The following is a 42238-nucleotide window of genomic DNA, read 5'->3' as shown; positions in this document are numbered from 1 at the left end:
AAGTACCAGAAAATTATGAGGAAGTAGGAGGAAATCCAACGGATTACACCTTCCCAGAAAATGGTACTGATGAAAGTAATGTAGTAACAATTCATTTGAAACATAAACATGAAACAGTTACTAGAGACAACGTGGTAACAAGAACAATAGAGTATCGAGACGAAAAAGGTAATCTACTAGATACTAAGAGTCAAAGTCTAACGTTCACTCAACCAGGCAACAAAGATCTAGTAACAGGCCAAGTAACTTGGAGCACAGATGTTCCAAGTCAGAGCTTCGACGAAGTGAAGACACCAGAAAAGGCAGGCTACACTCCAGATAAAGCTGTTGTTCCAAGTGAAACAGTAACATTTGATACTAAAGATTACACAGAAACTGTAGTATATAAAGCAAATGAACAAACCGGTCGAGTAGTATATGTGGATGATGACAACGGTGGACAAGAAGTCAAGCAAGGTAGTATATCTGGCAAGACAGGAGAAACCGTAAAGGTTACCCCAGAAGTACCAGAAAATTATGAGGAAGTAGCAGGAAATCCAACGGATTACACTTTCCCAGATGATGGTACAGACGAAAGTAACGTAGTAACAATACATTTGAAGCATAAACATGAAGCAGTTACTAGAGACAACGTGGTAACTAGAACAATAGAGTACCGAGATGAAAAAGGTAATTTACTAGGTACCAAGAGTCAAAGTTTAACGTTCACTCAACCAGGCGATAAAGATCTAGTAACAGACCAAGTAATTTGGAACACAGACGTTCCAAGTCAAAGCTTCGACGAAGTGAAGACACCAGAAAAGGCTGGCTACACTCCAGATAAGACAAGCGTACCAGCTAAAGAAGTAACAATTAATGATAGCAATACGACAGAAGTTGTAATATATAAAGCTAATGTCGTAAATGTGGTAATTAATTATGAAGACAACATGGGAAATAAGCTTGCCGATACTGGAACTGTATCTGGTAAAGAAGGAAATGAGTTTACTACTCAAGCCTTAGAAATTGCTGGTTACCACTTAATTTCTGAGAGCAAATTGGTTCATGGTATTTTTGGTAAGACTTTAGAAATCACCTTTGTATATGAGAAAAATAGTACAGATTCTACAAAGAATACAAACCAAGTTGATAAGAACGATAACAATGGTAAAGAAAGTAAAGTAGAAACTGAAACTAAGAAGTCTAATGATTTCAAAAATACTATTAACTCTAAAGATAAGGTAAGCACTGAAGTATCAAGCCAAAAACTACCACAAACTGGTGATCAAAAAGATAATACTGCTAGTTTAGTAGGATTAATCTTAATGAGTTTAGCAGGTTTATTCGGATTTAAACGCAAGAATAAGCGTGATAACTAAATAATTATAAAAGACTAATTTATTGGAAAAATCACAAAGTTAATAAAATTATGTGATGATTAACAATAGGTTAGTCTTTTTTAATTTGATTAAATAGGCATGTTAAGCTTGTAATCATTTTTGTGATAACGATAACAAATATAGATCTTCATAAATTTTTTTGAACTTAATTTAAAGTTATAAATATTGATAAGTCGGCATTATATGCCATAAAATCTATTGTGCAAAAAAAAACAAAATTAACATTTTAAAAAAATAAGGTATAATAACATTGTAAGCGTTATATAAAATAAAAACGAGTTCGGAAAATATCGCTAATTATTAAGGAGGTTTTCAAGATGGCTGGTATTGATTTTGATAAATTAAAAAACATCGTTGATGACAAGTTTGAAACAGTGCGTGTTCTCGATAATGATGGAAATGTTGTTAACAAGGATCTATTTCCTGATTTAAGTGATGAACAAATTGTTGAATTATTTAAGAAAATGGTTTGGTCTCGTGTCCTAAACGAACGTTCAACTAAATTGAATCGTCAAGGACGTCTAGGTTTCTTTGCTCCTACTGCAGGTGAAGAAGCTTCTCAAATTGGATCAGAATTTGCAATGGAAAAAGAAGACTATATCCTTCCAGCATACCGTGATGTTCCACAATTGGTATTACATGGATTGCCTTTATACAAAGCATTCTTATGGTCACGTGGTCATGTTGATGGAAATAAATATCCTGAAAACTTCAATGCATTACCACCACAAATTATTATCGGTGCTCAATATGTTCAAGCTGCAGGAATTGCTTTAGGATTGAAGAAAAAGGGTTCTAAGAATGTAGCTTATACATACACAGGTGATGGTGGTACTTCCCAAGGTGATTTCTACGAAGGTATCAACTTCGCAGGTGCATTTAAAGCTCCAGCAATTTTTGTAGTACAAAATAATGGATACGCTATCTCAGTTCCTCGTGCAAAACAAACAGCTGCTAAAACATTAGCTCAAAAAGGTGTGGCAGCTGGAATTCCATTTGTTCAAGTAGATGGAATGGATGCACTAGCAATGTATTCAGTAATGAAGGCTGCACGTGAATATGCAGCAGCTGGTAACGGTCCAGTATTAATTGAAACATTAACATATCGTTTCGGACCACATACTTTATCTGGTGATGATCCTAAGCGTTATCGTACAGCTGAAGAAGAACAAGAATGGAAAGAAAAAGATCCATTAATTCGTATGCGTACTTACTTAGATAAGAAGGGTCTATGGTCTGAAGAAAAAGAAAAGGCATGGACAGAAGAAGTAAACAAAGAAATCGATGAAGCAATGGTTCTAACAGAAAAAGCACCTAAGCAAAAAGTTAGCGAATATCTAAAGAATGTCTTTGTTGATACACCTGCAACTATTCAAGAACAAATTGATAAATACACAAAGAAGGAGGCTGAATAACCATGGCTAAAACAACAATGATTAAAGCTATTACAGCGGCAATGGATGAAGAATTAAAGCGTGATGACAAGGTCTTAGTATTTGGGGAAGACGTTGGTAAAAACGGTGGTGTTTTCCGTGCAACTGATGGACTTCAAGAAATTTACGGAGAAGATAGAGTGTTTGATACACCACTTGCTGAATCTGGTATTGGTGGTTTAGCAGCAGGTTTAGCCTTCACTGGTTTTCGTCCAGTTCCTGAAATTCAATTCTTTGGTTTTGTTTTTGAAGTAATGGATTCAATTGCAGGACAAATCTCCCGTGAACGTTATCGTATGGGAGCAACTCGTAAGATGCCTGTTACATTTAGAGCTCCATTTGGTGGTGGGGTTCATACACCTGAACTTCACTCTGATAGTTTAGAAGGTTTGATGGCTCAAACACCAGGTTTACGTGTAGTTATTCCATCTGGTCCATATGATGCTAAGGGATTATTAATTTCAGCTATTCGTTCTGATGATCCAGTTGTATTCCTAGAACATATGAAATTATATCGTTCAGTTAAAGAAGAAGTTCCAGATGAAGCATACATCGTACCATTGGACAAAGCAGCAGTTAAGCGTGAAGGTAGCGATGTAAGCATCATAACATATGGTTACATGGTTCAAGAAAGTTTGAAAGCAGCTGAAGATTTAGCTAAAGAAGGAATTAACGCTGAAGTTGTTGATTTACGTACAGTATCTCCACTTGATGAAGAAACAATTTTAGCTTCTGTTAAGAAGACAGGCCGTGTTGTACTTGTCCAAGAAGCACAAGCACAAGCAGGAATTTCTCCAGCGGTAGCTTCATTAATTGCAGAAAAAGGTATTCTTTCATTAGAAGCACCAATTGGTCGTGTGAGTGCTCCTGACACACCATATCCATTTAGTGAAGCTGAAAGTACATGGTTACCAAACAAGAAAGATATCGTAGAGAAAGTTAAAGAAGTTGTGAACTTCTAATTTGGAGGGTGAAATAATGAGTAAATATCAATTTAAATTGCCAGATATCGGTGAAGGTATTGCAGAAGGTACAATTGGCGAATGGCATGTAAAACCTGGTGACAAGGTGGAAGTCGATGGAGATTTAGTTCAAATTGAAAATGATAAATCAGTTGAAGAAATTCCTTCTCCAGTTTCAGGTACAGTAACAAAAATATTAGTTGAAGAAGGCGAAACTGCTGAAGTTGGTCAACCATTGATCGAATTAGAAGTTGCAGAAGGAGAAGGTAATGTAGCTGACGATGCTCCTGCTGCAGAAACTGAAAAAGAAGAAAAAGTGGAAGCCGCACCAGCACCAAATACACAACCAACTCCACAAGTTGCAGATCATAGCTTACCAGTTCTTGCAATGCCAGCAGTTCGTCGTTATGCACGTGAACAAGGAATTGACTTAAAGTTAGTACCAGGTTCTGGTCGTCATGGTCAAGTATTGAGAAGTGACATTGATGCCTTTAAAGCTAATGGTGGTGCAGTTGCTGCTGCTCCTGAAGCAACACCAGCTGTGGAAGAAGCAGCACCACAACCAGCTCCTAAGTTACCTGCTGGAGATGCTCAATGGCCTGAAACACGTGAAAAGATGTCAGGCATTCGCAAAGCAACAGCAAATGCAATGGTACGTTCAGTATCTCAAATTCCACATGTGCATGTATTTGATGAAGTAATTGTTGATAAATTATGGGCACATCGCAAGAAGTACAAGGAACTTGCTGCAGAACGCGATGTCCGTCTAACATTCATGGCATATATGGTAAAAGCATTAGCCGTAGTTATGAAGGAATTCCCAATCTTCAACTCATCTGTAGATATGGATAAGCATGAAATTGTTTATAAAGATTACATCAATGTAGGAATTGCTACAGATACAGATAGAGGATTATTTGTTCCAAATGTAAAACATGCTGATAGCACAAGCCTATTTGGTATTGCTAAACAAATTACTGAAAACACAGCTAAAGCTAAAGATGGTAAATTAACAGCCGGTGATATGAGTCACACAGGTATGTCAATTACAAATATCGGTTCAGTAGGTGGCGGTCACTTTACACCAGTAATTAACTGGCCAGAAGTTGCTATCTTAGGTATGGGTCGTATTACTGATGAACCAGTTGTTGTTGAAGGTGAAGTAAAGATTGCTAAAGTCTTGAAGTTATCTTTGGCATTTGATCATCGCGTAATTGATGGTGCAACAGCTCAACGTGCAATGAATCGCTTGAAAGAATTATTAAGTGACCCAGAATTGTTATTAATGGAAGGATGATAGGCTAATGGTAGTTGGAGATTTTGCAATAGATTTAGATACAGTTGTTGTAGGTGCTGGACCTGGTGGATATGTAGCTGCAATTCATGCTGCAGAACTAGGTCAAAAAGTTACTGTAATTGAACGTGAATATATTGGTGGTGTATGTTTGAATGTTGGATGTATTCCTTCTAAAGCTTTGATTGAAGCTGCACATCATTACCAACATGCAATGGATTCTCAAGAAATGGGACTTCAAGTTACAGCTGCTAAGCTAGACTTCGATAAAACAATTGAATGGAAGAATAACGTTGTAGCTCGTCTAACAGGTGGGGTTGCTTCCTTATTCAAGAAACATAAGATTGATGTTATCTGGGGAAATGCATATTTGAAAGATAGTCATAGTTTACGAGTAATTTCTGATGATGATAAGGCTCAAACATATACATTCAATAATTTGATTATTGCAACAGGTAGTCATCCAATCGAAATTCCTAACTTCAAATTTGAAGGACGTGTACTTGATTCTACAGGTGCTTTGAACTTAACAGAAGTTCCTAAAGAATTAGTTGTTGTAGGTGGTGGCTACATTGGTTCTGAATTAGCATCTGCTTACGCTAACTTAGGCTCTCATGTAACCATCCTTGAAGGTGGAGATATGATTTTAGCTAACTATGAAAAAGATTTAGTTAAAGTTGTAGAACATCACTTCAGTGAACAGGGTGTAGATATTTATACTAATGCTATAGCTAAGAATGCAGAACAAACAGATAAAGATGTAACTGTTACTTTCGAAGTAGATGGCGAAGAAAAGAAAATTACAGCTGATTATGTCATTGTTTCTGTCGGTCGTCGTCCAAACACTTCAAATATGGGCTTAGAACAAGCTGGTGTAAGTGTTGATGAACGTGGTTTAATTCCTGTTGATGCACAAAGTCGTTCAAATATTCCTAACATTTACGCTATTGGTGACGTAACAAAGGGATACGCATTAGCTCATAAAGCTTCTTACGAAGGAAAGGTTGCAGCAGAAGCTATTTCTGGCAAACCAACAGTTATTGATTACCATGCAATGCCAGCTGTATGTTATACAGATACATCCATTGCAACAACAGGTTTGACATTAGCTGAAGCAAAGGAAAAAGGCTTTGACGCTAAGAAAGCACAATTCCCATTTGCAGCTAATGGTCGTGCAATTTCAATGGGTGAAACAGATGGATTTATCCGTTTAGTATTTGAAAAAGAAACAGGTGTCTTATTAGGTGCTCAAATGGTTGGTAGCAACGCTAGTGATTTAATTAGTGAATTAACTTTGGCTATTGAATGTGGTTCAACAGTTGAAGATGTTGCATTAACAATTCATCCACATCCTTCCTTAAGTGAAGCTGTTATGGATACTGCTGATGTTGCCATTGGATTCCCAACAAATATTTAATAATTAAAGTAAAGGACCGGTATTAGTGGATATCGGTTCTTTGTATAAAAGTAATTAGTAGAGGAAGATGAAAGTTATGGAAAAAATGCAATACGTTGTAATGAAAACAGATGATATTAGAACAAACTTGGCCACAGAACAATATTTAATGAATAGCGATAAGATAAAACCTCCGTTCATGTTATTCTACATTGAAAAGCCATGTATTATTGTTGGTCGTAACCAAAATACAATGGAAGAAATCAACCAAAAATATTGTGAAGAACATGGAATTACTATTACACGCCGTCTATCAGGTGGTGGAGCTATGTACCAAGATTTAGGTAACCTTTGCTTTAGTTTCGTAGTACCAGCAGAAAATCAAAAATTTGGTGACTTTAAATCTTTAGTACAACCTGTTGTAGATGCTTTGCATAAGATGGGTGTAACAGGTGCAGAAACAACCGGACGTAATGATATTGTGGTTGATGGTAAGAAATTCTCTGGTAATGCAATGTATACGCGTGGTGGCAAAACTTTCTCTCACGGTACACTAATGTTTGATGTTGATACTGATGCAGTTGCTGATGCTTTACGTGTTCCTAAGGATAAGATTGAATCTAAAGGAATTAAATCAGTACGTTCTCGTGTTACAAATCTAAAACCATATGTTAGTGAAGAATATAAAGACTTTGATACATTCCAATTTAGAGATGAATTAATCAAACTAATTTGGGGTGTTGACTCTTTAGAAGAAGCACAACAATATGAATACCAATTAGATGACGAAGATAAAAAAGGTATTGAAGCAATCGAACAAAAGCTTTATAAGAACTGGGACTGGGTATATGGCAAGTCTCCAGAATTCACAGTTAAGCGTCGCAAACACTTTACTAGCGGTACAATTGATGCACGTTTCTTAGTTGAAGATGGTAAGATCAAAGATATTAAGATTTACGGTGACTTCTTTGGTTCAGGCGATGTAAAAGATGTCGAAGATGCTTTACGTGGGTTGAAGTATGATGTGTCAACTATAAAAGAAGCATTAGGTAAACTTGACTTGAATAAATATTTTGTTGGAATTGATGCTGAAGATATTAAAGAATTAATCTCAACACAACAATAGTAATTAAAGTAAAACTCGTCGATTTGGCGAGTTTTATTTATACTAGGCTGATATGTTACAATAACTATGTAAGTATATTAATTATTGTATATGGGAAGGAAGTGTGGGACTAATGGCAACAAGAGCAGAACTAAAAAATGAAGTAAAAGATGCTTTTCGTGGAAATTGGAAAAAAGCGATAGGATTATCAATAATACCAATTGTATTCACAGTAATAACAGTTTTTACAGTTTCTATATTTTTACAAGTATTATTGTTAGTGATACGAAACAATCCAGCAACATTTAGTGATGTTCCCAATGATGTAGCTGCTAATTCAACTGGAAATGGTGGAACTTATAGTACCAATATTGTTTCAAGTATTATTGGAATTATGATTTATCTAGGGATTCAATATACCTTTTTAGATTGGCTTCGTGGCAAAAGCGTGGAAAGTATCAACAATTTTAGAAGTATGTTCCAAGTGTTTTCTAAAAGATATTTTATTCCAGTATTAGTGATGTATATTATCCAATGGGTATTACAATTCCTATGGTCATTACTTTTCATTATTCCTGGGATTATTAAGGGATATTCATACTCACAAACTTACTTTATCTACAAAGATATTGAAGCTAGTGGTGCAAAAGCCAATTACAAATATCCTGATTATGTAACTTTAAGTAGAGAATTGATGAATGGACATAAGTGGGAACTATTCCTATTAGATTTAAGCTTTATTGGCTGGCATATTGTATCAATTCTTACATTTGGATTAGGTTATATTTGGTTGATTCCATATATGAGCGCAACAAAGGCTGCATTTTATCGAAATTTAGCTGGAGATAAATTTTTGAAACAAGATAGAGTTTATGATGCTGAATTTAAGGAAATGTAAAAAAGAATAAGATACTGGCACCAATAAGATCAAAGCTTATTGGTGCTTTTTTGAAGGTAGGTGAAAGAAATGGTTGCTTGGCAAGCTGCTTGGTATTATGAGAATATTGATTTTTCGGCGATGCCATTTAAGATGAGAGAATTATCGCAATTAATAAAAATTACGTCTTTTTTATCAGGTAAAGAATTACGACTAAAATTAACTAATTACTATGGCAAAGAAGAACTCATTTTTGATGAAATTTATGTAGCTCTAACAGCTGATATGAAAGAAAAGCAAAGAGTAACAGCTTTGTATCAAGATACGATTGTAATTCCACAAGGAGAGGCAATTTGGACAGATTCAATAGACTTAGATATTAAAGTTGGACAAACAATCTATGTCTATATGAAGTCTTCACAGGAACAAGAATACTGTGACTTTAAGTGTACTTATGAAACATCATTAACCAATGCTTCTTTTGCCCGTAGTGCTAATTTCTTACCTAAATTAAGTGATACTTGGCAAAGTAGGAAAGGTTGGTTTTGTTTAGAAGAAGTAGACGTATGGACGAAAGCAAATCCTAAATACTTAGAAATTACAGGTGATTCTCTAATGGAAATGGGGATGATAACAGCTCCTCTAATGCAATATTTGATGACCGTACATCCTGACGAAGTAACAGTGTTAAATACCGCTATTTCTGGAAGTCGCTTAATTCATGATGCCCCTCATGATCAACCCATTTATGAAACTTTTGGAGAGAGTTTATTAAGTAGAATGGTTAGAAATAGGAGTGGCTTTAAACCTGAATTGACGATTGTTTCAATTGGGGCAAATGATTTGATGCTACCATTGATCAGTGAAGTAGCTGCAAGACAAAAAATAACTAAGGATAATTTTTTTAATGCTGTCCAGAGGCTAAATGAAATTTTAGAAAAGCGCAATAGTGAATTAATTTTGCTAGATATACCACCATTTACGCTTAGTCACACTGGTCGGCCAGATGATAAAGAGCTACAAGCACAAAAATTTAGAAAAGAATTAAATAGCAAACTTGCTACAATTCCTGAAACAGTGCCCACATCACTTCTTTTAGAAATGTTGCCATGTGGCGTACAAAGTGCATATGATTTTGGTGACCATATGCATATCAATCAGGCTGGTGGTAGGGTTGTAGCAACTAAATTAATTCCTAAAATAGAACAAGAACTATTTCATTAAAAAAATGGCAGCAAAGCCTAGTTTTAAAGACTTTGCTGCCGTTTTTGTTAATTAATCTGAGCCAATAAGTTTTTCTACTTGTTTAGATAGATTTTCCCAAGTTAGAGGAGAAGCTTCCTTAAAGTCATCAGAGAATGTAGAATGATTTTCTCTAGGAATGATATAGCCAACAATTTCGCTTGTGGCTCCACGTACGGCTAATTTTTTATTAGTATCATCCCAAATAACAGTCCAGTAAGGTCCTTCTAATGCATCGTCAAACATGTATTGAACACCATCAAGAATAGTTTTCTCGATAACTTCTTGTTCAGTTGCATCAGGATATCCATTAGCTTTAAGCCAAAATAATTTTTGTTGAACTTCGCCCATATCATCAGGAATGAAATTAAGCATGTTATACATTATTATCGTCCTTTCAAAATAGAAATGTTAAGTATATTTTATCAAAAATAAAAAGTAGCACCAACTAATAAAGTTGACAAAAAAGCAGATTTATAAGTTATAATAAGATTAATTAAATTAAGGATGGTGTTTTAAATGCGAGCAATCTTAACTACTATTGGAGCAGATAAGGCAGGTATAATTGCCGGCGTAAGTACATATTTAGCTAAAAACCAAATCAATATTCTTGATGTATCTCAAACTATTATGAATGGATACTTTACAATGATGATGATGGTAGAGATTCCAGATGATAAAGTAGATTTCGAAAAAATCACAACAGAACTCAATGAATTGGGTGAAAAGTTGGGTGTAGAAATTAAAATTAGAAACGAAAAGTTATATCAAGCGATGCATCAACTATAAGATGAGGTGATAGAGCATGGATACAGCGCAAATCCTTGAAACAATCAAGATGATTTCAGAAGAAAATTTGGATATTAGAACAATTACAATGGGAATTTCTTTGCTTGATTGTATTGATAGTGACAGTGATAAAGCATGTCAAAAAATTTATGACAAGATAACAACTAAAGCTAAAGATTTAGTGAAGGTTGGAAATCAAATTGCAACAGAATATGGAATTCCAGTTATTAATAAACGAGTTTCAGTGACACCAATTAGTTTGATTGCTGCAGCTTCTAAAGATAAAGATTATGTTAAATATGCTAAAGCTTTAGATAGAGCAGCGCAAACTTTAGGTATTGATTTTATTGGTGGTTACTCGGCTTTGGTGCAAAAAGGTTATCAAAATGGGGATCGTACTTTAATCAAATCATTACCTCAGGCTTTAGCTGAAACAAATCTAGTATGTGCTTCTGTAAATGTTGGTTCAACAAGAAGTGGAATCAATATGGATGCAGTTAAAGAAATGGGGCAAGTTGTTAAAGCAGCTTCAGAACTAGATTTTATGACAAATGCTAAGATGGTTATTTTCTGCAATGCAGTTGAAGATAATCCGTTTATGGCAGGGGGATTCCATGGAGTTGGTGAACCAGATGCTGTTATTAATGTGGGTGTTTCTGGACCTGGTGTTGTTAAATCAGCTCTAGAAAAAGTTAAGGGCGCTTCTATGGATGTGGTAGCAGAAACTATCAAGCAAACAGCGTTTAAAGTTACAAGAATGGGCCAATTAGTAGGTAGCATTGCCGCAGAAAAATTAAACGTACCATTTGGAATCGTTGACCTATCTTTAGCACCAACACCTGCCGTAGGTGATTCTGTTGCCCAAATTTTGGAAGAAATTGGCTTAGAACAAGTTGGAACACATGGAACAACTGCAGCTTTAGCGATGTTAAATGATGCAGTTAAAAAGGGTGGCATCATGGCATGTAGTCATGTAGGTGGTTTATCAGGTGCATTTATTCCAGTTTCTGAAGACGCTGGCATGATAGATGCAGTTAATGCTGGATCACTTAATATTGAAAAACTAGAAGCAATGACAGCTGTTTGTTCAGTAGGGTTAGACATGATTGCAATTCCAGGAAATACACCCGCTGAAACAATTAGTGCGATGATTGCAGATGAAGCTGCAATTGGTATGATTAATAATAAGACAACTGCCGTTAGAGTTGTTCCAGTTCCTGGAAAAGATGTTGGCGAAACAGTTGAATTTGGTGGCTTATTAGGACATGCTCCAATTATGGCAGTTAATAAGGTATCTTCAGCAGATATGATTAATCGTGGTGGACTTATTCCAGCACCTGTTCATAGTTTTAAAAACTAGAAATTGCATGATAATGGCTGATACTCTTTAGGATAATCAGGAAAATAATTTAAGAATACTATCGATTGAAATAAATATTTAAGATAAATTAAGAATAAAGCAGATAGATAAAATCTGTTTTATTCTTTTTTATTAAGTTTATTTGACTGTTTGTGATCGATAATGGTAAATTATTGAGTGTAAAGATAATATTTTGACGGTATATTACTATTATTTTAACTTTAATAATATAATTTTGACAAAGAAGTAAGTTCTTTATTTCTTTTATTAACAATAATGTAAACGGAAACATAAGTATAAAGAAGTATTTTGGTAAATTCTATAAATTTTATGAAAGAAAATGACTTTTTTTGACTATTTATGATTGAATTTAATCAAGAATAGTGGTACTATACTAGAGGAGGTTGTGAAAGTGCTTGCAGAAGAAAGACATAGAATAATTTTAGAACTGTTAAAAGAGCATAACGTGGTTAAGTTACAGGATATCTGTGAAAGAACACAGTGTTCAGAATCATCAGGAAGAAGAGACTTGCAGTTATTGGAAGAACGTGGATTGTTAGTTCGTGTCCATGGCGGTGCTAAGATGAAGCAACCTTTGCAACGAGAACTTGATGTAATGGGAAAATCTACTCAAAATACTCAAGAAAAAGAGAGTTTAGGAGCAAAGGCAGCAAGTTATATTCAAGATGATGACGTTATTTATTTAGATGCTGGAACTTCGACTATAGCAATCATTCCTTATTTATCTGAAGATCAGCATTTAACTGTTGTTACAAATGGAGTTGAGCATGCTTCATTATTAGCTGATAAGAATATTAGAACTTTCTTGTTAGGTGGTAGATTAAAAAATACTACTAAAGCAATTATTGGTGTTGAAGCAGCAAATGATTTGAAAAGATTTAGATTTAATAAAGCATTTTTAGGAATCAATGGTGTCCATGAAAAGTATGGATTGACAACTCCAGATCCTGATGAAGCTGAGATTAAAAGAACCGCACTTGAAAGAAGTGAAAAAGGCTATGTAATCGCTGATAAGTCTAAATTTGGTTATGTGTCTTTTGTGAAAGTTGCAGATGTTACAGATGCAACAATTATCACAAGTACTTTACCTGCTAGTGTAGCTAAGCAGTATAGTTCACAGGCAACAATACAGGAGGTTATATTATGATTTATACGGTAACAATCAATCCATCTATTGATTATATCGTGCAACTAGACAAGCTCACCTTGGGAGAAGTTAATCGTATGGACTACGATAACAAGCTTCCAGGTGGGAAAGGTATTAACGTTTCTCGTATCTTAAAGGAATTAGGTCATGACAATATTGCATGGGGCTTTCTTGGAGGATTTACCGGGAATTTTGTAAAAGAAGAACTTGAAAAAGTAGGTTTGAAGACAGATTTCACTCCAATTGCAGCTGATACTCGTATCAATGTTAAAATCAAAGCTCAAAATGAAACAGAAATCAATGGTCAAGGACCTAAGTTAACTGAAAAAGAAATCAGTGCTTTTACAGAAAAATTTGACCATTTAACATCAGATGACGTTGTTATTTTTGCTGGAAGTTTAGTACCTAGTTTGAATGATGATTTCTACTTTGATTTGATTAAGATCATTCGTTCAAAGGGAGCTCAATTTGTAATTGATACAACTGGTGAAAGTTTACGTAAGACCTTAGCTGAAAAGCCATTAGTTGTTAAACCAAATAATCATGAATTAGCTGATTTATTTGGTGTCGAATTTAACGGAATAGATGATATTGTTAAATATGGTCGTAAGTTGCTAGACATGGGTGCTCAAAATGTTTTAGTTTCCATGGCAGGCGATGGTGGCTTGATGATTACCAATGAAGGTGTATGGAGATCATTAGCTCCTAAGGGAACTGTTATTAACTCTGTTGGCGCAGGTGATTCTATGCTAGCAGGATTTGTTGGTACTTATGCAAGCACTAAAGATCCAATTGAAGCTTTCCATTATGGCTTAGCTTCTGGATCTGCAACAGCATTTTCTGAAGATTTAGCAACTCGTGAAAAGATCGATGAAATTTATGCTCAAATTACTATTGATGAATATAAATAGAATTGCTTAGGAAAGGAACGGTTTAATATGGATATTCGTAGTTTGTTAATGAAAGATATCATGATTATGGATCTTAAGGCTACTACTAAGTCTGAAGTAATTGATGAAATGGTACATAACTATTATGAACATGGAATCATTGATGATGAAGATCTTTATAAGAAAGATATCATTAAACGTGAAGAAGAAGGTTCAACTGGTATGGGCGATGGAATTGCTATCCCACACGCACATGACGCTGCAGTTAAGAAACCAGCTGTACAATTTGCTAGAAGTGTTGCAGGTGTTGACTATGACTCAATGGACGGCCAACCAGCTCACTTATTCTTCATGATTGCAGCTCCAGAAGGTGGAGATAATACTCACTTGCAAGCCTTAGCTGCTTTATCACAAGTATTGATGAACCCAGATGTTGTAACAGCATTGAAAGCTGCAGATACACCTGACAAAGTTCAAGATATTTTTGCAGAAGCTGTAGCTAAGAAGGAAGCTGAAAATAAAGCTGAAGAAGAAGCTGAAAAAGCAGCTGCAAATAGTAATAGTGATCGTCCATATATTGTTGCTGTTACTGCTTGTCCAAATGGTATTGCACATACTTACATGGCTGAAGAAAACTTAAAGAAGAAAGCTAAAGAATTAGGTGTTGATATCAAAGTTGAAACAAATGGTTCTGAAGGTATCAAACATCGTTTAACAGCAGATGAAATTTCAAGAGCTGTCGGTGTTGTTATCGCTGCTGATAAAAAAGTTGAAATGAACCGTTTCGATGGCAAGCCACTTGTAAATAAGCCTGTTAAATCTGGTATCCAAGAACCAGAAAAATTAATTCAACAAGTTTTAGATGGAAAAGCAGCTATTTATCACGCAACAGGTGATGATAGTAGTTCTTCTACTGAATCTGATGGAACTGTTTGGGGCAACATCTACAAGCAATTAATGAATGGTATTTCACACATGCTACCATTTGTTATTGGTGGTGGTATCTTAATGGCGATCTCATTTATTGTTGAACAATATATGGGTGGTGCCAAAGCTCCAGCATTTATTTTCTTAAATAGTGCAGGTAATTTAGCATTTGCATTTATGGTACCTGTATTGGCAGCTTACATTGCTGAATCAATCGGTGATACTCCTGCTTTAATGCCTGGTTTCGTTGGTGGATTCATGGCTTCTATCGCTAATGCTTCCTTAGGTGGATCATATCATGTTAACTTCCAAGCTAACTCAACTTCACCTGCTGGATTCTTAGGTGGTATTGCAGCTGGTTTTATTGCTGGATACTTGATTTTAGGTATGAAGAAGATGTTTGCAGGATTACCACGTTCAGTTGAAGGTATGAAACCAATGCTTCTTTATCCAGTATTTGGATTGCTATTCATTGCTTTGATTATGTACTTCATTGTTAACCCAATCTTCAGTACAATCAACCTATGGATTACTCACTTCTTGAATGGTATGGGTACTGGAAACTTAGTTCTATTAACATTGGTATTAGCTGGTATGATGTCTATTGATATGGGTGGTCCTTTCAACAAAGCCGCTTATGTATTTGCTTCAGGTGCTTTCGCTAATGATCCTAAGTCTACAACTGCTGCTATTTTAATGGCTGCCGTAATGGTTGGTGGTATGGTTCCTCCATTTGCAACAGCTATCGGTACTGCATTCTTCAAGAACAAGTATACTGAAGATGAACGTCGTGCAGGTGTTACAAACTGGATCTTAGGATTCTCATTCATTACAGAAGGTGCTATTCCATTTGCAACAGCTGATCCAGGTCGTGTAATTCCATCATGTATTATTGGTTCTGCTGTTTCTGGAGCAATCGTTGGTGCTATGAGAATTGGTATTCCTGCTCCTCACGGTGGTTTCTGGGTATCACCTCTAGCAACAAACATTTGGGGTTACTTCTTAGCTGTAATCGTTGGTTCTATCGTAGCAGCTTTGATTATGAGTTTCTGGAAAAAACCAGTTAATGAAAAATAATTATTAAGAAAAGTGGATGTAAAAGTCCACTTTTTTTAATTGTAAAAGATATTTAATTTGTCAGAGTTAATGATTTAGCATATCATTATATTTGTTAAATAATATTGAAGGAGCAATATTTTTATGCCGATAGATAATAAATTAATTGATGATGCCGGGAAAAAGTACCGTCAGTTAACAGAATGGTTTTATCTATGTTGTCTGGCAATATTTTTTATAACTATTTATATTAATGGCACAACAATGGTGGATCAAATTACATATTTTAATAAGTTGATTTTCCTTCGAATTGAGCAGGCAGTAACGTTTTTAGTGATGGGAAAGATAGTATTATTAGATAAATATCCACGAAAGCTAACAATAAAATTATTGTTAATTTTTATGCTGATAACCTATATTTGTTATCGAGCTCGTGCTTATGAGCCATTATTCTATACCGTATTTTTAATAGGTGCCAAAGATGTTGACTTCAGGAAAATTCTTAAATTGTACTTAACCTTTGGAATTCCAATTTTTATAGTAAGTGCCTGGTTAGCTCTGAATGATTATATACTGAATTTAACTCTTCAAAGACCAGGAGATAATACGGTTAGAATAGCTTTGGGAAACTATTCTCCATCAGATGCTGCAGCGCACGTCTTTTATTTTATGTTAGCATATGCTTTACTTAAACGATTTAAATGGAATATACCGGAGATCGTCTCAGGGATAGCCTTGTTGATATGTGTCTATACATTAACTGCAACTAAACTAGATGAAATTTTGATTATTTTGATACTACTCCTATGTGCAGGAGGATATAAGTATGCGGTAAAATTTATCCAAAGATTCAGTTTAAAACAAGTTAGATGGGGATTGTGGATATACGCAGTTATCAATGTTATGTTGCCTTTGATGTTTAATCCAAATAGCAGAATCTGGAGTATTATAAATACCTTGAGTTCTGCGCGTTTATTCTTCGGGCAAGTTGCATATCATGATTATGCAATTCCTTTGTTTGGTCAATTTGTTTATCAAAATGGGAATGGTAGCATTAAGCCAGGGGAAGCATACTTTTTCATTGATTCATCGTTTGTAAGGGCGTTATTAATGTATGGCTTAGTATTCTTTGTTGTTGCGATGTTCTACATAATTAGTAGTATCGAAAGTAACATTAAACAAAGAAATTATAATTTAGTTATAGCTTTGATCCTAGTTTTATTAAGTTCTGCAATTGATAATCATTTATGGGACATGGCATTTAACATTGTATTTTTAGGAATGTTTGCAGATGTACAGTCAGATAATGAGATAGTAGGGATAGAGAATGAAAGTAACACAAAATAGAAATTTAGAAACGACTTCAATGGGATTGTTATTAGGGTATTTTATCCTGTCAATATTTTTGAATAGTTTAGGCAATGCTTTGACGGTATCTTTGAATTTAGGAAGTGCATTGTGGACTGCAGCAGCAGTTAATATAGCTAAAATAACACCAATTTCTTTGAGTGCGATGCTATTTATTTCTGGTTTTATTGTAATAATTGTCAATCTAGTGATTTTGAAAAAGGTTAATGTAAAAAGAATATTGGGTAATCTAATTTTTATGACTCCTTTTTCAATTTTAGTAGGAATTTTTGCAACGGAATTAGTTAAATTAGGAATTCATAGTTTAAATTTACCTGTGCGTATCTTTTTGGATTGTTTAGGAGTAGTCCTAATTGCCATTGCTATATCACTTTATCAAAGAATAAATTGGATGTTGCATCCGGTTGATGATTTGATGCAAATTATTCGTTTTAAATACTTCAAGGGTAGTTCTACAATTGCCCAATTGGTAACTTTTACTCCACCAATTGTAGCGATTATTATTTCGGTAATTGTATCACATCATATATATGCAATAAATGTTGGAACGATATTTGCCTTATTATGTCAGGGACCAATCGTAGGGATAGCTGACAAGATAGTTTTTCCAAGTCTAAAGCATCGCAATTTAGACTAGAAAAAGTAAAGACATAGTTTTGTTTACAAAGCAAAGCTATGTCTTTTTCTATATATTAAAATGCCCTGTAACTAGGTCACTTACCTAATTACAGGACATTTATTTATTTTAATATTTTATTTTTTTGCAGCTCTCTTTAATTCTAGTTTGCGTAACCATGGTAATAAGAAACCAAGTACAACTAAGAATCCAACAGTTACAAAGTTCATAAATAATTGGTGATCAAATGCTTTAGTTCCAGGAGCAGCATCTTGAGGGATGAATCCCATTGTTGCGCAGACAAAGGTGAAGATGAAGCACCAGAAACCAACAATTAAAGCACCAGTTCTATTCTTAATATAAACGTAATCGGACTTAAATTGTTCTTCTTGCCAACGAATAGCTAGGAATGCAACGAATACTAAAGCTGTCTTATATGGTGAAACAATACCATTTAAGTTCAACAACCAGTTATAGATGGAGTTGATATTTGGTAAAGTACCACTTAAAAGAAGAAGTAACAAACTGATTCCAGCAGTTAAAGTATAACTGTGTACTGGACGTCCAGCTTTATTCTTCTTGATAAGCCAACTAGGCATGTATTTAGCAGCAGTATCACTAGCGAATACACGACTAGCAGCATCAATTAAAATAGCTAATTGAGCTAACATAAACATCAATTGAACTACAGCAAAGACATACATCAAGCTCTTACCCATACCAACTTGTTCACCTAAAAGTTTGAATGCATAGTATGGACCATTCATCTTAAAGTCATTAGGAATGTGGTTAGCGTTAAAGAAGACAGCCAATGATAAAGTACCAAAGATGGTTAAGAAAGCAGTCATTAAAGCTAACATCCACATAGCTTTAGGAAAATCTCGCTTAGGATTACGCATCTTGTTAATGTATGGAGCAGCTAATTCAGCACCAGACATAGCAAAGATCAATAAACCAGTTGTAGAGAAGTAGTGTAAACTAAAGTTTGGCTTAAATGCATGAAGATTAAATGGTTGTGTAGCAATATGTGCACCGTGTGTTAATGCCCATACAGTCATGAAAACAAAAAGCATTGAAATCAAGAACATCGCACCACCACCAATGATGGAAAGTACTTCTAAGGAATCACGGAAAACATTTTCGAAGATAATGAATAATAAAATAATAACAAAAGTTAACATTCCGAAAGTGAAGGTAGACATGTGATGTCCTAAAGTATTATTACCTAAAACAATCCAACTTATAGAAACAATAACAGAGTTTGAAACGTCCACTAAGTATGGAATTGTTTGTGTCCAATACATCCAGGAAGTAATGTATCCGAATAAATCACTATGAGTACCACGACGAATCCAAGAGGCAAGACCACCATCTTGATTATCAAAAGTTAAACCTAATTGTGTAGCAATTAATGCATAAGGAATAACATAAGTAAAAAGTAAGAAAATCCATGAAATAACAACAGACAATCCTTGATTTTGAAAAGGATAGAATATATTTTCAAAACTAATAATTGTAACAAAGTCGAGCAAAGCAATAACTGGCCAGCTCATATAATGTTTCTTTTGATCTAACATTTAAAATCTCCTCGTTAATAATGATTGTTGATATATGCATATTATTAATCATTTAAACAAGGTGGCTTATTTTTACGCCTGAGAAAGTTAGCAGGCAAAATTACCACAGCCTTCCTTAATATTTTCTTTAACTTTTAGTATTGTAGCGTAATTTTCAGAAAAATAATAGAATAAAAAATTGATTTTTCAAAATTTATGCAAATAAAAAATCAATAGACGCTATTATACGCCTATTGATTGAATATATATTAACTATTGTTCGTGAGAATAACGTGCCTTCAAAGCCCATAAAATTGAAACAGTATCAACAACTTCTTGGAACATCGCACCGATGAAAGCAGGGATGATACCAGTACTTGCGATTAACATTAATGCAGTACAAATTGCAATCCCTAATAAAACTGATTGACGAGCAACTTTAATGGTGTCACGTGAAATAGTAACAGCTTTAGAAACACGAGATAGATCATCCTTTAAAATAACAACATCAGCTGATTCACTAGCAGCAGTAGAACCATGTGCACCCATAGCAATACCAACATCAACAGTTGCAAGTGAAGGAGCATCATTTACACCGTCACCAACCATAAAAGTAGGGTGGCCAGATTTAGGGATATTTTGTAAAGCGGTGATCTTATCTTGAGGTAGTAAGTCAGCTTTTACTTCATCAATTCCTACTTCTTTAGCTACTCGTTGAGCAATCTTTTCTTGATCCCCAGTTAGCATCATTAATTTTTTGACTCCTAAAGCTTTCAAAGTATTCATAGTTTCTTTTGCTTCAGGACGAACATGATCGGTAAAAGTAACATAACCACAAAGTTCATCATCAACACTAACATAAATAGTAGTAGTTGCTAAAGGTTTCATTTCTGAGTTTGGAGCAACAAATTTAAGTTTACCTACTTTAACATTTTTATGATTAATAGTAGCTTCAATTCCCTTACCTGTTTTTTCCTCTAAAGAACTAACAGGTGCTAAATCGATATTTTGATTGTCAGTATATGCAACAAGTGAACGAGCTAAAATATGTGATGATTCTTGTTCAGCACTAGCAGCTAGTTGTAATAATTCTTCTACTTTCATAGAAGAGGTTGTAACAACATCTTGTACAGTTAATTGCCCACTAGTGATTGTACCGGTTTTATCAAAAGCACCAGTTTTAGCAGTGGCAAGTTTTTCTAAAACATCACCAGTTTTTACCACAATACCGTTGCGTGAGGCACGGCTCATACCTGAAACCATAGCAACAGGTGCTGCAAGGATTAAAGGACAAGGTGAGGCTACAACTAATACTTCAGCAAGGCGATGAGGGTCGCCTGAGAAGAACCAAGCTGCAAGTGAAATTAAAATGGCTGCCAAAGTAAATGGAACAGCGTATCTATCTGCCATTCTAACAAAATGAGCAGGAGTACTTTCAGCTTCCTTAACTAGCTTAACTAACTGTTGATATTGACTATCTTTAGCAAGTTTACTTACTTGTAAAGTAACGGAATTGTCCCCATTCAAAGAACCAGACATTACGTTGTCACGGAGATTTTTTTCAACAGGTTTTGATTCACCAGTTAAAGAAGATTCATCAAATAAGCCGCTACCTTTAATGATAAAACTGTCTACAGGAACGATTTCCCCAGGTTTAACTACAATTTTATCTCCAACTTTAACGTCATTGACACTAACATCATCTATGTCACCATCATCCATAATTTTATGTGCAATTTGAGGTGAATTATCTAGTAATGCTTTTAATTCTGTATTTGCTTTATGAGAGGCATAATCTTCTAATGTATCACCACCAGTGAGCATGATAAGAATAACCATACTTGCCCAATATTCACCTACGGATAAAGTGGCGACAACAGCTAAGATGGCTAATAGGTCGACGCCATATTTTCCAGAACGGAGTGTGTGAACCATTTCCTTAAACATAGATAAAGCAATGATAGCTCCGACTAAAGTAACGAGAATTTGTGCATATAATTTTAAATGTAATAAGTACTGTAAAACAACTGCGACTGCAGCGATACCAACAATAATATATAATTTTTGTTTATGACTTAGACGAGACATAATAAATCCCCCCATATCTAAAAAGAAATAAGTTTTATTTATAAACATATTATAACTGATAATTTTTAAAAAGTAAATTAGAAAAATTATAAATAAAAACAAAAAAGCAAGTCAAAACTTGCTTTTTGTCTCAATGTGTAGGTTTTTCGTTAAGTGTAATAACTCCAACAGCGTTTAAACCAGTGTGAGTCATAATAATAGGACTAGTTAAACGAGCAATATAGGGGATTTCTTGGATAGAGTTATTTTCCAATAAAGTATCCTTGATTTTTTGAAGTAGACTGTCATCTGTACCAACATTTGATAAGGATAGTGCTTGAATAGGGTTATGATTTTGTAGATATTCTTCAGCTAAAGTCTTGCAATGCTTGATAAAAGTCTTTTTGCTACGACCCTTGACAATAACATCCAAACTTTCCTCATTCAAGCGAATAATAAGCTTAAGGTTGATAAGTTTAGTTAAAGCACCAGCTAAACGACTTACACGACCACCGGCAACTAAACAGTCAAGGTTATCAATCAAAACATCAATAGTTGTACGATGATAGATGTCTTTAAGATGATCTTTAATCTCATCAATACTCTTACCGGTTTCTAAATCTTTAGCAGCAGCAAGAACTTGGAAGGCCAATCCTCTGTCAGTTGATTTACTGTTAATAACAGTTACTTTAGTATCTACCATATCAGCAGCGCTACTTGCAGTTTCGTAAGTTCCAGAAAGAACATCTGAAAGTACAATAGCTAATACTTCGCTGCCATCTTTACCTAGTTCATTATAAGCATCTATAAATCTGCCGATAGGTGGTTGACTTGTTTTAGGAATATTGCCATCTTTTAAAGCTTGGACTAATTCTTCACGAGAAATATCTTCACCATCAACATAATTTTTACCATCCACTTCAACAGAAAGGGGTACAATTGTAATATTATATTTTTCAATTTCTTCTGGTGTAAGTTGAACAGAAGAGTCTGTTAAAATTTTAATGTTTGCCATAGTTGAAACTCCTCTCGGCAAATTATTCATACTTTTATTATATCAGTAATAGTGTACACTTTCTATTATACTATGAATAATCTTTTAAACAAGGTAATCTAGACTTCAAGTTTAGATTGGCACGAATTTAATAAAAAAATCATATATTTTTTGTTATTAATGATATACTAATGAATGGATATCATTAGGACTAATTGATTTTGGTGAAGGGAATATGTAATATGACAAAAAAACTTTCAATTATAGTGCCTTGTTATTACGAAGAGGAAACTATACCTTTGTTCTATGAGGCTGTTGAAAAAGTTAAAAAAGAATTAAATGGAATTGAATTAGAATATTGGTTTGTGAATGATGGTTCACAAGATGGAACTTTAGATGAAATGCGTAAATTAAACGCTAAAGATAAAGAACATGTACACTATGTATCATTTTCTAGAAACTTTGGCAAAGAAGCTGCGTTATACTGTGGTTTACAACAAGCTACAGGAGATTATATAACTGTAATGGATGCTGATTTACAAGATCCGCCAGATATGTTGCCAGAAATGATAGAAATTCTTGAAAATGAAGACTATGATTGTGTGGGAACTAGAAGAACGAATAGAAAAGGTGAACCACCAATTCGTTCATTTTTTGCAAGAATGTTTTATAAGTTAATTAATAAAATTTCTGATACTGAAATTGTTGATGGTGCCAGAGATTTTAGAGTAATGACAAGACAAATGGTCGATGCAATCCTTTCAATGACAGAATACAATCGTTTTTCTAAAGGCATTTTTAGTTGGGTAGGTTTCAATACTAAATATTTAGAATATAAAAACCAAGAACGAGTAGCTGGGACAACAAGTTGGAATTTTTGGAGCTTGTTGAAATATTCAATTGATGGAATTGTCAATTTCTCTCAAGCACCTTTAGATATAGCTGTTTATTTCGGAATGTTGACATCATTCTTTTCAGGGATTGGAATTGTATGGATTATTATTCGTTACTTTTTAGAAGGTGGAGATCCAACGACTGGTTGGACATCAACTATTTGTTTATTGCTATTCTTTAGCGGAATTCAACTAATGTGTCTAGGAATTGTTGGTAAATACATTGGAAAGATCTTTTCTGAAGTTAAGAGAAGACCGGTGTATATTATAAAAGAAAAGAAGTAATCATCAGCTGTGAAAGAAGGAATTTAAGTTGAAGATGAATGTGTTACAACACTCAATTCATGAAGGAATAGGTTTAATTGGTGAATGGGCAGAAAATAATGGATATGAAGTAAATGTATATCAAGCTGCTAATAACAATGTGAAGTTACCAGAAGTTATTGATACTGATATGTTGGTAGTATTAGGTGGACCAATGAGTGTCAATGACGACGAAGAATGGATTGTTAAGGAACGAGAATTAATTAGAGGAATGTTGATGGCACATAAATCGTACTTAGGAATTTGTTTTGGAGCGCAACAACTTTCAAAAACTTTGGGCGGGGATGTGAGTTCTTGTCCTAAAGAAGTAGGTTGGGGAGAAGTGAAACGCCTGAGCAATATAATTCCAGGAGTTCCAGAAAAATTGGATGTGCTACATTGGCATGGTGAACAGTTTAGATTACCAACAGAAGCAACTCCACTTTTCTCGAGTCCACTTGTTGAAAATCAAGGATTTATTATTAATGAAAATGCAATTGGTCTACAATTTCATTTAGAAATGAATGAAGCAGGTGTGCGTGAAGTAGTAGAAAATGATAGTAAATTCATAAAAGGAAATAAGTTAAAGCAAAGTGCTGCTGATATTTTGAAACATAAGATTCCTGAAATGAATAAGCAAGCATTATTTGCAATGCTAGATTATATTAAAGACTAAAAAAATGTTTAACTGATATTTGTGTATATCGGTTAAACATTTTTTTTATTTATATTAGTCAAAGTAATTGTAGAATTACTGGTTAGATTATTTTTATCGTCAAAAGTATTAGCTTGCCATACTTGGATCTTTTTTCCAATTCTAAGCGGTGTAGCCTCAACCGTTAATTTTCCAGAAGTCACACTTTTTAAATGGTTAGTAGATATATTGACACCAACAGCATGACCATGAGAAAGATTGAGATTAGCTCCAATACTAGCAGCGGTTTCAGCTAAAACTGAATTAATTCCACCATGCAATACGCCAAAAGGTTGTTGTATTTTATCAGTAACATTTAAAGATAGGATTACTTTATCCTTGGATGAAATAATACTTTTAATTCCCAAATATTCGATTAAATCCATTATAATTTCTCCTAATCTGGTAAAGTGATATAATCAAGTTATATTTTATCATACATATTTAGATAAGGAGTCGTGATTCATTTGACAAGTGTAGAATGGGAAAAAGTTAAGGACTATTCTGAAATCATATTTGAAAGAGCAGGTCAAATTGCCAAAATAACAATGAATAGACCAGAAAAACATAATGCTTTCACTCCTGTGACTGTTGCTGAAATGATTGAAGCATTCACAATTTGTCGTGATGACAGTACAATTGGAGCAATTATTTTAACAGGAGCTGGTGATAAAGCATTTAGTTCAGGTGGAGATCAAACAGTTCGTGGAAATGGTGGTTATGTAGGACCGGATAAAATTGCAAGATTAAATGTACTAGATTTACAACATCTAATCAGAATTATCCCTAAGCCAGTTATTGCAATGGTTAAAGGTTGGTCTGTTGGTGGCGGTAACGTCTTACAGTTAGTTTGTGATTTAACAATTGCTGCTGATAATGCAATGTTTGGTCAAACAGGACCTAAAGTTGGTAGCTTTGATGCAGGTTATGGTTCAGGATATTTAGCACGCGTTATAGGACATAAACGTGCTAAAGAAGTATGGTTCTTAAATCATTTTTATACAGCACAAGAAGCATATGAAATGAACTGGATAAACAAGGTTGTTCCTTTGGATGAAGTTGAATCAGTAACTTTGGATTGGTGCAACGAGATTTTACAAAAGTCACCAACTGCAATTAGATTTATTAAAGCTGCAATGAACGCTGATACTGACGGTTTAGCTGGTTTACAACAATTTGCAGGTGATGCAACGATGCTTTACTATACAACAGACGAAGGAAAAGAAGGACGCGATGCCTTTAACGAAAAACGCAAACCAGATTTCCAGCAATTTCCTAAGTTCCCTTAATGGAAAATTGGTTAAAGAAACGAGTTCTACTTTCTCCAAATAAAATAGCCATTCAAGCTGGTAATATCAAATTAACTTTTAAAGAAGTAAGTGATAGGGTAGCAGTATTGACAGCACGTTTAGCTAATAAGTCTCGTAAAGGGATGAGAGTAGCATTACTTACCAATAACACGATTGATGGTTATTTGATGATTCTATCATTACAACAATTAGGGTGCGAAATTGTCTTTTTGAATAAAAGATTATCGCATGAAGAGCTACAATATCAGCTGGAAGATGCTGCAGTTTCATTGTTGATATATGATGAGTCATTGTTGCATGAAGAATTTGTAGGGATTGAAAGTTTAACTTTTAATCAAATAGAAAGTTTAGAGGAAAGTCGGGATTTTCAATTAGTATCAGAATTTAATGATGATGAAGTTACGACTATTATGTATACTTCAGGTACAACTGGTAAACCTAAAGGAGTACAGCAGTCCTTTAAAAATCATTTTTATTCTGCAATTAGTTCGGCCTTAAACCTAGGTTTAACAGATAAGGATAACTGGCTATGTGCAGTGCCTATTTTCCATATTAGTGGTTTATCAATCATTATGCGAGGATTGATTTATGGGATGACTGTAACTTTGATGGATAAATTTGATGCAGAAAAAGTTACATTCTTGTTAAAGGAAAGTAGTGTAAGTACAATGTCAGTAGTCCCCACAATGTTGCAACAACTTTTAGAAATCTTTCCCCAAGAAGGGTACAATTCTAATTTTCGTTGCTTCTTATTAGGTGGCGGACCAATAGATAAGGTTACATTAGAGCAATGCCAACAGCGAAACATACCAGTTATTCAGTCTTATGGAATGACGGAAACTGCTTCGCAAGTGATAGCTTTAAACTTTGAAGATGCTGAGAATAAGATTGGTTCAGTAGGAAAACCATTATTTTCTGTTGAATTAAAATTGGCTCATGACGGTGAAGTATTACTTAAAGCTCCTAATATTACGCCAGGTTACTTGAATAATCCCGAGAAAAATCAAGAAGTATTTGAAAATGGATGGTTTAAGGCGGGAGATATTGGTTATTTAGATGAAGATGGATTCTTATATCTGAAAGGTCGAAAGGGCGATATGATAATTTCTGGTGGAGAAAATATTTTTCCACATGAAGTAGAAGAAAGCTATTTAAAGTTAACAGGAGTTAAGGATATCGTTGTAGCAGGAATTACTGATAAAAAGTGGGGACAAGTGCCAGTTGCTTTTGTAATATTGGAAAGAAAACTTTCACAACAGGAATTAATTTCATATGGGCGTGAACATCTAGCGCATTACAAAGTACCAGTAAGATTTTATCAAGTTATGTCATATCCACAGACAGCTAGTGGAAAAGTAAAAAGACGAGAATTGATCCAAATTAAGGAATATCAAAAAAATCTCATTAAGTAATTTCAGCAAAATTTTTCGTAATAGTACTATATATGATAAAATAAGCTAGTATTACTAAATTGAGGGGATAACCAATGAAAAAAAATAATTTAATTTACTGGATCGTTGCGATTATCTTAGTGGGAATTGCTGGATGGAGTGCAGTACATATGCACCACTTGGAAAGTAAAAATGCTGTTAAGGTTAGTCGTGAAATGAAGATAAGTTCTAGTATTAGCCGACATATAAAGAAGATTACTAAAGAACAGAAAAAGGCTATGCGCAAAAAAGTTGATTGGAACAAGCCATCGATGACTAAGGCATATCCAGATGTTTCTAAGTATAAGAATGTGAAAAAATCTAACCGAATTAGATTGGTAGTATCTTCAGCTAAGCAAAGAGTATATGTTATGAGTGGACCTTATGTTTTATATACAATGTATGCATCTTTGGGTAAGAACTATAATTCTAAGACCCCTAACTATCAAGTAACACCTGTAGGAAAGTTTAAATTAGAAGAAACTCGTGGAGATAAATTCTATGATGCTACACGCCAATTAGGTGGGTTACATTGGACTTCTTTTAAGGGTAAAGGTATGTATCATTTTCAATCAGTACCTGTTGATGAAAATGGAAAAGTAATTGAAAAAGATGCTAAACATCTTGGTAATACAAAAATCACTAAGAAGAATAATATTAAAGCATATGGTTCTATATGGTTAACTGTACCAGATGCTGAATGGATTCAAAAGAATTTACCAGTTGGGACTAAAGTTTTAATCTATGGAGAAGATGCTAGTTCTGATAACTTTATAGCAGATAATGCTAAACATTAAAAATGAAAATGCCTTTTAGAAAATTTATTTTTTCTGAAAGGCATTTTTTTAATTGACATTTGGTTAGTGAACTAATTAAAATAAGTTTGGCAATTACATGCAAGTGAATGTTTTTTGAGAGAGGGGAATATAGGTGGCAAGAAATATCGCTGATACAATTAATCCTAAAACAAGATTAGCTGTATCAATAATTTTATTACTTTCAACATTTATTAGTTTGATGAGTCAAACGATGATGATTACAGCATTACCAGTAATTCAAAATCAAATGAATCAGTCATTAACAACAGTTCAATGGTTAACAACTGGATATACATTGCTGATAGGGATTGTGACTCCATTATCATCAAATATGTATGATAAATTTTCAAATCGTAGTGTTTTTTTGGGAACGATAGGAACTTTTGTCATTGGGACATTAATAGGATGTTTGGCAACTAATTTTTGGTTATTACTATTGGCACGTTTAGTTCAAGCTTGTGCCGGTGGGATTTTAATGTCTTTTCAGATGACAACAATGATTTCAATTTATCCTCCTGAAAAAAGAGGAACAATTATTGGAATGTCTGGATTGGTAATTGCTTTTGGCCCAGCAATTGGTCCTACTTTAGCAGGATTTATTTTAAACTTACTAGGTTGGAGATATTTATTTATTTTAATCCTACCAATCATGGTATTAATTTGGATAATAGGATACTTTGTTTTTCCAAATTACTCTGAACCTCTGGACATTAAGATTGATTACTTATCTGTAGTTTTATCTTTACTTGGTTCAAGTTTAGCTTTAATAGGAATAACTATTGTTCAAACACAGTGGATGCTAGGATTAGCAATGTTGGTAGTAGGTGCAATTATTTTATACTTTTTTGTAAAGAGACAGCTGAATTTAAAACAACCTATGCTTAATGTTAGAATAATCAAACTATACTCTTTTAGAATGATGGTTCTAGTGGGAATCTGTGCATTTATGGTATTGCTAGGTATGGAACAAATGGTATCAATTTATGCACAAAATGTCAGTCATGTAAGCAGTATGACTGCTGGTATGATTCTTTTGCCAGGGGCTATAGCTAATGCGTTGACAGCTTCTGTTGTAGGACGTGCATACGATCAATATGGTGCAAAATGGTTAGTAATTTCTGGTGGAATTTTGATGTTAATTTCAGCAATTCCATTTGTTATTATATCTAAAGGTACACCAATATGGATAATGACAGTCTTCTATATGATTCGTATGGTGGGAAATGCCTTAGTATTCTCACCAGCTATTTCTGAGTCATTCAGAGGAGTAGCACCACGTGAAATCAGTCATGCAACAGCACTGAATAATACTTTGCGTCAAGTATCAGGTGCTGTTTCAGTTACAATGTTGATTGTTATTAGTTCAATTCCACATTCTTTTGTTTTAGGTATGAGAATTTCCATGTGGGTAACAGTTGTTTTAGTCTTACTGATGTTAGCGATATTTATATCTTATATAAAAAATCGTAATAGTCGTAGATAATTAAATGGATAATATGAATAAGAGTACTATTGAATATTTAGTTGCAAAATTCAATCGTAAGATTAGATTGAGCTTAAATAGAGAGCTACTCAAATATGGCTTAAATGAAGCTAATTTTTATTATTTATTTGTAGTTATTAATAATCCAGGAATTAATCAAGTACAGATGATTAAGTTATTAGATCGTGAACAAAGTATTGTGACAAAGCAAATTTCTAATTTAGTCAAAAATGGCTGGTTAGAAAAGAGAAAGTCAACAACTGATCATCGTCAAACTGAATTATATCCTACAAGTAAGACATTAGATAATATAGATGATATTACTGAAATTACTGAAAAAGTTAGTGCTGAAGTAACATCTAATCTTAGTGAAAAAGAAAGTGCAACTTTGCAAAAATTATTGCAAAAAGTTTTATAAATTAGTATTGGAAAAGTATCCTGTTTAGGATGCTTTTTTTGTTAATAAGGCGTAAACTAGAAGGGAAAACTTCAAAGTAGGAGATGGATTGAATAATGATGGAACAAGCTTGTACATCAATTTTAGTAGGAAAGAAAGCAACTGTTGATGGTTCAACAATGATTGCGAGAAATGATGATACATTTCTACCAATCACTCCTCAACGATTTGTTATGCAACCAGCTGTATCTGGACGTAAAGAAACTTGGACCTCCAATAAAAATGGTTTTACTGCACCATTACCAAGTAAAGGATATAGAACAACTTTTACTCCCAATGCTGATGTAGAAAAAAATGGTGTCTTTGGTGAAACTTCAATTAACGAAAAAAATGTAGCAATGTCTGCTACAGAATCTGTATATGGGAATCCACGTGCTTTGGCATATGATCCATGGATAGAAAATGGATTGGCAGAAGATTCATTACAAGACATGGTGGCTCCATATATAGATTCTGCACGCGATGGTGTTAAGTACTTAGGAAATCTTATAAAGAAATACGGTTCTCCAGAAGGAAATGGTGTCTTGTTTGCGGATAAGGATGAAGTTTGGTACATGGAAATTGTAACAGGTCATCATTGGGCTGCTACAAGAATTCCAGATGATGCCTATGCAATTGCTGCTAACCAAGTAGCACAACAAAAAATAGATTTTAATGATCCTGAAAACTATATGTGGTCAGATGGATTATTGGAATTCGTAGAAGAACATCATTTGAATCCTAATAAAGATGACTTCAATTTCCGTAAAATTTTTGGTACGGATACTGAAAAAGATAGACATTACAATACTCCACGCGTTTGGTTTGGACAACGTTACTTCACCCCAGAAGTAGAACAAGAACCGACTTCTTCTGAATTGCCATTTATCTGTCGAGCTAATCGCTTATTGTCAGTAGAAGATTTAGAGTATGTATTAAGTTCACATTACAATGAAACTAAATATGATCCATTAGGTCATGGAAGTGAAGAAGATAAGAAACGTTTCCGTCCAATCTCATTGAATCGTACACAAAATTCCCATGTTCTTCAAATTAGAAATAATGTTCCTGAAGAACAAGCAGGATTAATGTGGATGTGCTTTGGGGTTCCTTCATTCACGCCATATGTTCCATTTTATGCAAATGCTAATGACACTGATCCTAGTTGGAGTAATACACCACTTGAATTTGATATGAATAGTGCATATTGGATGTATAGAGCTTTGTCAATGTTAGTAGAATCACACCATGCTCAATTTATTCAAGATGATTTAGATTATTTAACAGCTGCACGTGAACAACAACATAGATTGATTGATGAAAATGATAAAGCTGCTCAAGAGTTAAGTGGAGAAGATTTAACAAGATTTTTAACAGAAAAGAACTATGAAATGGTAGCAGACATGAAAGAAAGAACAATGGGAATGATAAATCATTTCTTTGTAGAAGGTTTGAAGCTATCTAAGTTAACATTTAATATGGACGCTAATTTATAATTTAATAAAATAAATAAGGTTTAAAGGACAACGATAATTGTTGAACTTTAAACCTTATTTTTTAATATTGTGAAGTGTTTATTTCATAATCAGTTCCATATGTAGAACCAGTTTTAGCCTTTTCTAAATCTAAAGCAGAGCGAACTTTGTTTGTAATTCTTTGTTTTTCAGATAAAGTAGGGACTTCAAAAGATTCACCCATTATCATCGTTGAAGTACCTTGTAAATGATCTGAATCCATACCATGAGTTGCAACACGATATTTAGTTCCAAGAGCTAATAAATCATCAAAAGATAAATCAGTCTGCATTTGTTTAGAAATAGTGTTCAAGAATTTTTGATTGAGTAAATTAGAAACGTGACTACTCTTCAGGGCAACTTTCATAAGGACTTGTCGTTGTCTAGTTTGACGACCATAATCCCCTAAAGGATCCTCATGTCTCATGCGAACGTAAGCTAAAGCTTTAGGTCCATTCATATGTGTTACTTTACCTTTCTTGAAAGAGTAACCACCATATGAGAATGAGATTGTAGGAGCTACATCAACTCCTCCAATAGCATTAATGATACTTTCTAAGCCGCCCATGTTAACTGTAACGTAAAAATCGATTGGAATATTTAAATCTTGTTGAACAGTTCTAACAGCGGCTTTAGATCCCCCGTAAAAATAAGCGGAGTTTAACTTGCTAGGATAGTATTCTTCATATCCTGAGATTGCAACTTTTTCATCTCGCGGAAGTGAAACAAGAGTCATCTTTTTATCTTTAGGGTTCATAACTAAGACAATCAATGTATCAGTACGTCCACGGAAATCTCTACCTAAAGCTCCAGTATCAGTTCCCATTAGTAGAATAGAAACAGGTTTACCTTTTTTTAAGGTAGAGCTAACATTACGTGATTTGCTAAAATTACTAGAACTATAGATGGTATTGGCAGCTTTTTGTGCATTATTCAGTTTCTTCTCCAGATATTTTCCACCAACGATAGCAAAAACCACTAAAGATAGTAGTAACCAAAAAAAGATAGTTTTACTAAGTCTATGTGGAGAATGATGATGTTCATGTTGTCGTTGTGGTACGTGTGAAGACGTGTCGTTTTGATAATTTTCAATGGAACGTCGACGTCTTCTATTGTCTTGTGGCATTAAAAACGCTCCTTTAATGATGTCCTAAAATGAATCCAAACATCAAAATGATGAACACTATAGTCGTAATCCAAACATATAAGACATCTTTTTCTTTATAGAATGCATATATTGAGACTAACACACGTAAGACTGGTGTCAAGATTAATAAAAAAATTCCTGCCATCATATATGCATATGGTTTAAAAGTAGTAATACCCTTTAGAATTTCTGATAAGGTTGTAGGAAATGTAGTACCAGGATAACCAGAACTTTGTTGGCAAACAAGCATAATAAAGCCTATTACCATAACAGAAGCAGCAATCAGTACTCCAATGCGCATGATTTTACCAATTAGGATTTCTACAGTTTCCATTTCATTTTTTGTCTTTTTATCCATATTATATTGTCACCCCAAACGCCTTAAAAATCATTTGTAATCCTAGATATAATAGAATAGGAATGAAAATCATTCTAATAACTCTTGAAGGAAGATGCTGCATAATTCTGCTTCCGATTGCAGCTCCAACTAAAATTCCTAAAGCAAGTGGAACAGCAATACCAGGCTTAATAGATCCATTGAAAAAGTATACAGAAGCACTGGCTGCAGCAGTTACTCCCATCATTAAATTGCTGGTAGCACTAGATGGTTTTAGGGGCATTTTCATAGCATTATCCATAGCCATAACTTTAAAAGCACCAGAACCGATTCCTAACATTCCAGAGGCAATACCTGCTCCAAACATAATGGATAAGCCACCAGGAATATTTTCAACTTGATAATCAATTTGTTTGTTTAAGTTCTTGTCAAAATATGAACTATTAAGATTAAATTTTTGTGCCCATTTGTCAGGCTTGGCTCTTTTTAAAATTTCTTTACCACTGCGGAGTTTTCTATACATATTCCAACTTGAAAAAATAAGTAAGGAACCAAATAAAAAATATAAGATTGCTGGATGGAAAATACCAGTTAGGACAGCTCCAACAATAGCTCCGATAGTAGTAGCAATTTCTAAGAACATTGCTACACGTAAGTTTAAGACATCATCTTTTAAAAATGCAATTGTAGAACCAGAACTAGTTGCAATAACGGCAATGATACTGGCACCGATAGCATATTTGATATCTAAACCTAAAGCTAAAGTGATGATAGGTGTAATAATCATACCGCCACCAATTCCCAGAATGGCACCCATAATACCGGCGAATAAACCGACTGCCAGCATTAATAATGTAGACGTAATCATTAATAAATTCTCCCTTCGCTTAATTACTTAATCATATTAACACTGAATATATTATAATAAAAATACCAAATTAAAATATGAGATATACAAAATTTATATATCTAAGGTGAGGGGAGTACTGATGAATTTAAAGCAACTACAGTATTTTATAGCGGTAGTGGAAGAAAAACAGATCACAGCTGCTGCAAAAAAGCTAAATATTGCTCAACCTCCATTGAGTTACCAATTAAAACAATTAGAAGCAGAATTAGAAACTAGATTATTTACTAGAACTGCTCATGGAATTGTATTGACGGATGCAGGTATGATGTTAGAAAAATATGCAAGAAAAATTCTGGATTTAACCACGGTAGCTGAAGAAAAAGTTAAGAAGACCACTAAAGGAGAATTGGGAAAAATTTCTTTAGGTACAGTTTCTTCTTCCGCAGCTGCTTTACCAATAGGAAAATTGAAAGAGTTTAGAAAGTACTATCCTGAAATAAACTTTGAAATATTTGAAAGCAATACGTATGGAATACTGGAAAAATTATTTAATGGTGAGATAGATTTAGGATTGGTTAGAACTCCTTTTAATCAAAGAGAACTTGAAACTAAAATTATGATGGAAGAGCCAATGGTAGCAGTGGTAAATAGCGATGATTATTTAAAAGGAAAAAAGAAGATAGGAATTGATGATTTAGAAGAAGTACCATTAATAATATATAGGAGATTTGAAAATATTTTCCGACAAACTTTTTCACAATTTGGAATAAATCCTTATATAGCAGTAAAATGTGATGATGCAAGAACAGCAATTTATTGGGCAAAGTTAGAAATGGGAGTAGCTTTGGTTCCAGCTTCTTGTGCCAAAAATTATACGAATGGTAGAATAATTCCTATAAATTACCCGGGATGGAATACCCAGTTAACATTAATATGGCTGAAAAATAGTAATAAATCACCACTAATATTGAAATTAATAGAGCTATTTAGTGTATAATTAAGCCTTAAGGGGGGATGTCCGTGATTATAAAAGAGAAGAAGAAAAGAGAGCCATTAGCGTACCTTTTTACAATACTATTCTTTATCAATTATTTTCTTGTATTTCAACAGGCTCAATGGCTACATAAAATAGATACAGCAGTTTATTTTAAATTAACTCGTAACTTAAATAATTTACAAGTGATGTTCTACAACGTTATTAGTGAACTATCTAGTTCCAGAATGGCAATTGTTTATACGATAGTACTACTAGGAATTTTATGGTTTATAAGATGGCAAATTCCTGGTGTGTGGATTACTTTTACAGTTGGAACAGGATTAGTTGTAGGATGGGTAGCACGATTGATATTGCGTTATGGAAGTAAAAGAGTTGAACCGGAAATGGGATATGCTTTCCCAGGTTTACACGTTTTAGGGATGACAATTCTAGTGGCTATTGTATATATCATCTTTTTACCATATTTTAAAGACAAGGCTTTGGCTTACTTAGTGGGATTCATTTTAGGAATTTGGTTAATTGCAACAAGTGTAGCTTGTATATATTTAGGTCAATTACATGTTAGTGATATTACAGGTGCATTAACATTAGGTTTTGCTTGGGTATATTACTGCAGTAATTTATACATAAGGTATGCTGCAAAGTTAAAGAAGATCAAGGGGTTTAGGAATTCGAATTATTAAGGTTGGTGCGATGATTGAAAGAAGTAGAAGATTTAATAATTAGAAAATTATCAAGTAATGATCTTAATGATTTTAGAGAAATTATCACACAAAAAGAAGTAGCTAGAATGGCAGGATTTGCTCCAGTCTCAAGTTTTGCTAGTTTTTATTTATCTCAAATGTTACAAAACGGTGCTTGGGGATTGGTAGTTAATAAAAAAGTAGTGGGAGTAATATGTATATATGATTTGCCTGTTAAAAATAGCAATAAAAAGACAGGTGAGATAGGCTTTATATTAAATCAAAATTATTGGTATCGTGGATATATGTCGAAAGCCATTAGAGAAATATGTAGCCATGTGAAAGAAGATTATAGTCAGATAAAAGCAATTACCTTAGTAGATAATATTGCTTCAAAAAAAGTTTTGGAAAGAAACGATTTTTATTTTTCTGAAACAATAATGGATAATGATGAAGAGAAAAACATATTTTTAAGAAATCTGTAAAGTTGTTATTTGCTCTAATTAAGAGATAAATAACAACTTTTTTGCATGATAAATCTTACACAATATTCACAAAGTTTAAATTTATATTTAAGCTTAATGCTATGGTATTAATCGTTTTCCAAAGAATATTTTTCACAAACTATATAAGCGCTGGTAAAGTGAATTTAGCAGTGATATTATAATTTTATACTGTAAATATTTAATGAAAAGAGGAATGAAAAAATGACTGAAGATAAAGGAAAACGTTATGGTGCAGATGCCATTATTGATAGTTTGGTAAACCATGATGTTAAATATGTTTTTGGGGTACCTGGTGCTAAGATTGATAGGGTATTTGAAAGATTGGAACATCCAACAAATGAAAAAGCACCTCAATTGATTATTACTCGTCATGAACAAAATGCTGCATTTATGGCTCAAGGTATTGGTAGAATTACTGGTAAGCCAGGTGTTGTATTAACTACATCTGGTCCTGGGGTGTCAAACTTAGCAACTGGATTAGTTACTGCAACTGCTGAAGGGGATCCAGTGTTGGCAATTTCTGGACAAGTTCAACGTACAGACTTATTAAGATTGACTCACCAAAGTATGGACAACGTTGCATTATTAGCTCCTGTAACTAAATATGCTGCTGAAGTTCAAGAACCAGAAAATATTTCTGAAGTAATTGCTAATGCTTATCAAGAAGCAGAAGCTGCAAAGCAAGGTGCAAGTTTTGTATCAGTACCACAAGACGTTACTGATTCAGAAGTTAAAACTGCTCCAATTGCTCCAATGCCAGCACCTGTTTTAGGACCAGCTAGTCCTGTAGAATCAACATTATTAGCCCAACGTATCAAAACTGCAAAACTACCTGTTCTTCTTTTAGGTATGAGAGCATCTGATCCAGAAACAACTAAATCTATCAGAAACTTAGTTGAAGAAACTCATTTACCAGTTGTTGAAACATTCCAAGGAGCAGGAATCATTCCTCGAGAATTAGAAGATGATTTCTTTGGTCGTGTAGGATTATTTAGAAACCAACCTGGTGACCAATTATTGAAACATGCTGACTTAGTTATCGCTGTTGGATACGATCCAATTGAATATGAACCACGTAACTGGAATAACGAAGGTGACGCAAATATCATCGTAATTGATTCTATGCGTGCAGAAGTAGATAAGAACTTCCAACCAGAACGTGAATTGGTAGGTGATATTTCTCAAACTCTTGACTTCTTATTACCATACATGAAAGGTTTCAAGTTGCCTGAAAGTTCACGCGAATATTTAGATGGACTACAAGAAAAATTAAAATTAAGAGATGAACCACCAGCAGTTACTGAAAATCAAGTTACTTCCCATCCTTTAAGCATTATTCAAGCTTTACAAGATAGAGTTACTGATGATATGACAGTTAGTGTTGATGTTGGTAGTTTCTACATTTGGATGGCTCGTCACTTTAGAAGCTATAATCCACGCCACTTACTATTTAGTAATGGTATGCAAACATTAGGTGTGGCATTACCATGGGCTATTTCCGCTGCTTTAGTAAGACCTAATACACAAATTGTTTCTGTTTCTGGTGATGGTGGTTTCTTATTCTCCAGTCAAGATTTAGAAACAGCTGTACGTTTGGGCTTAAACATCGTACACATTATTTGGAATGATGGACACTATGATATGGTTAAGTTCCAAGAAGAATTGAAGTATGGAAAGAGTGCAGGAGTAAACTTTGGTAGTGTAGACTTTGTTAAGTATGCAGAAAGTTTTGGTGCTACTGGTTTACGTGTGGAAAAAGCTCAAGACTTAGAAAAAGTATTAGACCAAGCTTTTGCAACTGAAGGTCCTGTAGTTGTTGACATTCCAGTTGACTACAGCGACAACAAAGAATTAGGTAAGCAAATTCTTGAAGATCAACTTCACTAATTGAAAAGAGGCATCTTAAAGATGAAAGACACAAAGAAGTTATTTCAACATGGTACATTAGCCTTACTTGTTCCAGGATTATTTGATGGTACATTACCTTTAAGTTCCTTACTAGAACATGGTGATACAGGAATAGGAACAGCTACAGGATTAGATGGCGAAATGATCATACTTGATGGAGTGCCATATCTTGTACGTAGCGATGGTAGTGTAAATGTATTAGATGCTAATGAAGTAAGGGTTCCATTTGCAAATTCCCATTTTGATAATCCAGAAATAGAATTTGATGTTACTGATGCAACTCCTGATCAATTAAAGGATATGATTTTCTCTAAGTATAATTTGAAGAATGTTTTCTTTGCTGTAAAAGTAAAGGGAAAATTTGATTATATAAAGACAAGAGCTGTTGAAGGACAAAAGAAGCCTTATCCAACATTGACAGAGGTGGCAGATAAGCAAGCTATTTTTGAAGAAAATAATGGGCAAGGAACAATTGTAGGATACTTTTCTCCAGAATTATTCCATGGGATGGCTTCAGCAGGTTTCCACTTACATTATTTAAATGATGCACATAATTTGGGTGGACATCTGTTGGATTACAAGATAAAAGAAGCAAAGGTTTATTTGCAAGTGTTTGAAAGTGTAGAAACACATTTTCCAGTTGAAAACTCAGATTTTATGAAAGAAGAATTTGATATTGATAGTTTACGTGCATCAATATCATCTGCTGAAAAGTAGATAATTAATTATTTCTTGCAATTTAAATTGTATTCTGTATAATAAAAAGCGTCGAACAGAGGTCGCAGTTTTTATCAGTAAATATTTAGAGCTGAAAAAGCAGCAATGAAAAATATTGAAAGGAAAAACTGCCGAAGTAAGATATTGCTTTTTCAATATTTTGCTGGGGCCTGGCTCAACAAGTCAGGAACTGTCGTAGTTTAATAGTTGACTACGGAGCGCTATCGAATGCTTTTTATTATAATTATGATATTTGATAGATAGAGCACATACCTCTTTAGTTAGGTGTGTGCTCTTTTATTATCCAGACCTCTGAGAATAAAAAGTTTGGAGGAAGACGTAATGTCTAAAAATAGTAATCAAGGAGAAATGAAAAGATCCTTGAAAACTCGTCATGTTTCTATGATTGCCCTTGGTGGTAGTATCGGAACAGGTTTGTTTGTTGCAAGTGGTTCTGCAATTTCTACAGCAGGACCTGGTGGAGCTTTGGTTGCTTATATAGCAATTGGATTGATGGTTTACTTCTTAATGACTTCTTTAGGTGAAATGGCAACATATTTGCCAGTCACAGGCTCTTTTGCAACATACGCAGGAAGATTTGTTGACCCTGCTTTAGGATTTGCGATGGGATGGAATTACTGGTTTAACTGGGCTATTACTGTTGCGGTTGACGTTTCTACAAGTGCAATAGTATTACGTTATTGGTTCCCTAATATTCCTAGTTGGGTTTTCAGTTTGATTGTATTATTAGTAATTTTTGCTATTAATGCCTTGTCTGTAAAATCTTTTGGTGAAACAGAATATTGGTTGGCTTTGATCAAGGTTATAACAGTTATTATCTTTTTGATTGTAGGTTTATTAACAATTATTGGAATTATTGGGGGTCATGCAACATATTTAGAAAACTTCACTTATAAAAAAGCTCCTTTTGTTGGTGGTATTCCGGCGGTCTTAAGTGTATTCGTAGTTGCTGGATTTTCTTTCCAAGGGACAGAATTGATAGGTATTACAGCTGGTGAATCTGCAACTCCAGAAAAAAGTATTCCTAAGGCTATCAAGCAAGTATTTTGGAGAATCTTATTATTCTATATTCTAGCTATTTTTGTTATAGCTTGTTTGATTCCTTACACAAGTCCTAATTTATTGGGATCAGAAGCTACTGATATTGCTATTAGTCCATTTACTTTGGTCTTTAAACGTGCAGGACTGGCTTCTGCTGCCGCTGTGATGAATGCTGTTATTTTAACTTCTGTTATTTCAGCAGCAAATTCAGGAATGTATGCTTCTACAAGAATGCTATTTTCTTTGAGTTTAACTAAAGATGCACCTAGAGTATTCTCACTCGTTAATAATCGTGGGATACCAATGCCAGCTTTATTAGGAACTACATTTGTTGCGTTACTAACATTTTTATCAAGTATTTTTGGTGATAAGATTTACACATTCTTGGTAAGTGCTAGTGGTTTAACAGGTTTTATAGCATGGGTAGGTATAGCCATTTCTCACTATCGTTTTCGTAGGGCATTTAAAAAACAAGGTCATGAACTTAGCGAATTACGTTACCATGCTAAGTGGTTCCCATTCGGTCCACTTTTAGCATTAGTATTATGTATCTTAGTAATTGTAGGCCAAGATTTGAAATCATTTGCTAATCTTGATTGGCAAGCTATAAGTGTTACTTACATGTCTGTACCGTTATTCTTGATTTTATACTGCTACTATAAGATAAAATATAAAACTAAAGTAATACCACTGGATGAAGTTGATTTAACACCTCATAAAGTAGAAAAATAATACTTGAATTTTATAATTCAATGTTTTAACATGTAGGTAAGTTAAACATCGGAGTTCGCCATAAGTAGGCAGTAAAGAGACATAGTGGTTGGTGAAAACTATGAGCCGAAACTCCAGCGTTCGTTGTATGGGCAGGTAATGCTGCACGGGAGATCGTTAAATCATTGAGTGTGATGGTTATTTACTGTCGAACTTGGGTGGTACCGCGTAAGAAGAAGTCCTTTCGTCCCAATTTTGGGGACGGGAGGGCTTTTTTTACGTCAAGATGTTAAAAAAATTTGGAGGACACAAAGATGCTAGATATTAAAGATATTCGATTAAATACAGAAGAATATAAACGTCGCTTGGGAACAAGAGGCGTAAAACCAGAAGAAATTGATGAATTAGTAGCTGAAGATAAGAAACGTAGAGAGTTACTTGTTGAAACTGAAAATTTAAAGAAAGAACGTAATGAAGTTTCTGAAGCTATTGCTCAAGCAAAACGAAACAAAGAAGATGCTAGTGAACAAATTCAAGCAATGCGTAAAGTTGGTACTAAGATCAAAGAACTTGATGAAAAACTAGCTAAAGTAGAAGAAAATGTAAAATCTATGGCTGCTCACTTGCCTAACTTACCAAATCCTACTATTCCAGTAGGACCAGACGAAGATTCAAATGTTGAACTTTATAAAGTAGGTACACCACGTAAATTTGATTTTGAACCTAAAGCACACTGGGATATTGGTGAAGATCTAGGAATTTTAGATTTCGATCGCGCAGCTAAAGTTTCTGGGGCAAGATTTGTTTTCTACAAAGGATTAGGAGCAAAGCTTGAACGTGCGGTTTATAACTTTATGTTAGATGAACATGCTAAAGAAGGTTATACAGAAGTAATTCCTCCATATATTGTTAAAGCTAAATCAATGTATGGAACTGGCCAATTCCCTAAATTTAAGGATCAAGTATACCAAGTTAATGGGGAAGATATGACTTTAATTCCAACAGCTGAAGTACCTCTAACTAACTATTATCGTGAAGAAGTAATCCCAACAGAAGACTTACCAGTTTACTTTACAGCTTTATCACCATCCTTCCGCTCTGAAGCAGGAAGTGCAGGTCGAGATACTCGTGGCTTGATACGTATGCACCAATTTAATAAAGTTGAAATGGTTAAATATACTAAGCCAGAAGATTCATATAATGAATTGGAAAAAATGACAAAAAATGCTGGTAACATTATGGAAAAACTAGGATTACCATATCATGTAATTACTCTATCTACTGGAGATATGGGATTCAGTGCAGCTATGACACATGACTTAGAAGTATGGATGCCAGCACAAGATACTTATAGAGAAATCTCAAGCTGTTCTAATTGTGAAGATTTCCAAGCTAGAAGAGCAAGAATTCAATATCGTGATGAAAATGGTAAACTACAATATGTTCATACATTAAATGGCTCTGGTTTAGCTGTAGGTAGAACTGTAGCTGCTATTTTAGAAAACTACCAAAATGAAGATGGATCAGTAACAATTCCAGAAGCATTACGTCCATATATGCAAGGTTTAGAAGTTATCAAGAAAGAAAAATAATAATATTTAAAAGGGAGATGGTTAATTATTAGCCATCTCTCTTTTTATGTGAATGAAGTTAACGAATATTATGAGTTATAAAAATTTGTAATAGAAATAAAAAACGAACGAAATAGAGAGGAAAGTAGTCATATTAATACATAAACGAAAATTTATTTTTTTATAAAAAAAACGTTGACGAAGACGATGGTACTTGGTATTATATTACTTGTCGTTGAGATGACGGCAAACAAAAAATAATTTTTTGTTGACAAATAACGGAGGCTTTGATATGATGATAAAGCTGACGTCAAAATAGTCAGTAAAAAGTAAATTTAAAAAGTTGTTGACAAATATATGACGACTTGATATGATATAAAAGTTGTCAG

General features: G+C 34.1%; 38 protein-coding genes and 1 riboswitch. Of the genes, 30 read left to right on the top strand and 8 right to left on the bottom strand.

Going from position 1 to position 42238, the window contains the following annotated elements:
- The 8 genes from FC55_RS09975 to FC55_RS07540 all read left to right on the top strand — a co-directional run.
- The coding region (locus FC55_RS09975) for a mucin-binding protein (RefSeq protein ID WP_162256096.1) at positions 1-1358 on the top strand (1358 nt) is incomplete at its 5' end.
- A 320-nt stretch (positions 1359-1678) separates the two neighbouring features.
- Entirely contained in the window at positions 1679-2794 is a 1116-nt protein-coding gene (gene pdhA / locus FC55_RS07570) for a pyruvate dehydrogenase (acetyl-transferring) E1 component subunit alpha (protein WP_371824759.1), read from the top strand.
- 2 nt (positions 2795-2796) lie between these two features.
- Positions 2797-3774, top strand: coding sequence for an alpha-ketoacid dehydrogenase subunit beta (locus tag FC55_RS07565; protein ID WP_003700827.1), 978 nt, complete (start codon positions 2797-2799; stop codon positions 3772-3774).
- A 16-nt stretch (positions 3775-3790) separates the two neighbouring features.
- Positions 3791-5071 carry a 2-oxo acid dehydrogenase subunit E2 gene (locus FC55_RS07560; protein ID WP_003700830.1) on the top strand — a complete coding sequence of 427 codons (1281 nt, stop codon included), beginning with the start codon at positions 3791-3793 and terminating at the stop codon, positions 5069-5071.
- Positions 5072-5078: 7 nt separating this feature from the next.
- The gene (gene lpdA / locus FC55_RS07555) at positions 5079-6485 is read left to right on the top strand and encodes a dihydrolipoyl dehydrogenase (protein ID WP_003700832.1); all 1407 of its coding nucleotides are present in this window, start codon (positions 5079-5081) and stop codon (positions 6483-6485) included.
- A gap of 85 nt (positions 6486-6570) precedes the next feature.
- Complete coding sequence (locus tag FC55_RS07550) at positions 6571-7590, top strand: lipoate--protein ligase (protein WP_003709185.1); 1020 nt, start codon at positions 6571-6573, stop codon at positions 7588-7590.
- A 103-nt stretch (positions 7591-7693) separates the two neighbouring features.
- Entirely contained in the window at positions 7694-8467 is a 774-nt protein-coding gene (locus FC55_RS07545; protein ID WP_003700835.1) for a DUF975 family protein, read from the top strand.
- 69 nt (positions 8468-8536) lie between these two features.
- On the top strand, positions 8537-9670 hold the full coding sequence (locus tag FC55_RS07540; RefSeq protein ID WP_035150050.1) for an SGNH/GDSL hydrolase family protein: 1134 nt from the start codon (positions 8537-8539) through the stop codon (positions 9668-9670).
- Positions 9671-9721: 51 nt separating this feature from the next.
- On the opposite strand, the gene FC55_RS07535 is transcribed toward FC55_RS07540, so the two are convergent.
- A complete protein-coding gene (locus FC55_RS07535) occupies positions 9722-10072 on the bottom strand; it encodes a hypothetical protein (protein WP_003700838.1) in 351 nt (116 codons plus the stop codon).
- 135 nt (positions 10073-10207) lie between these two features.
- On the opposite strand from FC55_RS07535, the gene FC55_RS07530 reads away from it, so the two are divergent.
- The 7 genes from FC55_RS07530 to FC55_RS07500 all read left to right on the top strand — a co-directional run bounded on the left by FC55_RS07530 (position 10208) and on the right by FC55_RS07500 (position 17883).
- Entirely contained in the window at positions 10208-10477 is a 270-nt protein-coding gene (locus FC55_RS07530) for an ACT domain-containing protein (RefSeq protein WP_003700839.1), read from the top strand.
- 16 nt (positions 10478-10493) lie between these two features.
- On the top strand, positions 10494-11837 hold the full coding sequence (locus FC55_RS07525) for a PFL family protein (protein ID WP_003700840.1): 1344 nt from the start codon (positions 10494-10496) through the stop codon (positions 11835-11837).
- Between the two features lie 412 nt (positions 11838-12249).
- On the top strand, positions 12250-13005 hold the full coding sequence (locus tag FC55_RS07520; protein ID WP_014568087.1) for a DeoR/GlpR family DNA-binding transcription regulator: 756 nt from the start codon (positions 12250-12252) through the stop codon (positions 13003-13005).
- On the top strand, positions 13002-13916 hold the full coding sequence (gene pfkB, locus FC55_RS07515; protein ID WP_003700843.1) for a 1-phosphofructokinase: 915 nt from the start codon (positions 13002-13004) through the stop codon (positions 13914-13916). The genes FC55_RS07520 and pfkB overlap by 4 nt, the downstream gene beginning before the upstream one ends.
- Before the next feature lie 27 nt (positions 13917-13943).
- Complete coding sequence (locus tag FC55_RS07510; RefSeq protein WP_003700844.1) at positions 13944-15899, top strand: PTS fructose transporter subunit IIABC; 1956 nt, start codon at positions 13944-13946, stop codon at positions 15897-15899.
- Positions 15900-16022: 123 nt separating this feature from the next.
- On the top strand, positions 16023-17225 hold the full coding sequence (locus FC55_RS07505; RefSeq protein ID WP_003700846.1) for a hypothetical protein: 1203 nt from the start codon (positions 16023-16025) through the stop codon (positions 17223-17225).
- Positions 17206-17883 (top strand): YczE/YyaS/YitT family protein, encoded by a 678-nt coding sequence (locus tag FC55_RS07500; RefSeq protein WP_003700848.1) that lies wholly within the window; start codon positions 17206-17208, stop codon positions 17881-17883. Before FC55_RS07505 ends, FC55_RS07500 begins: the two co-directional genes overlap by 20 nt.
- A gap of 116 nt (positions 17884-17999) precedes the next feature.
- On the opposite strand, the gene FC55_RS07495 is transcribed toward FC55_RS07500, so the two are convergent.
- The 3 genes from FC55_RS07495 to FC55_RS07485 all read right to left on the bottom strand — a co-directional run bounded on the left by FC55_RS07495 (position 18000) and on the right by FC55_RS07485 (position 22500).
- Positions 18000-19439 carry an APC family permease gene (locus tag FC55_RS07495; RefSeq protein ID WP_003700849.1) on the bottom strand — a complete coding sequence of 480 codons (1440 nt, stop codon included), beginning with the start codon at positions 19437-19439 and terminating at the stop codon, positions 18000-18002.
- 252 nt (positions 19440-19691) lie between these two features.
- Complete coding sequence (locus FC55_RS07490; RefSeq protein WP_035150055.1) at positions 19692-21506, bottom strand: heavy metal translocating P-type ATPase; 1815 nt, start codon at positions 21504-21506, stop codon at positions 19692-19694.
- Positions 21507-21636: 130 nt separating this feature from the next.
- Positions 21637-22500 carry a DegV family protein gene (locus tag FC55_RS07485; protein ID WP_035150059.1) on the bottom strand — a complete coding sequence of 288 codons (864 nt, stop codon included), beginning with the start codon at positions 22498-22500 and terminating at the stop codon, positions 21637-21639.
- A gap of 221 nt (positions 22501-22721) precedes the next feature.
- Between FC55_RS07485 and FC55_RS07480 the strand changes: the two genes are divergently transcribed.
- Together FC55_RS07480 and FC55_RS07475 are read left to right on the top strand one after the other, a co-directional pair.
- Entirely contained in the window at positions 22722-23657 is a 936-nt protein-coding gene (locus FC55_RS07480; RefSeq protein WP_003700854.1) for a glycosyltransferase family 2 protein, read from the top strand.
- A gap of 28 nt (positions 23658-23685) precedes the next feature.
- A complete protein-coding gene (locus FC55_RS07475) occupies positions 23686-24351 on the top strand; it encodes a type 1 glutamine amidotransferase (RefSeq protein WP_003709201.1) in 666 nt (221 codons plus the stop codon).
- Positions 24352-24383: 32 nt separating this feature from the next.
- Here FC55_RS07475 and FC55_RS07470 read toward each other — a convergent pair whose 3' ends face one another.
- Positions 24384-24755: a PaaI family thioesterase gene (locus FC55_RS07470; protein WP_003700858.1), complete on the bottom strand. Its 372-nt coding sequence runs from the start codon at positions 24753-24755 to the stop codon at positions 24384-24386.
- A gap of 81 nt (positions 24756-24836) precedes the next feature.
- Between FC55_RS07470 and menB the strand changes: the two genes are divergently transcribed.
- The 6 genes from menB (at position 24837) to FC55_RS07440 (ending at position 31342) form a co-directional block, all read left to right on the top strand.
- Positions 24837-25658, top strand: coding sequence for a 1,4-dihydroxy-2-naphthoyl-CoA synthase (gene menB / locus FC55_RS07465; protein WP_003704061.1), 822 nt, complete (start codon positions 24837-24839; stop codon positions 25656-25658).
- Positions 25658-27091: an o-succinylbenzoate--CoA ligase gene (locus FC55_RS07460; RefSeq protein ID WP_003700861.1), complete on the top strand. Its 1434-nt coding sequence runs from the start codon at positions 25658-25660 to the stop codon at positions 27089-27091. Before menB ends, FC55_RS07460 begins: the two co-directional genes overlap by 1 nt.
- A gap of 74 nt (positions 27092-27165) precedes the next feature.
- Complete coding sequence (locus FC55_RS07455) at positions 27166-27906, top strand: L,D-transpeptidase (RefSeq protein ID WP_003700863.1); 741 nt, start codon at positions 27166-27168, stop codon at positions 27904-27906.
- A 133-nt stretch (positions 27907-28039) separates the two neighbouring features.
- The gene (locus FC55_RS07450; protein ID WP_003700865.1) at positions 28040-29410 is read left to right on the top strand and encodes an MFS transporter; all 1371 of its coding nucleotides are present in this window, start codon (positions 28040-28042) and stop codon (positions 29408-29410) included.
- 13 nt (positions 29411-29423) lie between these two features.
- Positions 29424-29828: a MarR family winged helix-turn-helix transcriptional regulator gene (locus tag FC55_RS07445; protein ID WP_225355291.1), complete on the top strand. Its 405-nt coding sequence runs from the start codon at positions 29424-29426 to the stop codon at positions 29826-29828.
- 95 nt (positions 29829-29923) lie between these two features.
- Complete coding sequence (locus FC55_RS07440; RefSeq protein WP_003700868.1) at positions 29924-31342, top strand: C69 family dipeptidase; 1419 nt, start codon at positions 29924-29926, stop codon at positions 31340-31342.
- 61 nt (positions 31343-31403) lie between these two features.
- Here the strand turns inward: FC55_RS07440 and FC55_RS07435 are convergent, their stop codons facing one another.
- The 3 genes from FC55_RS07435 to FC55_RS07425 are packed head-to-tail and all read right to left on the bottom strand — an operon-like array spanning position 31404 to position 33712.
- Positions 31404-32486, bottom strand: a complete 1083-nt coding sequence (locus FC55_RS07435; RefSeq protein WP_003700870.1) for an LCP family glycopolymer transferase — start codon at positions 32484-32486, stop codon at positions 31404-31406.
- 13 nt (positions 32487-32499) lie between these two features.
- Positions 32500-32865, bottom strand: a complete 366-nt coding sequence (locus tag FC55_RS07430) for a DUF1634 domain-containing protein (RefSeq protein ID WP_003700872.1) — start codon at positions 32863-32865, stop codon at positions 32500-32502.
- A 1-nt stretch (position 32866) separates the two neighbouring features.
- Positions 32867-33712: a sulfite exporter TauE/SafE family protein gene (locus tag FC55_RS07425; RefSeq protein WP_003700874.1), complete on the bottom strand. Its 846-nt coding sequence runs from the start codon at positions 33710-33712 to the stop codon at positions 32867-32869.
- 121 nt (positions 33713-33833) lie between these two features.
- Between FC55_RS07425 and FC55_RS07420 the strand changes: the two genes are divergently transcribed.
- The 7 genes from FC55_RS07420 (at position 33834) to serS (ending at position 41870) form a co-directional block, all read left to right on the top strand.
- Positions 33834-34691, top strand: a complete 858-nt coding sequence (locus tag FC55_RS07420; RefSeq protein ID WP_011475569.1) for a LysR family transcriptional regulator — start codon at positions 33834-33836, stop codon at positions 34689-34691.
- 17 nt (positions 34692-34708) lie between these two features.
- Entirely contained in the window at positions 34709-35374 is a 666-nt protein-coding gene (locus FC55_RS07415; protein ID WP_003700878.1) for a phosphatase PAP2 family protein, read from the top strand.
- Positions 35375-35388: 14 nt separating this feature from the next.
- Positions 35389-35859 (top strand): GNAT family N-acetyltransferase, encoded by a 471-nt coding sequence (locus tag FC55_RS07410; RefSeq protein ID WP_003700880.1) that lies wholly within the window; start codon positions 35389-35391, stop codon positions 35857-35859.
- Positions 35860-36081: 222 nt separating this feature from the next.
- Complete coding sequence (gene alsS / locus FC55_RS07405; RefSeq protein WP_003700881.1) at positions 36082-37767, top strand: acetolactate synthase AlsS; 1686 nt, start codon at positions 36082-36084, stop codon at positions 37765-37767.
- A gap of 21 nt (positions 37768-37788) precedes the next feature.
- Positions 37789-38505, top strand: coding sequence for an acetolactate decarboxylase (gene budA / locus FC55_RS07400; RefSeq protein ID WP_003700882.1), 717 nt, complete (start codon positions 37789-37791; stop codon positions 38503-38505).
- A 47-nt stretch (positions 38506-38552) separates the two neighbouring features.
- Positions 38553-38737, top strand: a riboswitch (Lysine riboswitch).
- A 110-nt stretch (positions 38738-38847) separates the two neighbouring features.
- Positions 38848-40299 carry an amino acid permease gene (locus FC55_RS07395; RefSeq protein WP_035150066.1) on the top strand — a complete coding sequence of 484 codons (1452 nt, stop codon included), beginning with the start codon at positions 38848-38850 and terminating at the stop codon, positions 40297-40299.
- A gap of 293 nt (positions 40300-40592) precedes the next feature.
- Positions 40593-41870: a serine--tRNA ligase gene (serS, locus tag FC55_RS07390; protein WP_003700886.1), complete on the top strand. Its 1278-nt coding sequence runs from the start codon at positions 40593-40595 to the stop codon at positions 41868-41870.
- The last annotated feature ends 368 nt before the right edge of the window (positions 41871-42238 follow it).

This window comes from Ligilactobacillus salivarius DSM 20555 = ATCC 11741, from assembly GCF_001435955.1.
GTDB lineage: Bacteria > Bacillota > Bacilli > Lactobacillales > Lactobacillaceae > Ligilactobacillus > Ligilactobacillus salivarius.
Note: the sequence above shows the minus strand (reverse complement) of the source record. Positions and strands in the feature narration are given on the sequence as shown.

Excerpts from the sequence above, each read along its gene's own strand:
- FC55_RS07470 (WP_003700858.1), bottom strand. The coding sequence starts at position 24,755 with ATGGATTTAATCGAATATTTGGGAATTAAAAGTATTATTTCATCCAAG.
- FC55_RS07425 (WP_003700874.1), bottom strand. The coding sequence starts at position 33,712 with ATGATTACGTCTACATTATTAATGCTGGCAGTCGGTTTATTCGCCGGT.
- FC55_RS07440 (WP_003700868.1), top strand. The coding sequence starts at position 29,924 with ATGATGGAACAAGCTTGTACATCAATTTTAGTAGGAAAGAAAGCAACT.
- FC55_RS07460 (WP_003700861.1), top strand. The coding sequence starts at position 25,658 with ATGGAAAATTGGTTAAAGAAACGAGTTCTACTTTCTCCAAATAAAATA.
- FC55_RS07445 (WP_225355291.1), top strand. The coding sequence starts at position 29,424 with ATGAATAAGAGTACTATTGAATATTTAGTTGCAAAATTCAATCGTAAG.
- FC55_RS07395 (WP_035150066.1), top strand. The coding sequence starts at position 38,848 with ATGTCTAAAAATAGTAATCAAGGAGAAATGAAAAGATCCTTGAAAACT.
- budA (WP_003700882.1), top strand. The coding sequence starts at position 37,789 with ATGAAAGACACAAAGAAGTTATTTCAACATGGTACATTAGCCTTACTT.
- FC55_RS07430 (WP_003700872.1), bottom strand. The coding sequence starts at position 32,865 with ATGGATAAAAAGACAAAAAATGAAATGGAAACTGTAGAAATCCTAATT.
- FC55_RS07435 (WP_003700870.1), bottom strand. The coding sequence starts at position 32,486 with ATGCCACAAGACAATAGAAGACGTCGACGTTCCATTGAAAATTATCAA.
- FC55_RS07455 (WP_003700863.1), top strand. The coding sequence starts at position 27,166 with ATGAAAAAAAATAATTTAATTTACTGGATCGTTGCGATTATCTTAGTG.
- FC55_RS07500 (WP_003700848.1), top strand. The coding sequence starts at position 17,206 with ATGAAAGTAACACAAAATAGAAATTTAGAAACGACTTCAATGGGATTG.
- FC55_RS07560 (WP_003700830.1), top strand. The coding sequence starts at position 3,791 with ATGAGTAAATATCAATTTAAATTGCCAGATATCGGTGAAGGTATTGCA.
- FC55_RS07565 (WP_003700827.1), top strand. The coding sequence starts at position 2,797 with ATGGCTAAAACAACAATGATTAAAGCTATTACAGCGGCAATGGATGAA.
- alsS (WP_003700881.1), top strand. The coding sequence starts at position 36,082 with ATGACTGAAGATAAAGGAAAACGTTATGGTGCAGATGCCATTATTGAT.
- FC55_RS07495 (WP_003700849.1), bottom strand. The coding sequence starts at position 19,439 with ATGTTAGATCAAAAGAAACATTATATGAGCTGGCCAGTTATTGCTTTG.
- FC55_RS07525 (WP_003700840.1), top strand. The coding sequence starts at position 10,494 with ATGGATACAGCGCAAATCCTTGAAACAATCAAGATGATTTCAGAAGAA.
- FC55_RS07550 (WP_003709185.1), top strand. The coding sequence starts at position 6,571 with ATGCAATACGTTGTAATGAAAACAGATGATATTAGAACAAACTTGGCC.
- FC55_RS07530 (WP_003700839.1), top strand. The coding sequence starts at position 10,208 with ATGCGAGCAATCTTAACTACTATTGGAGCAGATAAGGCAGGTATAATT.
- FC55_RS07485 (WP_035150059.1), bottom strand. The coding sequence starts at position 22,500 with ATGGCAAACATTAAAATTTTAACAGACTCTTCTGTTCAACTTACACCA.
- serS (WP_003700886.1), top strand. The coding sequence starts at position 40,593 with ATGCTAGATATTAAAGATATTCGATTAAATACAGAAGAATATAAACGT.
- FC55_RS07420 (WP_011475569.1), top strand. The coding sequence starts at position 33,834 with ATGAATTTAAAGCAACTACAGTATTTTATAGCGGTAGTGGAAGAAAAA.
- FC55_RS07510 (WP_003700844.1), top strand. The coding sequence starts at position 13,944 with ATGGATATTCGTAGTTTGTTAATGAAAGATATCATGATTATGGATCTT.
- FC55_RS07490 (WP_035150055.1), bottom strand. The coding sequence starts at position 21,506 with ATGTCTCGTCTAAGTCATAAACAAAAATTATATATTATTGTTGGTATC.
- FC55_RS07480 (WP_003700854.1), top strand. The coding sequence starts at position 22,722 with ATGACAAAAAAACTTTCAATTATAGTGCCTTGTTATTACGAAGAGGAA.
- pfkB (WP_003700843.1), top strand. The coding sequence starts at position 13,002 with ATGATTTATACGGTAACAATCAATCCATCTATTGATTATATCGTGCAA.
- FC55_RS07505 (WP_003700846.1), top strand. The coding sequence starts at position 16,023 with ATGCCGATAGATAATAAATTAATTGATGATGCCGGGAAAAAGTACCGT.
- FC55_RS07540 (WP_035150050.1), top strand. The coding sequence starts at position 8,537 with ATGGTTGCTTGGCAAGCTGCTTGGTATTATGAGAATATTGATTTTTCG.
- lpdA (WP_003700832.1), top strand. The coding sequence starts at position 5,079 with ATGGTAGTTGGAGATTTTGCAATAGATTTAGATACAGTTGTTGTAGGT.
- FC55_RS07535 (WP_003700838.1), bottom strand. The coding sequence starts at position 10,072 with ATGTATAACATGCTTAATTTCATTCCTGATGATATGGGCGAAGTTCAA.
- FC55_RS07415 (WP_003700878.1), top strand. The coding sequence starts at position 34,709 with ATGTCCGTGATTATAAAAGAGAAGAAGAAAAGAGAGCCATTAGCGTAC.